Below are 42,892 nucleotides of genomic sequence, written 5' to 3' on the forward strand. Positions count from 1 at the left end.
CAGAGCGGACTTCTGGTACGGGCGCCCGCCGACCATCCGGACCGGGACGCGGGTGCCCGCGGCGTAGTCCCGGCTCGCCATCTGAAGCTGGACCTGCGTCGCGGGGCCGCCGCCGTTCGCGACGTAGGTCCCGCCGCAGTTCACGGTGGAACCGGAGCCCTCGCCGCTGCCCTTGACCAGCCGACAGTCCGAGACCGTCACCACGCCCGTCGTCGGGCCGACCCCGAGCGCCGCGGCGATCCGTGGACCGGGAAAGGCCCAGACGAACCACACCGCGGCCGCCAGGAACGGCCCGACAAGGATCACGACCAGGAGTCGCGCCAAGAACTCGCCGAGTCTGTCCCCCCGAACCCCCATGACCCCGAGGACGCGCACCCGCGTCGTCGGGGTTCCGCGGGGACGGGGCCTACGCCTTCTCGGGGCGCAGCGTCAGCGAGATGGAGTTGATGCAGTACCGCTGGTCCGTCGGCGTGTTGTAGCCCTCGCCCTCGAAGACGTGGCCGAGGTGCGAGCCGCACTTCGCGCAGCGGACCTCGACCCGGCGCATGCCGTGGCTGTCGTCCTCGATGTACTGGACGCGGTCCTCGGCCAGCGGCGAGAAGTAGCTCGGCCAGCCGCAGTGCGAGTCGAACTTGGACTCCGAGCTGAACAGCTCGTTGCCGCAGGCGCGACACGCGTACACGCCGACCGTCTTGGTGTCGGTGTACTCACCCACGAAGGCGCGCTCCGTGCCGGCCTCGCGCAGCACCGCGTACTCGGCCGGGGTCAGCTGCCCGCGCCACTCCGCGTCGGTCTTCTCGATCTCGTAGCCCATGATCAAGCGCTCCTTCGGTCGGTCCGGCTCGCTCAGGCGAGGGTGTCCAGGCGGGAGAGGATCTCCGGGCCGAGGAAGGTGACGTCCCCGGCGCCCATCGTGAGAACGAGGTCACCCGCCTTCGCCATTCCCGCGACGAGGTCCGGCACGGCGGCCAGCGAGTGGGCGCCCTGCACGTCCGCGCCCTTGGCGCGGGCCGCCTCGATGACGATCTCGCTGGTGATGCCCGGGATCGGGTCCTCACGGGCGGGGTAGATGTCGAGCACGACCACCTGGTCGGCGAGCGACAGCGCCTCACCCATCTCCAGGCCCAGCTCGCGGGTGCGGCTGAACAGGTGCGGCTGGAAGACCACGACGACCCGGCCCTCGCCCGCGGCCTCACGGATCGCCTGAAGGTCGGCGGCGATCTCGGTCGGGTGGTGCGCGTAGGAGTCGATCACCTGGACGCCCGCCGCGTCGCCCTTGAGCTGAAGCCGGCGCCGCACGCCCTGGTAGCTGCTGAGCGCGGGCGCGAGTTCCGCCGCCGGGACGCCGAGCCGGACGCCCGCGGCGAGCGCCGCCACGGCGTTGTGCGCGTAGTGGCGGCCGGGGACGTTGACGGTGAAGGTCAGCTGCTCGCCCGCCGGCAGCGCGACGGTGACCTCGCTGGTCATGCCGCGCGGGGCGATCCTCAGGATGCGGAAGTCCGCGCCCTCGCTCTCGCCGACGGTGACGATGTCGAAGCCTCGGCCCGAGACGCGCGAGGCGAGCTCGGCGGCACCGGCGTGGTCGGTGTCGACCACCAGCGCGCCGCCCGGCACGATGCGGTCGGCGAAGGCCTCGAAGGACTCGAAGATCTCGTCCATCGAGGCGTAGTTCGCGTGGTGGTCCAGCTCCACGTTGAGGACGATGGCGACCTCGGGCGTGTACTTCTGGAAGCTGCGGTCGCTCTCGTCGGCCTCGGCCACGAAGATCTCGCCGGTCCCGTGGTGGGCGTTGCTGCCCGGCTCGTTCAGGTCCCCGCCGATGGCGAAGGACGGGTCCAGACCGAGCGAGGTGAGGCTGACCGCCAGCATGCTGGTGGTGGTCGTCTTGCCGTGGGTGCCCGCGACGGCGAGCGCGCGACGGTCCCGCATCAGCGCGGCGAGCGCGTCGGAGCGGTGCACGATCGGCAGGCCGCGGCGGCGTGCCTCGGCGATCTCGGGGTTGTCCTCCCGGATCGCGCTCGACACGACGATGGCACTGGCGCCGGCCGGCACGTGCTCGGCGGCGTGCCCGACGTGCACGTCCGCGCCGAGCTGGCGCAGCGCGAGCACGACCGTCGACTCCTTGGCGTCACTGCCCGAGACCTGCGCGCCCCGCAGCGCGAGGATCTTGGCGAGCCCGGACATGCCGGCGCCCCCGATCCCGATGAAGTGCGGTGCGGTGAGGGAAGCGGTGGCTGCGTGCGCAGCCGAGGCGTCGGTCATGGTGTCGGGCTCCGGGGGGTCGCGTCGACGACGGGCGGTCGCCTCGATTCTGCCGTATGCGCGGGAGCGCACGATGCAGGCGGGACGCTGCACCACCAGGGGCGGCGCGGGCCGGAGGCTAGGCCTGCTGGGCGAAGAGCTGGAGGACCGGGACGCCGACCTTGTGGCGGGCCTGGGAGGCCCAGTCGCGGTGGAAGAGGCCCTCGACCCAGTGCGGGGCGGCCAGCACGATCACCTCGTCCGCCGACACCTCCTTGACCAGGTCCTGCAGCCCCTCCAGCGGGTTGTGGTCCACGACCGCCCCCTCCGCGCCGCCCGCCCCGCCCTCGCGCAGCGCCCGGAGCGTGTGCTGGAGGGCCTGGTCCGCCGCGCTCAGCGCGGCCTGGCCGTGGGGTTCCTCCCGCTCCTTGGCGGCCTGCTCCAGGTAGCCGAAGGCCACGTCGTCGATGGCCCGCAGCAGCTCGTCCTGCTTGCCGCGCGGCTGCATCACCACGTGGAAGAAGACCGGCTCGTCGCCATGGAGTGTGGTGACCAGCTCGACGTCGGCGTCCGACAGCGCCTTCTCGATCAACAGAACGGTAGTGAACACGTGCGTCCTTCTTCCCTCGTCAGCCGGAGAACCTGTCGTCCAACCGCCACTGCGTGTGCTGCTGCTGTGCGCTGCCTTTGCATCCTCTCGCAATATCCGGAGGCGACCCCTCCGTTATTGCGCAATCTTCACGCTACGGGCGTACCGGGCGAAGAGGAAACCTTTCTCCTCCAGGAGCCCGATGAGTTCCATGCGCTGGGCGATCGACTTCGCGCCATGGGCGATCCGGGGCGCGTCGCCGGCCGCCAACAGGGGTGCGAGGGTCAGGCAGAGCTCGTCGAGATGGCCGCCCTCGGCCAACTGGCCGAGCAGCCGGGGACCGCCCTCCGTCAGCACGCGGGTCCAGCCGCGTTCGGCCAGTGCCGCGACCGCGCGGCCGAGGTCGACGCCCTCCGCGCCGGCCACCACCACGTCCGCGACCTCGCGGGCCGCCGCGAGCCGCGCGGGCGGGGCGGCCTCGGCCGTGACCACGACCGTCGGCACCAGCGGCGAGGTGAACAGCGGGAGCGTGAGGTCCAGGTCGAGGCTGTTGCTCACCACCGCGATCACGGGGGCAGGACCCTGGCCGCGCGCCGCGCGCCCGGCGGCGAATTCGGCGCGGGCCATGGCCGGGCGGTAGCCCTCGGCGCGCACCGTCTGCGCGCCGACCAGCACCACGTCCGCCAGCGCCCGCAGCACACCGAAGATCCGCTTGTCGGCGGCGGAGGAGAGGCCCTCGGAGAGCCCGTCGAGGCGGGCCGCGCCGTCCAGGCTGCTGACCATGTTGGCGCGCACCCACGGTCGTCCGGCGCCGGACCCGGTGCCGCCGGCCTCGGCCGGGTACGCGTACGCGGCGGCGATCGCGTCGAGGCTCCAGGGAGCGTCGCCCCCGGCGTCGACGCCGCTGTCGTGGCCGTCGTTCGGGCCCGGGCTGGAGGTGAAGTCCGTCACATCCGGGGCGTACGGAAGCAGTCTGCGCACATGGGGCAGTCTTCCACGCCCCTGTGGACCGTACCCTTGGGACTCGTGTCGCCTGCCCCTCACATAGCCCTGGCCGAGCGCCGACCCGTCGTCGCCGCGGAGCGGCTGATCGCCGAGATGATCCCGCCGCCCCGCTTCCAGCAGGCGCGCTTCAGCACCTACATCCCGGACCAGCAGCAGCCCAGCCAGGCCGAGGCCGTTCGGGTGCTGGAGGGCTTCGCCGCAGGACTGACCTCCCTCGAGGGCGCCGCTAAGCCGGCGAAGAAGCGCTGGTTCGGCCGGGCCGCCGTGCCCGCCCAGGCGTCCGGCCCCGGCGGCGTCTACCTCGACGGCGGCTACGGCGTCGGCAAGACCCACCTGCTGGCCTCCCTGTGGCACGCCACCCCGGGCGAGAAGGCCTTCGGCACCTTCGTGGAGCTGACCAACCTCGTCGGCGCGCTCGGGTTCCAGCAGGCCGTGCAGGCGCTCTCCGGGCACACGCTGCTCTGCATCGACGAGTTCGAGCTGGACGACCCGGGCGACACCGTCCTGGTCTCCACGCTGCTGACCCGCCTCGCCGAGGCCGGGGTCAAGCTCGCCGCCACCTCCAACACGCTGCCGGGCAAGCTCGGCGAGGGCCGCTTCGCGGCGTCCGACTTCATGCGCGAGATCCAGGGCCTGGCCTCCCGCTTCCGCAGCCTGCGGATCGACGGCCAGGACTACCGCCACCGCGGCCTGCCCGAGGCCCCGCCGCCGTACAGCGACGCCGAGGTCGCCCACCTCGCCGACGCCCACGGCGCGAGCGCCTCCCTCGACGACTTCGACGCCCTGCTGACGCACCTCTCCGAGGTCCACCCGAGCCGCTACGGCGCCATGCTCGACGGCGTCGACGCCGTCTTCCTGCGCGGCGTGACGCCCGTCGCGGACCAGAGCACCGCGCTGCGCCTGGTCGTCCTGGCGGACCGGATGTACGACCGGGAGCTCCCGATAGTCGCCTCCGGCGCGGCGTTCGACTCCATATTCAGCGAGGAGATGCTGAACGGGGGCTACAAGAAGAAGTACTTCCGCGCCATCTCCCGCCTCGTCGCCCTCGCCCGCGACAGCAAGCAGATCGTCGCCGCGGGTTGATCCATCCGCTGCTGGCGGCGCGCTACAGCCCGTACGCGTTCGCGTCGGGCCCGCGCGTCCCCGACGAGGTCGTCGACACGCTGCTCGACGCCGCCCGCCGGGCGCCGTCCGCGGGCAACTCGCAGCCGTGGGGGTTCCTGCCCGTGCGGCCGGGCGAGGCCGCGTACGCGCAGGTCGCCCCCCACCTGGCGCCCAGCTCCGCACGGTGGGCGCTGGACGCGGGGCTGCTGGTCGTCACGCTCACCCGGCGCTGGGTCGACGACCCGGAGATCGGCTACTCCGAGTTCGCCGACTACGACCTCGGCCAGTCCGTGGCCTACCTGACCGTGCAGGCGCAGGCCCTGGGCCTGCAGGTGCACCAGTTCCGGGCCTTCGACCTCGACGGCCTCACCGCCGAGCTGAAGCCGGCGCCCGGATGGGAGATCGTCTCCATGCTCGCGGTCGGCCGGGCGGCAGACGAGCCCGCCCCGGTCAGGGAGCGCCGCACCGTCGCCGACCTGACGACGGCGCCCTTCCGTACCGAGGCTCAGGACTGGCCCCAGACGCCCTAGACCCGGGCCGCCGCCATGATGTGCGCGCTCGATGCGATCAGGGCGAGGTCCTGTTCGGCGGCCCGGGCGGCGCGGAGTGCGGCGGTGACCAGGTCGTCGCGGTCCTCCACGAGCTCCGAGGCCAGCAGCGGCCAGAGCGGGCCCTCGATGCCGTAGACCCGGGGCTCGCCGAGGCCGGCCGCGCGGTACTCCTCCTGGAGCTCGGCGACGGTGTGGAAGTAGGCGACGGTGAAGCCGGTCTCCGGGTCGTTCACGCCGCTCTCGGCCAGCTCCGCGGCGAGCCGCCCGGCCGCCTCGTCGGTCGGCAAATGACCGAGAGCGGAGAGGTGCAGCAGCGGCGAGTGGCGTGAGATCACCGCGGCCAGCACCACGCCGCCGGGCCGGACCACGCGCCGGGCCTCGCGCAGCGCCGCGATCCGCTCCTGCCGGTCCGTGAGGTGGTAGAGCGGCCCCAGCAGCAGTGCCGCGTCGTAGGAGTCGTCCGGCTGTTCCAGGCTGCGGGCGTCGCCGTGCGCGGCGGCGAAGGAGCCGTAGCGGGAGGCCTGCTCGACGTGGAGGGGGACGGGGTCCAGCAGCGTCACGTCGTGGCCGCGTGCCGCCAGCTCCGCGGCGTGGACGCCGGGGCCGCCGCCGATGTCGAGGACCCGCGCCGGGCCGGTGGGCAGGTGGCGGTCCAGCAGCTCCAGCGTGCGCAGCCGCTCCACCCGGCCGCGCGCGTTGCGGTGCAGGCGCTCGGCCTCGCAGTAGTCGTCGGTGTAGTACTCGATGATCTGCCGGGGGATGCTCATGACGAGATGCTGCCAGCGGGCCGACGGGCGGCGCCTTCGAATATCGGGGCCGTTTGTCAGTGCCGGGTCGTACGGTTGGTGGCGTGAGACCCACCACCGATCTTCAGCGGTCCATGGCGCCCTTCGAGGTCGTCAGTCCCTACCAGCCCAACGGCGACCAGCCCACCGCCATCGCGGAGCTGGAGCGCCGGGTCCGCGCGGGTGAGAAGGACGTCGTGCTGCTCGGTGCCACCGGCACCGGCAAGTCCGCCACCACCGCGTGGATGATCGAGAAGCTGCAGCGGCCCACGCTCGTCATGGCTCCGAACAAGACGCTCGCCGCCCAGCTGGCGAACGAGTTCCGCGAGCTGCTGCCCAACAACGCGGTCGAGTACTTCGTCTCGTACTACGACTACTACCAGCCCGAGGCGTACATCGCGCAGACGGACACCTACATCGAGAAGGACTCCTCGATCAACGAGGAGGTCGAGCGGCTGCGCCACTCGGCCACCAACTCGCTGCTGACCCGGCGCGACGTCATCGTGGTCGCCTCCGTCTCCTGCATCTACGGCCTCGGCACGCCGCAGGAGTACGCGGACCGGATGGTCCAGCTCAAGGTGGGCGACGAGATCGACCGGGACGCGCTGCTGCGCCGTTTCGTCGAGATCCAGTACAACCGCAACGACGTCGCCTTCACCCGCGGCACCTTCCGCGTGCGCGGGGACACGATCGAGATCTTCCCGGTCTACGAGGAGCTCGCGATCCGGATCGAGATGTTCGGCGACGAGATCGAGGCCCTCTCCACCCTGCACCCGCTCACCGGCGAGGTCATCAGCGAGGACGAGTCGGTCCACGTCTTCCCCGCCTCCCACTACGTCGCCGGCCCGGAGCGCATGGAGCGCGCCATCACCGGCATCGAGGCGGAGCTGGAGCAGACGCTCGCCACGATGGAGAAGCAGGGCAAGCTGCTGGAGGCCCAGCGGCTGCGCATGCGCACCACGTACGACATCGAGATGATGCGTCAGATCGGCACCTGCTCCGGCATCGAGAACTACTCCCGCCACATCGACGGGCGCACCGCCGGCACCGCGCCGAACACCCTGATGGACTTCTTCCCCGAGGACTTCCTCCTCGTCATCGACGAGTCCCACGTCACCGTGCCGCAGATCGGCGCGATGTACGAGGGCGACGCCTCGCGCAAGCGGTCCCTGGTCGAGCACGGCTTCCGGCTGCCCTCGGCCATGGACAACCGGCCGCTGAAGTGGGAGGAGTTCGTCGAGCGCATCGGGCAGACGGTCTACCTCTCCGCCACGCCGGGCAAGTACGAGCTCTCCCGCTCGGACGGCCAGGTCGAGCAGATCATCCGCCCGACCGGCCTGATCGACCCGGAGATCGTGGTCAAGCCGACCGAGGGCCAGATCGACGACCTGGTCCACGAGATCCGCAAGCGCACCGAGAAGGACGAGCGCGTCCTGGTCACCACCCTGACCAAGAAGATGTCGGAGGATCTCACCGACTACCTGCTGGAGCTCGGCATCCGGGTGCGCTACCTGCACAGCGACATCGACACGCTGCGCCGCGTCGAGCTGCTGCGCCAGCTGCGCGCCGGCGACTACGACGTGCTGGTCGGTATCAACCTGCTCCGTGAGGGCCTCGACCTGCCCGAGGTCTCCCTCGTCGCGATCCTGGACGCGGACAAGGAGGGCTTCCTGCGGTCGCCCACCTCCCTGATCCAGACGATCGGCCGTGCCGCCCGTAACGTCTCGGGCCAGGTGCACATGTACGCGGACCGGATCACCGCGGCGATGGACCACGCGATCAGCGAGACCAACCGGCGTCGCGAGATCCAGCAGGCGTACAACACCGAGCACGGCATCGACCCGCAGCCGCTGCGCAAGAAGATCGGCGACATCCTGGACACCCTCACCCGCGAGGACATGGACACCGCCGAGCTGCTCAGCACCGGCTACCGCCAGGGCGGCGGGGGCGGCCGGGGCCAGAAGGCGCCGGTGCCGGTGCTCGGCCTCAAGGCGGACGCCAAGGAGGCCAGGAGCCTGCCGGCCGCCGAGCTGGCCGAGCTGATCGCGGAACTGACGGAGCGTATGCACAATGCGGCCGCCGAATTGCAGTTCGAGATGGCGGCCCGCCTGCGTGACGAGGTGAACGAACTGAAGAAGGAGTTGCGCCAGATGCGCGAAGCCGGAATGGCCTGAGTGTTCGACGCCCGTTTTCTTCACCCGTCCTTCGGGCCGAGCGCCTATGGTGCTCGATAGAAGCTGCACAGGGAACGGACAACGGTCCACGGGCGTCCGACACATGTGGGGAGGGCCGAGCCATGTCGGTGAGTCTGAGTACGGGCCAGCGCATCCGTCTCGAGGGGCCGGAGGGGGAGGCGGGCCCGCCGGTGATCCGGCTCGGGCTCGGCTGGCAGGGGGCGCCACGCAAGGGGTTCTTCGGGGGGCGGCGGCGGGAGCGGGAGGTCGACCTGGACGCCTCCGCCGTGCTCTACGCCAGCCGCACCCTGGCCGACGTGGTCTTCTTCCGGCACCTGGTCAGCAACGACGGCTCGGTGCGGCACGCCGGGGACCGACGCAGCGGCGGCCTGGACACCGAGTCGATCAGCGTGGACCTGGGCCGCGTCCCGCCGCACATCACGCAGATCGTCTTCACGGTGAACTCCTACAACGGGCAGAGCTTCGCCGAGGTCCAGCGCTTCCACTGCCGGCTGGTCGACGAGGCGTCCGGCGCCGAGCTGGCGCGCTTCACCCTCAACGGCGGCGGGGAGCACAGCGGCCAGGTGATGGCGAAGGTCGACCGGGACGAGGACGGCGCCTGGCAGCTGACCGCGATCGGCGTTCCAGCGCAGGGGCGCACGTTCCAGGAGATGCTGCCGGTCATCGAGCAGTACCTGTGACGGTCGGTGCGGTCGGTGCGGTCGGTGTGAGAGAAGTCTCTTAGCCGACCGAATGTTTGGAGTCGATCTTTATATCTGCCTAATGTGCGGGGGTCCGCCCCCACAGTCGGCGGACACCCGCATCGGGCACGCCGAGTCCAGCCCCTCGATGCCGGGAAACGACGAGTCACCAGGGCCGGAGCGGGGGAACCACAGGTAAGCCGCCCCTGCCCTTTTCCGGGCCGGGGCTCGGGGTGAAGCCGCGTGCGCGCGGCCGGGCCACTACTTCTCCGGCCCGAATCCGACAGCTCACCTCGCAGGCGTCGGAGAGGCCCACCTCATGCGCCGCACCCTGTCGACCCCTGCCCGCATAGCCGCGCTCACCGCGGCGCCCGCCCTGCTGCTCGGCGGCGTCGCCGCCACCTCGGCCCAGGCCGCGACGCCCCGCGTCAGCGAGACCGGCCTGACCGCCACGACCACCGCCTCCGGGACCACCGCCAAGCTGACGGTCACGTCGAGCTCCTGCGTCACCTTCCGCTCCCTGGGCGTGGCGGTCCGCGACGCGGCCGGCAACAACCTGGACTTCCCGCAGTGGCACAGCAACGCGCGGGTCTGCTCCGGCGGTCTGACCCTCACCGCCTCCCGCCAGTTCCCGGCCGGCAGCTACACCATGTTCGGCGCCTACCTGGACACCGCCGGCACCTGGCACAACCTGGCTGCCAAGACGCTGACCGTCGGTGGATCCAGCACCAAGCCGACGCCCGCGCCGACGCCGACGCCCACGCCCTCCCCGTCGACCCCGGCCGCCGCCGGCTCGATCCCGGCCGGTGTGGCCTCCTCCAGCACGCCGATCTGGTCGGACGAGTTCAACTCGCTGAACACCAGCCGCTGGGTCTCCAGCACCACGACGTCGTACCAGTACGGGAACCACAACCCGAGCGACAACAAGCTCGACTGGCTGGACCCGAACGACGTCTCCGTCGCGAACGGCGTCGCCACCTTCACCGCGCAGCCCAGCTCGCACACCCTGGAGAACGGCAAGCAGGCCTGGACCACCGGTCTGCTGACCACGGAGGGTTCCCAGGAGGGCTTCCAGGTCAAGACCGGCGACTACGTCGAGTCCCGGATGAAGCTGCCGACCGGTCAGGGCGCCTGGCCGGCGCTGTGGACCTGGAAGAACGGCAACGGCGAGATCGACTCCTTCGAGTACCACCCGGACAACCCGAACCTGCTGGAGCTGACCAACCACGTCAACGGCGGCGGGACGTACTACACGAACGCGAACGCGATCAAGCCGGGTGGCTGGGTCACCATCGGCACCAAGTACGGCGCGAACTCGGTCGACTGGTACGTCAACGGCGTCAAGGTCTACTCGGACAACACGGGCGTGGGCGCCAACTGGTCCGCCTACCTGATCCTCAACCTGTCCCTCTCCGCCGGTCAGTACCACCCGGCGCCGAGCGGCAGCACCCCGATCACCTTCTCCGTCGACTACCTGCGCGTCTACCACTGAGGTTTGTTAATCTGGTCGGGTAAGCGGAGGGGAGTACTCCCTGAAACGACACGTCCGTCATCACGGCGGTGCCTCGGCACCTCCCGGGCGTGTCGGCCCGGCCGGTTCCCGGCAGGGCGGAGGAGACCTCCGGCAGTGAAGCACGCTCGCTTCTGCCGGAGGAAGGACGTCCGTGGACGTTTCCGTGGCCATGTGGGTCACCACCATCGTGGTTCTCGTCGCCCTGATCGCTGTCGACTTCTTCGTCGGCGGCCGCAAGCCGCACGAGGTCTCCATCCGTGAGGCGGCCGTCTGGTCCGCGATCTGGATCGGCCTCGCCGGGTTGTTCGCCGGCTTCCTGTGGTGGCACTCCGGTTCCGCGCCGGCCGGGCAGTTCCTCGCCGGGTACGTCACCGAGAAGTCGCTCAGCGTCGACAACCTCTTCGTCTTCGTGCTGATCATGGCGAAGTTCGCCGTCCCGCGCGTCTACCAGCAGCGGGTACTGATGATCGGGGTGCTGATCGCCCTGGTGCTGCGGGCGGTCTTCATCGCGGCCGGCGCCGCCGTGATCGCCTCCTTCTCGTGGATCTTCTTCCTCTTCGGGGCCTTCCTGATCTGGACCGCCTGGAAGCTGATCAAGGAGGCCCGCGGCGGCTCCCCGGACGAGGAGTACGAGGAGAGCAAGCTGATGCGCGCGGTCGAGCGCCGCTTCCCCACCACGGACGGCTACCGCGGCACCCGGCTCACCGTCGTCGAGGGCGGCCGCCGCCTAGTCACCCCGATGCTGCTGGTGATCCTGGCCATCGGCACCACCGACGTGCTCTTCGCGATGGACTCCATCCCCGCGATCTTCGGGCTGACGCAGGACGCCTACATCGTCTTCACCGCCAACGCCTTCGCGCTGATGGGCCTGCGCCAGCTCTACTTCCTGGTCGGCGGACTGCTGGACCGGCTGGTCCACCTCTCCTACGGCCTGTCGATCATCCTCGGCTTCATCGGCGTGAAGCTGCTCCTGCACGCCCTCCACGAGGCGGGCGTCCACGCCGCGCCGGAGATCGGCACGCCGCTCTCGCTCGCCGTCGTGGTCGGCGTCCTCGCGGTCACCACGGTGACCTCCCTGATCGCCTCACGCCGGTCGGCCGCGCGCCCGGCGGCGCCCGCGGCCGACGCGAAGGAGATCTCAGGAGCGGGGGAGCGCTAGCTCCTCCAGTTCCGCGGCCGGGACGATCCCGGCGACGCGTGGCGGCTCGGCCGGTTCCAGGAGCCGGCTGGGCTGCCCGTCGACGCCGACGGGCAGGTCGCCGTCGAGGGTGATCCGGCGGACCAGGCGCGGCTCGTCGCCGTAGTCGTTGACCGCGTAGTGCTGGGTGGCGCGGTTGTCCCAGATCGCGACGTCGCCGACCTCCCAGCGCCAGCGGACGGTGTGCTCGGGCTTCTCCACGAAGCGCTGGAACAGGGCGATCAGCTCGCGGCTGTCGTCGCTGGCGAACCCGACCAGGCTCTGGGTGAAGGCGCCGAGCAGGATCGTCTTCTCCCCGGTGACGGGGTGCACCCGCACCACCGGGTGCTCGGTCTTGAACGCGGTCGACACGAAGACCTGCCGGAACAGCTCCGCGACCTCTCGGTTCTCGGCCAGCTCCGGCCGCAGGCCGAGCCGCGCCGCGTAGTCGAAGTCGTTGGTGTGGACGGCCCGCAGGTGCTCGGCGAAGACCTTCAGGGCGGGCGGCAGTGAGCGGTAGGCGGCGGCGGTGTTGGCCCAGATCGTCTCCCCGCCGGCCGGTGGCAGCTCGACGGCCCGCAGGATGGAGGCGGCCGGATAGGAGGGCACGAAGGTCACGTCGGTGTGCCAGTTGTTCGCCCGCACGCCCTTGGTGGCGTCCAGCTCGAAGACGTATCGCCCGTCCGCGGCCGGGACGGTCGGGTGCCCGACCGGCTGCCCGAGCAGTCGGGCGAAGGCCTCGTGGCTCGCGTCGTCGAGGTGGTGCTGACCCTTGAAGAAGATCACCTTGTGCGTGTGCAGGGCCGCGCGGATCTGCGTGACGGTCTCGGCCGACAGCTCGCCGCCGAGCTTCACCCCGTGCGCGAGGGCGCCGATGCGACCACCGAGTTGCGTGAGTTGCAAGGGAGTTGGGGCCGTTGCCATGGCGTTCACCCTTCCGATGAGAACGTGTTGCAGCTCATCGTGGACCCGCGACGTTGCAGAGTCATGGCTCGTGCATGAAGGATCATCCGACAGCGTCGGCAAGGATGAGGGCATGAGCGAGAAGGAAGAGGCCGGGGCGCAGGCCCCGCGCCGTACGGGGCGCCGACCCGGTGGCGCCGACACCCGCGGCGCGGTCCTGGAGGTCGCCCGCGCGGAGTTCGCCGCCCGTGGCTACGAGCAGACCAGCATGCGCGGCATCGCCCGCGCCGCCGGGGTGGACGCCGCCCTGCTGCACCACTACTTCGGCAGCAAGGAGGGGTTGTTCCTGGCGGCGCTGGACTTCCCGATCGATCCCTCCGCGGTGGTCGAGCTGGTCCTGTCCGGCGACCGTGACGGGATGGGCGAGCGCCTGGCGCGCTTCGTCCTCGCCCTGTGGGAACAGCCCGAGGTCCTTCACCGGCTGCTGGCGGTGTTGCGCACGGCGGTCGGCAGCGAGCAGATCGCCGGGATCCTGCGCGAGTTCATGGTGCGCGAGCTGGTCCTCCGCCTCGCCGCCGACCTGGGCGGTCCGTCCCCCGAGCTGCGGGCGGAGCTGGTGCTCTCCCAGATCATCGGCCTCGCGGTGGCCCGCTACGTCATCGGTGCCGAACCCATCGCCTCCGCGACGCCGGACGAACTCGTCCCCCTGCTCGCCCCGACGTTGCAGAACTATCTGGCAGTCGAGTAGGTCGGGCGGTTCCGGTTCTTGACCGCAGGGGGCTCGGGCGCCAAACTCAGCGCATGATGAATTCAACGCCCGCGATCGACGTGCGCGGGCTGCGCGTCACGCGGGGCGGTAGGCCCGTGCTGCACGGGATCGATCTGGTGGTCGAGCGCGGCTCGGTCACGGGGCTGCTCGGACCGAGCGGCTGCGGAAAGACGACGCTGCTGCGCAGCGTCGTCGGAGTGCAGCGGGTCGAGAGCGGGGAGGTGCGGGTGCTCGGGCTGGCGGCGGGGGCGCCGGCCCTGCGGGACCGGGTCGGCTACGTGACGCAGGCACCGTCCGTCTACGCCGACCTCACCGTGCTCGCGAACCTGCGCTACTTCGCCGAGGTCCTCGGCGCGCCGAAGGGTGATCCGGCGCGGGTGCTGGAGGAGGTCGGCCTGACCGAGCACGCCGGGGACCTCGTCGGTCGGCTCTCCGGAGGCCAGCGGGCCCGCGTCTCCCTCGCGGCGGCGCTGCTCGGCACACCTGAGCTGCTGGTGCTCGACGAGCCGACCGTCGGGCTGGACCCGGTGCTGCGCCAGGAGCTGTGGCAGCTGTTCCACCGGCTCGCCGCGGGCGGCGCGACGCTGCTGGTGTCCAGCCACGTCATGGACGAGGCCGCCCGCTGCACCGCGTTGCTGCTGATGCGCGAGGGGCGGCTGCTCGCCCACGACACCCCGCAGGCGCTGCTCGCCGCGACCGGCGCGGCGGACATCGAGCAGGCCTTCCTCACCCTCGTCGCCGGAGCCGCACCAGCATCCGGGACCGCACCAGCATCCGGAGCCGCACCAGGACTCGGAAGGGCAGCCGGAACGGAGGACGGCCGATGAACCCGCACCGCACGCTCGCCACCGCCCGCCGGGTGCTGCTGCAACTGCGCAGCGACCCGCGCACGATCGCCATGCTGCTGCTGGTCCCGTGCCTGCTGATCGTGTTGCTCAAGTACGCCTTCGACGGGCGGCAGGAGGTCTTCGACAGCCTCGGGGCGCCGTTGCTCGGGATTTTCCCGATGATCGTGATGTTCCTGGTGACCGCGGTGGCCACGCTGCGCGAGCGCACCACCGGCACCCTGGAGCGGCTGCTGACGATGCCGCTCGGCAAGCTGGACCTGCTGCTCGGCTACGCGCTGGCGTTCGGGCTGGTGGCCCTGGTCCAGGGGCTGCTGGCGTTCGGGCTGACGGTCGGTCTGCTCGGGCTGAGCGTCGCGGGGCCGAGCTGGGCGCTGCTCGCCGTGGCCGTCGCGGACGGCCTGCTCGGGATGGCGCTCGGGCTCTTCGTCTCCGCGTTCGCCGCGACGGAGTTCCAGGCCGTGCAGTTCATGCCGGCCTTCCTGCTGCCGCAGCTGCTGCTCTGCGGGCTGTTCACGCCGCGTGACACCATGGCGGGCTGGCTGCGCGCGATCTCCGACGTGCTGCCGCTCAGCTACGCCGTCGACGCGATGAACAGGATCACCACGCAGAGCGGATTCGACGGCGCGCTCGCCGTGGATCTCGTGGTGGTGCTGGGCTGCACGCTGCTGGCGCTGGCCCTGGGCGCGGCGACGCTGCGGCGCCGAACGGTGTGACAGGACTGGCCGCCGTCCCGGGTCTGCCCTAGGGTCCGAAGGGACGAAAGGGGCGAACCGTGAAGGTCCTGGAGATGATCGGGTTCTCGATCGCTGTCATCGCCATCTGCGCGGGACTGCTGGTCTTCCTCATGGGCGGCTTGAGGTTCCCGAACGAGGGCCGGTCCAAGCACCAGCACTGAGCACGCGAGAGCGCCCCGCACCGGCCTGCCGGTGCGGGGCGCTCTCGCGCGTGCTGACGTCGGTCAGCTGCGAGGTCAGCTCTGCGGCACGATGTTCTCGGCCTGCGGGCCCTTCGGGCCCTGCGTGACGTCGAACTCGACCTTCTGGCCCTCGAAGAGCTCACGGTAGCCCTGCGAGCTGATGTTCGAGTAGTGGGCGAAGACGTCGGCGCCGCCGCCGTCCTGCTCGATGAAGCCGAAGCCCTTCTCGGCGTTGAACCACTTCACGGTTCCGGTGGCCATAGGTTTCCCCAATCTCCAGAGTTGGTCGGCCCGTTGCGGTCTTGCGAGGGCCGAGTCGCCGGAATGATCACCCTGGTCCGGAGAGACCTCAGAAAGCACGAACGCCCGTGATCGCGATCACGGGCGGTGAAGCTTAGGGAACCACGACTGCAACTCCCTCAAGCCTACAGGATCGGCCTTTGCCTCACTCTTCGGCGTGGCGGAAGCGAAAGGTCGTAGCCCGTTGATCGCGGAACGTGTACCGTCTTGCCTTGCATCACCGCAGAACGAGGAGAAATACAGATTATGGCGACCGGTACCGTCAAGTGGTTCAACGCCGAGAAGGGCTTCGGCTTCATCGAGCAGGACGGCGGCGGCGCCGACGTCTTCGCCCACTACTCGAACATCAACTCTTCCGGCTTCCGTGAGCTGCTGGAAGGCCAGAAGGTCGAGTTCGACGTCACGCAGGGCCAGAAGGGCCCGCAGGCGGAGAACATCACCGTCATCTGACGCCACCCGGCTCACGTACGACGCCCCGCAGCGGCTGGTCCGCTGCGGGGCGTCGTCGTGTCCGGCCTGCCCCCGGGCGGCCTCAGACGGAGAAGCGCAGGTACTCGCTGGTCGCGCGCTTCGGTGCGGCGGGGTCGGGGAGGATCGCCAGCGCCTCCAGATCCGGCTGCCGCTCGACCCAGGCCAGGCCCGCCTCCGGGCCCATGGCGAACGCGGCCGTGGCACAGGCGTCGGTGCGGGCCAGCCGGGCCGGGCCGGAGGTGACCAGCGTCAGCGAGAGCAGGCCCGTCGCGGACTCGCCCGTGCGCGGGTCGAGGATGTGGGCGCCGCGCTCGCCGGTGCCCGAGGTGGCGACCACCAGATCGCGCCCGGCCAGCACGGCCGCCAGCGAACCGGGGCGGAACGGGTCGGCCACGCCGATCCGCCAGGGCCCGCCGACGGACTGCACGTCGCCGCCGCCGTTCACGCAGTGCTCCGTCGACCCGGCCTCGCACAGCAGTGCGCAGGCTTGCTCGACGGCCCAGCCCTTGACCCAGCCGCTCGGGTCCAGCCGGCCCTCCGGGTAGGCGCTGAACCAGCCCTCGGTCAGCTTCTCGATCTCCGCGCAGCGGTCCAGCACCTCGGCGAGCTCCGCGCTCGCGTTCGTCAGGGACGCCTCGCCGTGCACGATCCGGCTCACCTCGCTGTCCGCCCGGTAGGGCGAGAAGCGGGCGTCGATCGCGTGCAGCCGGGCGACGGCCTCGCGCAGCGCCTCGTCCACGGCCGGGCTCGGGTCGCGGACCACGAACGAGAAGACCGTGCCCATGACGTGCTCGGCGTGCTTGGTGATCACTTGAGCCCCGCCTGGTCGAGGGCGCTCTGCAGTGACTGGGTGTAGCCGTCGCTGGTGTAGGTGGCGCCGGAGACCGCGTCGATCTGCGCGCTCTGGGCGGCGAGCGCCTCCTGGTTGAGGACGGGGAGCGCGTAGCTGTTGATGTCCACGTCGCGCTGCATCCCGTTCGGGTACTGCAGCACGTCGATCTTGCTGATCTTGCCGTTGCTGAGGTCGATCCGGACCTGGACGGGGCCGTAGCGGGTGTCGACGGCGGTCCCGGTGTAGCTCCCGCTCGACGTCTTGGAGGTCTTGGAGGTCTTGGACGTCTGGGACGAACTCGACGAGTTGGACGAGCTCGACGAGTTCGTGTCGGTGTTCGTCGAGGTCGTCGAGGAGCCACCCGAACCGCCGGAGGTGCTCGAACCCCCGGAGCTGATGACGGGTGCCTGGGACGCGGCCGACTGCGAGCCGTGCGGCTTGAGCGACAGGAGCAGGACGACGCCGGCCGCCGTGGCGGTGGTCGTGACGATGGCGCGACGCATGGCGGGCCTCCGGTGTCTGGCTGGATCAGAAGCTGGGCGGATCAGAAGCTGAAGGACTCGTGGTGGATGCGGTGGCGCGGCACGCGGGCCTGGCGCAGCGCCGTGACGGCGTGTTCCATGAACGCCTCCGGTCCGCAGACGTAGACGTCGTGCGCGGCCAGGTCGGGGACCAGTTGCCGGAGCACGCCCGGCTGGATCGGGTCGCCCACCTCGCTGCGGCGGCCGACCAGGAACTGCAGGCGTGCGCCGCGCGCCTCGGCGATGGCGGTCAGTTCACGCCGGAAGAGCAGTTCCTCCGCCGTGCTGGCGCGATAGAGCAGGGTGAGCTCGCCGCGCCGGGCCGGCAGGCTCTCGAAGAGGGCGCGCAGCGGGGTGATCCCGACGCCCGCGGCCAGCAGCAGCACCTGCCGCGAGCGGCGGCGCCGCGCGGTGAAGGCGCCGTACGGGCCCTCGGCCCGCACCTTGGTGCCGGGCTTCAGCCGGGCGACGGCGGCGCTGTGGCCACCCAGGTCCTTGACCGTGAAGCGCAGGTAGTCGCGCGTCGGCGGGGCCGAGAGCGAGTACGGGTTGGCGGCCAGGCGCAGGCCCTTCGCCTGGAACTGGAGGCGGAAGAACTGGCCGGCCTCGGCGCCGAGCTCGTCCAGGTGGCGTCCGGTCAGGAACAGCGAGACCGTGCCGGGGCCCTCCGGCCGGACCTCGGCCACGCGCAGCTGGTGCCGCCGGTCCAGCTGCCACGGGCGCAGCAGCCGGAACCAGCCGACGGCCGCGGCCGTGCCCAGGTAGAGCCCGTACCAGAGCAGGCGTTCCGGGCCCTCGCCGAGGTCGGCGCCGTTGCTGAGCTGGTGGGCGAAGCCGAGCGCGACCGCGACGTAGGTGGCCAGGTGCAGGTAGTACCAGGTCTCGTAGCCGAGCCGCTTGCGGGCGGCCCGCGCCGAGAAGAACCCGGTGCCCAGCAGGATCAGGGTGCCGAAGGTGGCCTTCAGCATGTCGGGATAGGTCAGCACCACGCTGACGCCCTCGCCGATCACGTTCTTGTGCGCGGTCAGGGCGTAGCCCCAGATGACGGTGATCACGTGGGTGGCGATGAGGCCGACCAGGTAGCGGCCGCCCATCGCGTGCCAGCGGGCCAGCCGGTCGGAGCCGACCTCCCGCTCCAGCAAGGGGATGCGGGCCATGAGCAGCAGCAGCACCGGCGCGGCGTAGCCGGCCAGCAGACCGGTGATCCGGCCCGCGTTGGTCAGCCACTGGTCGACGCCGTCGACTCCGAGCGTGTTCTTCCACCAGATCGCCACGACACCCAGGGCGCCGAGGGCTATCGCGGCCAGGACCAGGCGTGCGACGGTGTCCACGGGCATCGTGGATCCCCCGGTGGGGGCGCCGCGGTGCGCGCCCGCGCGGGCGGCGCGCTGTTGCGTGACGGCGCTCATCGGCGACTCCCTCTGTCCCGTACTGTTCGGCTTCCCGTAACCCTGACAGCGCAGGTTCAGAATTCCCTATGAGTAAGAGGCCCTTCACGTCCCCCTCAGGGGGTGTTCTGGCAGGTCAGAGGCTCAAGCGCGGGGATTTCGACAGGCCGGGCGGGCAAGGTGATCTCATTGCTTTCTCATGGCCGCTCACTCGACTGCCCCAGAATGGCCCCATGTCCCAGGAGACCCTCATGTCCACGCCCGCACGGCGCATCCTCGTCGTCGACGACGAGCCCGACCTGGTCGACGTGCTGTGCGGGGCGCTGCGCTACGAGGGCTGGGAGACCCGCGGCGCGGGCAGCGGCCGGGAGGCCGTGGCGCTGGCCAGCCGTTGGCGGCCGGACGCCATCGTGCTGGACGTGATGCTGCCCGACTTCGACGGGCTGGAGGTGCTGCGCCGGGTCCACGCCGAACAGCCGGAGGTGCGGGTCCTCTTCCTGACCGCGCGGGACGCGGTCGAGGACCGGATCGGCGGCATCTCCGCCGGTGGCGACGACTACGTGACCAAGCCGTTCAGCCTGGCCGAGGTCGTGGTCCGGTTGCGCGGCCTGCTGCGGCGCGCCCAGCCCCCCTCCGTGCAGGCCGCCGAGGCGGCGGCGGAGGACGTCCTCACCCTGGCCGACCTGGCGCTCGACGAGCGCGCCCACGAGGTGACCCGGGGCGGCGAGCTGATCGACCTCAGCCCGACCGAGTACGCGCTGCTGCGCTACCTGATGCGGCACCCGCGCCGGGTGCTGAGCAAGGCGCAGATCCTGGACGCGGTCTGGTCCTACGACTTCGGCGGGCAGGCGCACGTCGTCGAGCTCTACATCAGCTACCTGCGCAAGAAGATCGACCACGGCCGGGAGCCGCTGATCCACACCGTGCGCGGCGCCGGGTACCTGCTCAAAGCCCCGCATGGCTGAGCCCCGCCGCAGGCGGTTCCTGCGACCGCCGCGCACGCTGCGCGGCCGCCTGATCGCCGGGCTGCTGGCGCTGCTAGCCCTGGCGAGCACGGCGATCGGGCTGGTGACCGTGTCCGAGCTGCACAGTTTTCTCGTCGCCAAGGTCGACCAGCAGCTCACCGAGACCGGTGGCCGCTATGCCGCGAGCCTGGAGAACGTGACGACGCACGGGGACACCCGGGCGCAGTCCACCGGCACCCTCGGCGTCGTCCTGCGTGAGGGCGACGTCGCCGCCGTCGGCATCGTGGACGGGGACGCCGACGACGCGGCGGGCGGGGACCCGGACGACCACCCCCGGTTCGGGCCCGCCACCCAGGCCGTGTTCGCGGCTCTCCCCATCGGCGCCGGGCCGGTCACCCGCGGCCTGGGCAGGGTGGGGGAGTACCGCCTGGTCGCCCAGCACGGGCGGGACGGGGACATCCTGGTCTCCGGCCTGCCGCTGGCGCCCGTCGAGGGCACCGTCCGACGGCTCCTCCTGGTCGAACTGCTGGTCTTCGCCGGGCTCTTCGCCCTGACGGCGGTGGGCGGCACGTTCTGGGTGCGGCTCGCACTGCGCCCGCTGGAGCGGGTCACCCGCACCGCCGAGCAGGTCAGCGCGCTGCGGCTGGCCAGCGGAGAGGTCGCGCTGCGCGAACGCGTCCCCGACACCGATCCCCAGACCGAGGTGGGCCGTGTCGGCATCGCGCTCAACCTGATGCTGGGCCACGTCGAGGACGCCCTGGCCCAGCGCCAGTCCGTCGCCGAACGACTGCGCGGCTTCGCCGCCGACGCCAGCCACGAGCTGCGCACCCCCGTCGCCGCCATCCGCGGTCACGCGGAGCTGGCGCTGCGCACCCCCGAGCCGACGCCGGAGCCGGTGCGGCACTCGCTGCGCCGCATCGAGGCGGAGTCGCTGCGGATGGGCGCGATCGTCGAGGACCTGCTCCTGCTGGCCCGCCTCGACGCGGGCCGTCCGCTGGCCCGCGAGGAGGTCGACCTCACCCGCCTCGCCCTCGACTGCGTCACCGACGCCCGCGCGGCCGGCCCCGACCACCGCTGGCGCCTGGAGCTCCCCGAGGAGCCCGTCCTGCTCACCGGTGACGCGGACCGGCTCCGTCAGGTCCTGGCCAACCTCCTGGCCAACGCCCGCGTCCACACCCCGCCCGGTACCCAGGTCTGCCTCGCCCTGCGCACCTCGGCCGAGTCGGTCCACCTCACCGTCACCGACACCGGCCCTGGCATCCCGCCGGACCTCACCCCGCACGTCTTCGAGCGCTTCATCCGTGGCGACCGCACCCGCTCCCGCGCCACCGGCTCCACCGGCCTCGGCCTCGCCATCGTCCAGGCGGTGGTCACCGCCCACACCGGCACCGTCTCTCTCGACTCCCGCCCCGGCCACACGGCCTTCGAGGTCCGGCTCCCGCTGTAGCCGTCCGGTCAGGCGTGGCCGACCACGCCGTCGGCCCGGGCGAGGAGGGCGCGCAGTTCGTGCAGGCGGGTGTGGTCCGGGCCGAAGAACTGTTCGGCGGCGGGCAGGGCCGCGCGCAGGGTGCGGGCGGCGTCGTCGCGACGGCCGAGGGCGAGGAGCGCGCGGGCCTCGACGATCGCGGTGGCCGCGGCGGTCTCGGCGGTGACCTGCGCGGGCACAGGCGCCGCGGCGAGGACGTCCAGCGCCTCGTGGTGGCGGCCCTGTGCGGTCAGGGCCGCGGCGAGGTTCACCTGGAGCACGTGGGAGTCCGTCTCGGCCGAGGGAGCGCTGCCGCCCTCGCTCGCGGCGACGACGAGGCCCTGCCGGGCCGCCGACTCCGCCTCCACCGGCCGGCCCTGGCCGGTCAGGGCCGCCGAGAGCAGGATCAGCGCCGACAGGCGCACGGCGGCCCCCGCCGGGCCCGGTGTTCCGGCGGCGGACTGCAGGAGCTGGTGGACCTCCGCCTCCGCCTCGCCGAACCGCTCGGCGTGACAGAGCGCGGCCGCGCGTCGGGCCTGGGAGACGCGGGTGAGGGCGCGTCGGTCGTCGTCCGAGTCGGCGAGCGTGGTCAGTCCCGCCCACGCCTCGGCCGCCTCGTCGTGACGGCCCACCCGGTCCAGTGCGTCGGCGTGCAGGACCCACGCCTGCACCAGCGTCTGACTGCTGCCGAGCCGCTCCCGCGCGGCCACCACCAACGCCGCCTGCTCGCCCGACTCCGCGACGGCGCCGGTCGCGCGCAGCGCGGCCGCCAGGCGGAACCGGAGCTCCAGCGTCACGTCGTGCTCGGGCGCGAGCCCGGCCTCGGCCTCGGCCAGCCAGGTACGCAGCGGGTGCAGCATCTCGCCGTACCGGCCGGACGCGAAGTACGGCTGCGTCCCCAGCGCCTTCGCGGCCAGGTCCGACGCCAGTCGTTGCGTGGCCCGCCACTCCCGCAAACGCCCCATCCCCACCCCTCCGTCGATCTCCGGCGCGCCATTGTGCCAGGTCGCCGAGGGCTCAGCGGGTGGCGGTGACTGCGGCTTCCGCCTCGGCCAGCAGGGCGCGCAGGCGCCGCACGCGCGGGTGTGGTTCGTCGAAGGCGACGAGCGCGGCGTCCAGGCCTGCCCTGGCCGCTTCCGCCGCCTCGGCGTGGCGGCCCAGGCCGAGCAGCGCCGTCGCCCGCCCCATGCCGATGGCGCTCGCACCGGCCCGCGCCCCCGACGGATCGACGATCGCGGCCGCGGCGTCGAGCCGGGCGAGCGCCTCGTCGTGGCGCTCCTGGGCGCTCAGTGCGGAGGCCAGGTTGACGTCGAGGATGCGCTGGAAGCTGCCGACCGGGAGCGTGGCCGAGGCCGACTCGGCGAGGGCCGCGCGCAGGAGTTGCTCCGCCTCGGCCGGACGCTCCAGGCCGACGAGGGCCCGGCCGACGGAGTTGAGCGCGGAGAGCCGCGGGTACACACGCATGTCCACCGGAAGCCGTTCGACCTCCGCGAGCAGCCGGCGGGCCTCCCGCTCGGCCTCCTCGTAGCGCTGCTCCATGCAGAGTTGGCCCGCGAGATTGGAATGGGCGGCCAGGCGCTCCACGAGCTGTTCGCCGTCGCGGCCCGCCGTGTCCGCGACCGTCCGGTACTCGCGCAGGGCGTCCTCGCCGCGGCCCTGGTCGGCGAGGGCCTGGCCGAGCAGCTCGCGCAGACGCAGCGTCAGCATGTGGCCGCCACCGAGCGCCGCGGCGGCCCGGTCGACGGCGGAGCGGATCCGGGGCTCGGCCGTACGCACCTGCTCGGCGTTTCGCAGCGCGACGAACGTCGCGACGTTCGCCCGCGCCTCCGCCTCGGCGTTCGCCCGCCGGCGCCTGTCGAACAGCCCCATGCCGCGCCCCTTCCGTGGAACAGCACTGCCCGTCCGCGGCAACGGGGGAATGGCGCGGACGGGCAGGCGGGACACATCCTGCACGGTGGATGATCACTTGTCGAGAGCTTGCGGAGCCCGATCTTCCGTCGGTGTGAAACCGTGACAGTCGAGCACCGGCAGGCGGGGATAACGCGGCAGCGTCCCGTCCGACGACGCCCGCCCGCAACGCAGGTACGCGGTGCCGCGCCGGGTCTCGTTCAGCAGCCGGTGCGCGCACGTGAGACACAGCCCCGGGTGCGCTCCCAGCTTGGTGAGGGCACAGGCGGCGTCGGTCACCAGCCCCGGGCCTCCCACTCGGCGAGGTGGGGGCGCTCCGCGCCGAGCGTGGTGTCGTCACCGTGGCCCGGGTAGACCCAGGTCTCGTCCGGCAGCGGGGCGAAGAGCTTGGTGCTGACGTCGTGGAAGAGGCTGCGGAACGCCGCCGGGTCGCCCCAGGTGTTGCCGACCCCGCCGGGGAAGAGGCAGTCGCCGGTGAACAGGTGCGGGTGGCCCTGCGGGTCGTCGTAGAGCAGGACGATCGCGCCCGGCGTGTGGCCGACCAGGTGGCGGACGGTCAGGCTGACCTCGCCGACGCGCAGGGTGTCACCGTCGTCCAGCGGGAGGTCCGTCGGCACCGGGATGCCCTCGGCATCGATGCGGCCCGCAGCCGTCCGCGCGCCGGTGGCGCGGACGACGTCGGCGAGGGCGTTCCAGTGGTCCTGGTGGCGGTGCGTGGTGACCACGGTGGCCAGGCTGTCGCCGACGGACTCCAGCAGCACGGGGGCGTCCGCCGCGGCGTCGATCAGCAACTGCTCGTCGGTGGCCCGGCAGCGCAGCAGGTAGGCGTTGTTGTTCATGGGCCCGACGGCGACCTTGGTGACCACCAGGTGCGCCAACTCCCGGACGTCGGGCGTCCCGCCGACCTTCACCGCTCCGTGATACGTCATGGGATCAGCCTAGCGGCGGGAGCGCCGGCAGGGCGGCCACCGGGTCCGGTGCCTGGGCGCTGCCCAGCAGCACGTCGAGGCCGCCGCCGTCGGAGCGGCCGGTGAGCCAGGCCAGCAAGGCCGACCCGGGGCCGATCACGGTGACGTCGGCGTGGTGCGAGCCCCTCGGCGCGCCCGTGTCGTGGACGGACCGGGGGTCGGGCTCACCCTCCGCGTCGGCCGGGTGGTCGGTGTCGACGAGGCAGAGGCTCGGCAGCCCCTCGCGGCCCGCGAACCTCGCGCTCACGCGCGCGAGCTGGTGCCGCACGAAGGCCTCCGGCCAGTCGCCCGGCGCGTACGCCTGCGGCAGACCCAGGTCGACGTGGTGGTACTCGACCTCCTCGATCCGCCTGGCGACCACCCCGCTCGCGGGGAACGCGCCGAGTCGGTGCGGGACCTCGGCCGCCCACGCGGCGTCCGGCATCGCGGCGACGGCCGCGTCGAACCGGGCCGCGCTCGCGCGCAGGTCCGCGGCGTGGGCGGCGAGGGAGCGCTTCGCGCCCGCCCGGATGCCCTCCTCGCGGGCCTCCGGGCTCGGGTACATCGGGGTGGGCGCGCCCGTGCGCGCGCCCGTCAGCAGGTTGGTCAGCCCGTCCGCGTTGCGGGCGATGTGGGCCAGGACGTGGCCGCGGGTCCAGCCCGGGAGCAGGGAGGGCTCGGCCAGCCGCTCCTCGCGCAGGGCGTCCACGGTGGCCAGCAGTCGCGAGGTCGCGGCGGCCAGGACGGGAATGTCAGTGGTGGGTGCGATGCTCAAAGGATGTCCCCCATATCTGGTTCGATCGTGACCCGGAGCACTTGTCCGTCGTTCCCACGAGCGGAGCGTTCCACGCGCTAGCGTTTCATCCGTTCGGGCGAACACGGTCGATTGCCTGAAAAATCGAACACGTGATCCCATTACTCTTGACTGACCAATGGTTCCCAGTCCGTTCATCCCGCTTTTGAAGGGCGCAGTAGCGTGGCAGACCGCCTCATCGTCCGCGGTGCTCGCGAGCACAACCTCAAGAACGTCTCGCTCGACCTGCCGCGTGACTCGCTGATCGTCTTCACCGGCCTCTCCGGCTCCGGCAAGTCCTCCCTGGCCTTCGACACGATCTTCGCCGAGGGCCAGCGGCGCTACGTCGAGTCGTTGTCCTCCTATGCCCGGCAGTTCCTCGGGCAGATGGACAAGCCCGACGTGGACTTCATCGAGGGCCTCTCGCCGGCTGTCTCGATCGACCAGAAGTCGACCTCGCGCAACCCGCGCTCGACGGTCGGCACGATCACGGAGGTCTACGACTACCTCCGCCTGCTCTTCGCGCGCATCGGCCACCCGCACTGTCCCGAGTGCGGTCGCCCGATCGCCCGGCAGTCGCCGCAGCAGATCGTCGACAAGGTGCTGGAGCTGCCCGAGGGCACCCGGTTCCAGCTGCTCTCGCCTCTGGTCAAGGGCCGCAAGGGCGAGTTCGTCGAGCTCTTCGCGGACCTGCAGACCAAGGGCTTCTCCCGCGCCCGGGTCGACGGCACGACCATTCAGCTGAGCGAGCCGCCGACGCTCAAGAAGCAGGAGAAGCACACCATCGAGGTGGTCGTGGACCGCCTCACGGTCAAGAAGAGCGCCCAGCGCCGCCTGACCGACTCCGTCGAGACCGCGCTCGTCCTCTCCGGCGGCACGGTCGTGCTCGACTTCGTCGACCTCCCCGAGGACGACCCGGAGCGCGAGCGCATGTACTCCGAGCACCTCTACTGCGTCTACGACGACCTGTCCTTCGAGGAGCTGGAGCCGCGCTCCTTCTCCTTCAACTCGCCCTTCGGCGCCTGCCCGGAGTGCACCGGCATCGGCACCCGCATGGAGGTCGACCCGGAGCTGATCGTCCCCGACGAGGAGAAGTCCCTCGACGAGGGCGCCATCCACCCCTGGTCGCACGGGCACATCAAGGACTACCACCTGCGCCTGATCAAGGCGCTGGGCAAGGAGCTCGGCTTCCGCACCGACATCCCGTGGGCGGGCCTGCCGGCACGCGCCAAGAAGGCGCTGCTGTACGGGCACAAGACGGAGATCGAGGTCACCTTCACCAACCGGTACGGCCGCGAGCGCTCGTACACCACGGGCTTCGAGGGCGCCGTCCCGTTCGTGCAGCGGCGCCACGCCGACGCGGAGAGTGACAGCGCGCGTGAGCGCTTCGAGGGCTACATGCGCGAGACGGCCTGCCCGGCCTGTCACGGCGCGCGCCTGAAGCCCGTCGTCCTTGCCGTCCGGATGGCGGGCAAGTCGATCTCCGACATCTCCTCCATGTCGATCGCCGACTGCGCCGAGTTCCTCGGCGGCATGGAGCTGAACGACCGCGAGAAGACGATCGCCGAGCGGGTGCTCAAGGAGGTCAACGAACGGCTGAAGTTCCTGGTCGACGTCGGCCTCGACTACCTCTCGCTCGACCGCGCGGCCGGCACCCTCTCCGGTGGCGAGGCGCAGCGCATCCGGCTGGCCACACAGATCGGCTCGGGCCTGGTCGGCGTGCTCTACGTGCTGGACGAGCCGTCGATCGGCCTGCACCAGCGCGACAACCACCGCCTGATCGAGACCCTGGTCCGGCTGCGGGACCTCGGCAACACCCTCATCGTCGTCGAGCACGACGAGGACACCATCCGCACCGCCGACTGGGTCGTCGACATCGGCCCCGGCGCGGGCGAGCACGGCGGCCGGGTCGTCCACTCCGGCTCCCGTGAGGGCCTGCTGAAGAACAAGGAGTCGCTGACCGGCGCCTACCTGTCCGGCCGCAGGGCGATCCCGCTGCCCGAGGTGCGCCGCCCGCTGGACACCAAGCGGCAGATCACCGTCCACGGCGCCCGCGAGCACAACCTGCGCGACGTCGACGTCGCCTTCCCGCTCGGCCTGTTCACGGCCGTCACGGGGGTCTCCGGCTCGGGCAAGTCGACGCTGGTCAACGACATCCTCTACACCCACCTGGCGCGCGAGCTGAACGGCGCGCGCAGCGTGCCGGGCCGCCACACCCGGGTCACGGGTACGGAGCTGGTCGACAAGGTGGTCCACGTCGACCAGTCGCCGATCGGCCGCACCCCGCGGTCCAACCCGGCCACGTACACGGGCGTCTTCGACCACGTGCGCAAGCTCTTCGCCGAGACGACCGAGGCGAAGATCCGCGGCTACCTGCCCGGTCGCTTCTCCTTCAACGTCAAGGGCGGCCGCTGCGAGAACTGCGCGGGCGACGGCACGATCAAGATCGAGATGAACTTCCTGCCGGACGTCTACGTCCCCTGCGAGGTCTGCCACGGCGCCCGCTACAACCGGGAGACGCTGGACGTCCACTACAAGGGCAAGTCCATCGCCGAGGTCCTGGACATGCCGATCGAGGAGGCGCTCGGCTTCTTCGAGGCCGTCCCGGCGATCGCGCGCTACCTGAAGACGCTGTCCGAGGTCGGCCTGGGCTACGTGCGTCTGGGCCAGTCCGCGACGACGCTCTCCGGCGGCGAGGCGCAGCGCGTCAAGCTCGCCTCGGAGCTGCAGAAGCGCAGCAACGGCCGGACCATCTACGTCCTGGACGAGCCGACCACGGGTCTGCACTTCGAGGACATCAGCAAGCTGATCAAGATGCTGACGGGCCTGGTCGACAAGGGCAACACGGTCATCGTCATCGAGCACAACCTCGACGTGATCAAGACCGCGGACTGGGTCATCGACATGGGCCCCGAGGGCGGTTCCGGCGGCGGCATGGTCGTCGCCGAGGGCACGCCCGAGGCAGTGGCGGCGGTCGGGGAGAGCCACACCGGCAAGTTCCTGCGCGACATCCTCGGCGAGGAGCGGGTCTTCGACTCCGTCCCCAAGCCGCGGAAGAAGCCCGCGCCCCGCAAGAAGGCCGCGACGGCAGCCAAGCGGTAGGGCGCTGAGCCCGTTCACAGGCACGGCGCCTAAGGTTGACGGCGGTTCCCGCGAGCGAGCGGGGCCGCCTGAGCCTGACGAGCCTGATGGAGTCCTTCGTGAACAGTGAGAACGGCGCCGAGACGGTCGGCTGCTGCCGTCGCCAGCTGCTGCGCGGCGCGGCGGCGGTCGGCATCGCCGGGGCCGGCGTCGCCGTGCTCTCCGCCTGCGGCGGCTCGTCGTCGGCGTCGACACAGAAGGGCCCCGTGACACTGGGCCCCACCAGCGACGTGCCGGTCGGGGGCGGCAAGGTCTACCGCGCGCAGCAGGTCGTGGTCACGCAGCCGAGCGCGGGCACGTACAAGGCGTTCAGCGCGGTCTGCACGCACGCCGGGTGCGTGGTCGACGGCGTCAGCAACGGCGTGATCAGCTGCCCGTGCCACGGCAGCCAGTTCAAGGCCACCGACGGCAGCGTCGAGCAGGGCCCTGCCCAGCAGGCCCTCCCCTCCATCCCGGTCACCGTCCAGAACGGCAAGCTCGTCGCGACGCTGAGTTAGTCGCACCCACCTCAGGCGGCGCAGCCGCCAGGGGCGCGGGGCTCTGCCGGTATGCGGCTGCGCCGCGTGGGCGCGAGCAACCGCGGGCGTGCGGATGGCCCTGCGCGCCCCGGACCATCCGCACGTCGGAGGGGGCACCTCTGGGGCACCTCCCGGCCGAAGGCTGGGGGAGGAGCCGCAAGTCAACGGAGCCCCGCGCCCCTGGCGCAGTGCAACTACCTGCGGGAGCGAAGGACCTCCAGGAGCGTTTCGGCTGAGCCCGCCGCGTGCGCGGCGCCGATGCGGTGGTACAGGGCCAGCGCCTCCCGGAGCTCCGTCGCCGCCAGCGGCGTCTCGCCCAGCGCCGCATGGGCCCGGGCGGAGCCTTCCAGCGCCCGCGCCTCCTGAAGCGGACTGCGGACGCGGCGGGCCAGGGTCAGGGCCTCCTCGTGGCAGCGCAGAGCCGCCGCCGGGCCGGCGAGGTCCAGCCGCAGGGTGCCTGTGCTGTTGAGGACCTCCGCCTCGCCGTGGGGGTCGCCGAGGTCGCGGAAGAGGGCGCGGGCCAGGGCCAGCTGCTCCGCCGCTTCCGCCGTGCGGCCGAGCGCGTGCCAGGCCCGGCCGAGGTCGTGCCGGGCGTTGGCCTCGCCGTTGCGGCTGCCGGAGGCCTGGAAGATGGCCAGCGCCTGCTGGTGGAGGTCGGCGGCCCGTTCCGCCGAGCCGGCGGAGAGGCTGACACAGCCGAGGTCCCACAGCGAGCGGGCGACCGCCTGCTCCGCCGCCGTCGTCCGGAACAGCCGCAGGGCCCGTTCGAACAGTTCCGTCGCCGCGTCGATGTTGCCCAGATCGTGGTGGATGCGGCCCAACGCCTGGCACGCGGTGGCCGCGCCCAGCTGGTTGTCGATCGCCAGGAACGCGGCCAGGCCGCGCTCGCCCAGCTCGACGGCGGCGCGCAGGTCTCCGCCCAGCTGGTGCACCCGAGCCAGGTCGCACAGGACGTGTCCCTCGCCCCATCGCTTGCCCAGGGCGACATAGAGCCGCAGGGCGCGTGCGCCGCTCTCCCCGCCCTTCGCGAGGTCGCCGGTCAGCCGGTAGGCACGGCCCAGCTGGAAGAGGGCGTTCGCCTGTCCGAGTTCGCTGCCCATCGCCAGGTAGAGCTCCAGGGAGCGTTCCAGTAGCGGCGCGGCCGCCGCGTAGTGGCCGCTGAACAGGTGGACCGAGCCGGTCTCGTAGATCGCTGTGGCCTCGCCCAGCCGCTCGCCCAGGGCCTGATAGAGGTCGAGGGATTCGGCGTGCGCACGTTCCGCGTCGGTGAAGTCGCCGCGCTGCATGTGGACGCGGCCCAGCGCGGTGAGGCACTCCGCCTGACCGAGCCGGTCGGCGCCGGCGCGTGCCCCTTCGGCGGCCTGACGCAGCAGGTCGACGGCTTCGGACAGCGGGCCCTCCTGGTGGAGCAGCGGGGCCAGGGCCAGCGCGAGGGCGACGCCGGAGGCCCTGCGCGCGGCCGACCCTCCGCTGACCAGCGCGAAGCGGGCCGAGGCGAGCAGGTTCTCCCACTCCGTGCGCATCCAGGCCAGGGCCGCCTCCTCGCTCCAGTCGCAGGCGTCGTCGTCGGACGCGACCGGCGTGGCGGTCTCGGCCCGGGGGCCGCGCCGCAGCGGCACGGCGGCCTGTTCCGCGGCGCGCTCGTAGTGCGCCAGCAGGCGGTCGAGCGCGGCCTGGTGCTCGTCCGCCTCCCAGCGGCGGGGCTCGCGGCAGAAGAGCCGGATCAGGTCGTGGAAGCCGTAGCGGCCGGGGACGTGCTGCGTCAGCAGGTTCTGGTCGAGCAGCGAGTCGAGCAGTTGCTCGGTCGCGAACGCGTCCTGGCCCAGCAGCGCCGCGGCGGCGTCGGCGTCCACGTCGGCACCGGGGATCAGTGCGAGCAGGGTCAGCAGCCGCTGCTCGGCGGCGGGCAGGGCTGTGAAGGAGGTCGCGAAGACGGCACTCAGGCCCCGGTCCTCCCGCTCCACGGCCCCCCGCGCACGCGCGACAGGGCCGCTCGCGCCTTGCCCCCGCCCAGCCGGGCCGGGGGCGTCGGAGCCGTCCAGCTGGTCCAGGCGGGGGAGTCGGTGGTGTTCGTCGCGCAGGCGCTCGACCAGGTCGGTCAGCCGGAGCGAGCGCCGCCGCCGCAGTTGCGCGGCGGCGATGCGCAGCGCCAGCGGCACGTAGCCGCACAGCGCGGCCAGTTCCAGTGCCTCAGGGCGGTCCTCCAGCAGGCGCACGCGGTCGGCACCGGCGACGCGGTGCAGCAGCGTCAGCGCCTCGTCCTCGCTGAGGACGCCGAGCTGAACGGCGAGGGAGTCGTCCAGGCCGGTCAGGCGCTTGCGGCTGGTCACCAGGACCAGGCAGCGCGAGGTGTCCGGCAGCAGCGGACGGATCTGCGCGCTGCCGATCACGTTGTCGAGCACGATCAGGGTCCGCGTCCCGGCCAGCCGGTCGCGCAGGCGGCGCGCCCGTCCGGCGGGGTCCTTCGGGATCGTCTTCGGCGGCACGTCGAGGGAGCGCAGCAGTGCGTCCAAGGCCTCGGCTGTCGTCATCGGGGTCGCGTTCGGCGTCCAGCCGCGCAGGTCGAGGAAGAGCTGCCCGTCGGGGAAGTCCGCGCGCACCCGCTGGGCGACATGGACCGCGAGGGCCGACTTGCCGACTCCGGCCATGCCGTCGACGGCCGCGACCACGGCCCATCCGGTCTCCTCGCCGTCCGCGGCCTGCCGGGCGCAGGCGAGCAGCCGTTCCACCTCGCCCGCGCGGCCGGTGAAGGCCCGCGCCTCCGCGGGGAGCTGGCAGCGCGCCGCCGGAGCGGCCGCCGACGCCGACCGGGGCGTTGCGCCGACGCCCGCGGCGCCCGCGACCCCCGCGATCCCCGGAGCCTCGCCGCCCGAACCCGCTCGTCCCTCCTCGGCACCGTCCACGGCGGCGGCCAGGGCAGCGGCGGCGGCCGCGGGCCCGCCTGCGCGCGCCGCGCGCGGATCGGTCCCGGTGCCGGCTCTGCCGCCGGGGGTTCCGGTCGGCCCGTGCCCGCGTGTGCCCCCGTGCCCGCGTGTGCCCCCGTGCCCGCGTGTGCCCCCGGGCCCGTCCGCCAGGGCGTCCGGGAGCGCGGGCCCGTCCTCGGCAAGGGCCAGCAGGTAGACCTGCTGGACCGCCGTCCCCGGGTCCACACCCAGCTCCTCGCTGAGCCGTACCCGCAGTCGTCCGAAGACCTCCAGCGCGTCGGCCCGGCGTCCGTCCCGCAGCAGCGCCGTCATCAGGTCACGCTGGAACTCCTCGGCGAGCGGGTGCTCGGCCGCCCAGCGGGTCAGCTCGGGGATGAGGTCGTGGTGGCGGCCCAGCCGCAGCTCGGCGGCGGCGCGCCAGGAGCGCAGCTGCTGCCGGGAGGTCTCCAGTGCGTGCTGGAACGGGTCGGCCGGGCCGGACTCGGCCAGCGCGGGCAGGTCCTCCAACAGCCGTCCCCGCCAAAGGCGCAGGGCCGCCGCCGCCTCCCGGCTGACGGCCTCCCAGTCGCGGCCGCGCCGGGCCTGCCGGGCGCTCTCGGCGCGGCGGCGGAACTCCTCGGTGTCCAACTCGCCGGGCTCGACGCGGATCAGGTAGCCGGAGGCGGTGGTGCGGATGCGGTCCTGTTCCTCCGTGCCGAAGAGACCGCGCAGGCGGGCGACATGGTTCTGCAGGGAGGCGCGCGCGGTCGGGGGCACGGCGTCACCCCACAGCGCGTCCAGCAGGCCGTGCGTCGGGACCGTCTCGTTGGCACGCAGCAGCAGCGCGCCGAGCAGCAGCCGGCCCTTGCGCGAGGTCAGCGGCAGCACCGTGCCCGCCCCGCCCTCGACCGACAACGGCCCGAGCAGCCCGAATCGCAATCTCCCCACCCCAACCGTCGCCTCGCCCGGCAACCGAGAGCGGAGCCGAGGCGCGAAGGATGCTAACAGTCCGGTTCGACTGCGGCCGACCCCGCTCCAACTGCGGTTTCGTTCACGGGGTGGTGGGCTGTTGGTGATCCGTTGGCGAGTGCGTGGAAGATCCCGTTATCGGCCTGGCCGACGGTCCGGGGGGAGCGTCGGCCCGGCCACGGCCTCACCAGGCCAACGGGGGCAGAAGCGTCCGCACACGTCACCGTCGTGCCGAGCCGGGGGAACGCCGGAGGGCTCGGCACAGCCGCTCCGGGGCGTGGGACGCCGCCGCACGGGCTCGCATCGGGGGATACGAGCCCGTGCGGCTGATTGCCGCACCAAGTGCACGTCAGCTGCCGCGCAGTGGTGCCCTATTCCGTGACGTGCTCCACCGTGCCGGCGGCGACCGTGCGGCCGCCCTCGCGCACCGCGAAGCCCAGTCCCGGCTCCAGCGGCACCGCCTGACCGAGCGTCACCGTCGCCTCGACGGTCTCGCCGGGCAGCGCGACCGTGACGCCGTCCGGCAGCAGCACGTCGCCGACGACGTCCCCGGTCCGCAGGTAGAACTGCGGGCGGTAGCCGCTGGTGATCGGCGTGCGGCGGCCGCCGTCCGCCGTGGCGAGCAGGTGCAGCCGGGCGGTGAACACCCGGTGCACCGAGGCGCTCCCGGAGGCCGAGACGACCATGCCGCGCCGCACCTGTCCGCGCTGGATCCCGCGCAGCAGCAGGGCGACGTTGTCGCCCGCCTCGGCGCTGTCCATGGTGCGGCCGAAGGTCTCCACCCCGGTCACGACCGAGGAGAGCTCCGCGCCGTAGCCGAGGACGTCGACCCGGTCGCCCATGCGCACGCTGCCGCGCTCGACCGCCCCGGTCACGACCGTGCCGCGACCGGTGATGGTCAGCACGTTCTCGACCGGCATCAGGAACGGCGCGTCGGTGTACCGGACGGGCGTGGGCACGTACGCGTCCACGGCGTCCAGCAGCTCCAGCAGCGCGGCCGACCAGACCGGGTCGCCCGCCAGCGCCCGCAGCCCGGACACCCGCACCACCGGCAGCCCGCCACCGTCGTAGCCGTGGGCGGTGAGCAGCTCGCGGACCTCCAGCTCGACCAGGTCCAGCAGCTCCGGGTCCCCGGCGTCGGCCTTGTTCAGCGCGACGACGACGTGCTCGACGCCGACCTGCCGGGCCAGCAGCACGTGCTCGGCCGTCTGCGGCATCACACCGTCCTGCGCCGAGACGACCAGGATCGCGCCGTCCAGCTGGGCCGCGCCGGTGATCATGTTCTTCACGAAGTCGGCGTGGCCGGGCATGTCGACGTGGGCGTAGTGCCGCGTGGCCGTCTCGTACTCGACGTGGGCGATGTTGATGGTGATGCCGCGGGCGGCCTCCTCCGGCGCCCGGTCGATCCGGTCGAACGGCACGAAGGCCGCGCCGCCCTGCTCGGCCAGCACCTTGGTGATGGCGGCGGTGAGGGTGGTCTTGCCGTGGTCGACGTGACCCATGGTGCCGATGTTGAGGTGCGGCTTGGTCCGCACGAAGGCCTGCTTGGCCATGATGCTGCTCTTCTCCGGGAGTTGACTCCTGACGGGACCTCAGGGCGGGGCCGACCTTCCCCGGCAGAGGTCCCGGGGGATCGACCCGGGGAAGGTCAGCGTCGCGCGCCGTCGAAGGCGGTCGCGGCTGCGGACACGCCTGCGAGCGCTGCGTCCGCCCGCGTCAGGGCAGCGGCCATCGCGCCCGCGACTGCGGGGAACTGGGCGATGGCGTACCGGAACATGCGCACCATCGTGCCGGTCGGCCCGCGGCGCACGCCAACGGTTTTCCGGCGCCCGTCCGACCTCCGGCGTAGCCTGGGAGAGCGGTGTCCTGGTGAACGGTGGTCGAGCATGGTGACCTCGGGAACAGCGGCGGCCCAGGCCGGGGAGACGGTCATCGACGTCTCCGGCCTGCGCATGAGGTACGGCCCGTTCGAGGCCGTGCGCGGGATCGACCTGCGGGTCCGGCGGGGCGAGATCTTCGCGTTCCTCGGGCCTAACGGCGCGGGCAAGACCACGACCGTCGAGATCCTGGAGGGCTACCGGGGCCGCAGCGCCGGGGAGGTCGCCGTGTTCGGGGAGGACCCGGCACGGGCCGGCCCCGGGTGGCGCGCGCGGATCGGGGTGGTGCTGCAGGAGTCGCAGCCCGAGCGCGACCTCACCGTGGCCGAGTGCCTGCGGCTGTACGCCGGGTACTACCCGGCGCCCCGCCCGGTGGGCGAGACGCTGGAGCTGGTCGGCCTGGGCGACCAGGCGGACTCGGTGGCCACCCGGCTCTCGGGCGGGCAACGTCGGCGCCTCGACGTCGCGCTGTCGCTGATCGGCGACCCCGAGCTGCTCTTCCTCGACGAGCCCACGACCGGCTTCGACCCCACCGCCCGCCGCGCCGCCTGGGACATGATCGCGGGGCTGCGCGACCTCGGCGTGACGGTCTTCCTCACCACGCACTTCATGGACGAGGCCGAGCACCTCGCCGACCGCGTCACGGTGATCTCCGACGGCCTGATCGTCGCCGAGGGCACGCCCGGCACGATCGGCGGACGCGAGCGCGCGGCCGCAGAGATCCGGTTCACGCTGCCGCCGGCGACGGCGCTCGCCGACCTCCCCGCGCCGGTCCTGGCCGCGCTGGCGGACGGCGAGGGGGAGGGCGACCGGCTGCTGCTGCGTGCGGACCAGCCGCTCGGCGTGCTCGGGCCGTTGATCGGCTGGGCGGAGACCCGCGGCCACGAGCTGCCCGACCTCGAAGTGCGGCGCCCCAGCCTGGAGGACGTCTACCTCCAGCTGACGTCGCCCGAACGGGAGGCGGCCACGTGACGACCCACCGCGCGCCGCCGGGGGACGTGGCCCGGCTCGCGCTGCACCAGTTCCCCTACGACCTGCGCGCGTTCCTGCGCAACCCGCAGTCGCGGTTCTTCACGCTCGCGCTGCCGGTGCTCTTCCTGGTGATCTTCGCCTCTGTGTTCGGTGGGCACAACACCGTCAAGGTCCCCGGCGGGACCATCGACACCTCGGTCTACTACGTGCCGGGCATCATCGCCCTCGGCATCATCGGCGCGTCCTTCGTCAACCTGGTGATCTCCGTGACCGCCCAGCGCGAGGCGGGCGTGCTCAAACGCCGCCGGGCCACGCCCGTCCCCGCCGCCTCCGTCATCGCCGGACGCGCGCTCACCGCGGTGGTGGTCGCGGTGGTGATCACGGCCGTGCTGCTGGTGGTCGGCTGGGCCGTCTACGGCGCGCACATCCCCGCCCGGACGGCGCCGGCCATGGCGGTCACGGTGGTGCTGGGCGCGCTCTCGTTCTGCTGCCTGGGCTACGCCCTCGCCTCGGTGATCCGCAACGAGGACGCGGCCCAGCCGGTCACCCAGGCGGTGATGCTGCCGCTGTACTTCATCTCCGGCGTCTTCATCGCCTCCTCGGTCCTGCCCCGCTGGCTGGTCGACGTCGGGAACGTCTTCCCGGTCCACCACCTCGTCGCGGCGCTGCTGACCGCCTACAACCCGCACACCTCCGGCGCGGGCTTCGCCTGGACCGACCTCGCGGTCGTCGCCGCGTGGGGCCTCGGCGGCCTGCTGGTCGCCCTGCGCCGCTTCAGCTGGCTGCCGCGCGGCGGCTGAGGAGGGCTGAACCGCCATGGCCACCGAAACCCAGACACGACACGGGCGTTGCCCGCGCCACGGCCCCGTGGAGGCCACCCGTGAGGTGCCCGCGATCACCTTCCCATGGCTGTACCACTGGGTGCGCCGCAGCCTGGCCGCCCGCCGCGAACCGTTCCGCTGCCCCGACTGCGGCGCACCCGTGGAGGGTTAGGCCCCTCCGGTCTAGGTGCAGGGGGCGTCGGCCTTCCACACGGCCCAGGAGGCCGGGTCGCTGGGCACGGCGCCGGTGGAGACATAGGTCGCGGTGTAGTTCTTGCCGCTGTAGGAGACCACAGCGCCGGAGGTGTAGGTCGTGGTGGAGCTCCACGGGGTGGCGCAGGTACCGCCGGAAGCGGTCGGCGTGGGTGTCGGGGTCGGGGTCGGCGAGACGGTCGGCGTGGATGTCGGGGTCGGGGTTGGGGTGGGCGAGACGGTCGGCGTCGGCGTGGGTGTGCCCCCGCCGCCGTACGGGTCGGCGATCACCGTGACCGTACGGTCCTGCACGCCCCAGTTGTTGGCCTGGTCGCCGGGGAGCCAGATGTCGACGGTGTCGTTCTGGATCCAGGTGCCGAGATCGGCCGCGTAGCAGGTCCCGTAGCCCGGCACGGTGACGTACGTGCCCCACGGGATCACCCGAGGATCGGTGGCGCAGACGCCGAGTTGGGCGTTGTAGCCGGAGGCGTCCTGGCCGGTGTTGTCGTAGGACGTGACCATCACCGGGATCTGCGTGCCGACGGCCACGTCACCCGCGCCCGGGGCGAGCGCCCCGTTCGCGCCGAGCCAGTAGGGGACGGAGAGCTGCCCGAGCGAGGCGTCCGAGTTGCTGGTGTCGTACATCGCCACGACGTCGTAGTAGGCGCCCTGGCAGGGGGAGCTGTCGGTGACCGTCAGCGGGCCGGTCTGGCCCCAGTAGCTGATGTAGCCGATGTCCACGCCGTCGCGCCACACCTTGTAGGCGACGGCGTTCGGGACGGGCGCGACGGTCACGGTGACCTGTCCGTTCGCCAGCGTGCCGGTGAGGGTCGGCGCGGCGGGGCGGGCGGAGAAGTTCACGGCACCGGCGGTCTGCAGCGGCGCCACCCAGGGGGTGACGCTCCGCGCGGGCGGCGTGATCCCGGCGGCCCAGAACGGGCACGCGGGCAGTGTGCTCGCCGCGTCCGGCCGGGCGACGTCGGCGGTGGCGGGGCTCGGCGCTCCGAGGAGCAGGGTGAGGACGGCGAGGACGGCCGCGGCTGCCGCCGCGAGCCATAACCGGGTGCGGGTGCGGGGGCCCGAGCGCATGGGGGTGCGAGGCATGTCCTGCTGCTTCCTGCCGGCGGGGTGTGGGGGAGTCGCCGCAGGGTGGGCATGGCATGTACACCCGTAGGCGCTGCTGGCCAGTGAAGCCCGTCGCCTGAGTGCCCGTCAAGGGGTCTAGACCAAAGGCGTTCGCCCGCGCGCAGCGCCATGGCCGACCAGCCGCGCGGTGAGTCGGCGTACCGGATTGGACATCGCGATGATCCGGGTCAACGAGCGGCTCGGCTACCGGCCCGACCACACCGAGGTGGTCGTCGAGTCCGACCTCGGCGCGATCGAGGCGCTCCTGGGCTCCGGCACGGACTCCCGCCCGGCCTGACCGGCACCGCGCACACGGGACGCGACCCGGTCGTCACTCCTGGTCGGTACGGTAGGGGGCATGGCCGACCCGTCCACCTACCGTCCCGCGCCCGGGCAGATTCCGGACTCGCCCGGGGTCTACAAGTTCCGCGACGCCGACTCGCGCGTGATCTACGTCGGCAAGGCCAAGAGCCTGCGCCAGCGCCTGGCGAACTACTTCCAGGATCTGGCCAATCTCCACCCCCGGACGCGGCAGATGGTGACCACCGCCGCGTCCGTGGAGTGGACGGTGGTCGGCACCGAGGTCGAGGCGCTCCAGCTGGAGTACACCTGGATCAAGGAGTTCGACCCGCGCTTCAACGTGAAGTACCGGGACGACAAGAGCTATCCCTTCCTCGCCGTCACCATGAACGAGGAGTTCCCGCGCGCGCAGGTGATGCGCGGGTCGAAGAAGAAGGGGGTGCGCTACTTCGGGCCCTACGGCCACGCCTGGGCGATCCGCGAGACGCTCGACCTGATGCTGCGCGTCTTCCCGGTCCGCACCTGCTCCGCGGGCGTGTTCAAGCGGGCCGAGCAGATCGGGCGGCCCTGCCTGCTGGGCTACATCGGCAAGTGCTCCGCGCCCTGCGTGGGCCGGATCAGCGCCGACGACCACCGCGATCTCGCCGAGGAGTTCTGCGACTTCATGGCCGGCCACGCCGGCACCTACATCAAGCGCCTGGAGGCCCAGATGCGCGAGGCGGCCATGGAGATGGAGTACGAGAAGGCCGCCCGCCTGCGCGACGACATAGAGGCGCTCAAGCGCGCGATGGAGAAGAACGCCGTCGTCCTCGGCGACGGCACGGACGCCGACCTGCTCGCCTTCGCGCAGGACGAGTTGGAGGCGGCCGTCCAGATCTTCCACGTGCGCGGCGGTCGCGTGCGCGGTCAGCGCGGCTGGGTGACGGACAAGGTCGAGCAGATCGACACCCCGCTGCTGGTCGAGCACGCGCTGGTGCAGCTCTACGGCGAGGAGAGCGGCGAGGGCGTCCCGCGCGAGGTGCTGGTGCCGGCGCTGCCGGAGCCCGTCGAGCCCGTGCTGGCCTGGCTTGCCGAGCGGCGCGGCAGCAAGGTCGACCTGCGCGTCCCGCAGCGCGGCGACAAGCGCGAGCTGATGGTCACGGTCGAGCGCAACGCGTTGCAGACGCTCGCGCTGCACAAGACCAAGCGCGCCGCGGACCTCACCACCCGCTCCGTCGCACTCCAGGAGATCGCCGACGCCCTCGGGCTGGAGAGCGCCCCGCTCCGCATCGAGTGCTACGACATCTCGCACCTCCAGGGCCAGGACGTGGTCGCGTCCATGGTCGTCTTCGAGGACGGGCTGGCCCGCAAGTCCGAGTACCGCCGGTTCGCGATCAAGGGCTTCGAGGGCCAGGACGACGTCCGTTCCATGCACGAGGTGCTCACCCGCCGCTTCCGGCACCAGGAGCAGGCCCCGGCCAAGGACGAAGAGACGGGCCGGGCCCGGCGTTTCGCCTATCCGCCGCAGTTGATCGTCGTCGACGGCGGCCAGCCGCAGGTCGCCGCCGCGCAGCAGGCGCTGATGGAGGCCGGCGTCACCGATGTGGCACTCTGTGGCCTGGCCAAGCGCCTGGAGGAGGTCTGGCTGCCGGACGAGGACGACCCGGTGGTCCTGCCCCGCTCCAGCGAGGGGCTCTACCTGTTGCAGCGCGTGCGCGACGAGGCGCACCGCTTCGCCATCACCTACCAGCGCCAGAAGCGGGCCAAGCGCGCCACGAGCAGCGCTCTGGACACCGTGCCGGGCCTCGGGGAGTCCCGGCGTCAGGCGTTGCTGAAGCACTTCGGCTCGCTGAAGAAGCTGAAGGCCGCGACGATCGACGAGATCTGCGAGGTTCCCGGCGTGGGAAGCCGCACGGCGGAGGCCGTTGCGGCAGCGTTGGCCTCACGTACACCGAGTGCTCCGGCGGTGAACATGGCCACAGGCGAGATTATGGAAGAGTCGGACATCATGGGCGTCACATCCGCGAGTGGCATCACTCCGGAGAGTGATCAGGGGAAGCCCTAGACGTCATCGCGCGTTGTTTGTACTGATGTGACCGAAAGCGGGGAGAAAGCAGTGAGTACGCCTGAGAGGCCGGCGCCGGCCGAGCCACCACAGGACAGCTCCGAGGTTCCGGAGCTGGTGATCATCTCCGGGATGTCGGGCGCCGGACGCAGCACCGCGGCCAAGTGCCTGGAGGACCTCGGCTGGTTCGTCGTCGACAACCTGCCGCCGGCGTTGATACCGACCATGGTCGACCTCGGCGCCCGCTCCCAGGGCGCGGTGGCGCGGATAAGCGCCGTGGTGGACGTGCGTGGCCGCAGCTTCTTCGACGACCTGCGCACGGCCCTGGACGATCTGGAGAAGAGCGGCGTACGCCTGCGCGTCGTCTTCCTGGAGGCATCCGAGGAGGCGCTCGTCCGCCGCTTCGAGAACGTCCGCCGCCCGCACCCGCTCCAGGGCGACGGCCGCATCGTCGACGGCATCGAGCGCGAGCGCGAGCTGCTGCGCGAGCTGCGCGGCGAGGCCGATCTCGTGATCGACACCTCCAACCTCAACGTGCACGAGCTGCGCGCCAAGATGGACGCGCACTTCGCCGACGAGGCCGAGCCGGAGCTGCGGGCGACGGTGATGTCGTTCGGCTTCAAGTACGGCCTGCCCGTGGACGCGGACCTCGTGGTCGACTGCCGCTTCCTGCCCAACCCGCACTGGGTCCCGGAGCTGCGCGCCCACACCGGCACCGACGAGGAGGTGGCCCGGTACGTCTTCGACCAGCCGGGAGCCAAGGAGTTCCTCAACGGCTACGCCGAGCTGCTGCGGATCGTCACCGAGGGCTACCGCCGCGAGGGCAAGCGCTATATGACGATTGCCGTAGGCTGCACCGGAGGAAAGCACCGCAGTGTGGCGATGTCGGAACGGCTGGCCAAGCGCCTGATCGCCGACGGCCTGGAGACGGTGCTCGTCCACCGGGACATGGGGCGCGAGTGACGAGGCGACGGCACGGTCGGTAACCGGGCCGCCTCTCGCCTCGCTCGAAGGCGATAGGGGCGCGGGTTGGCAGGTAGCTACAGCGGCGCGGCCGGCGGGCCGGGCGGGGCGTTCCGAGCGGCGCGTCGTCGCGGCAGACGGGCCCCGCGGATCGTCGCCCTCGGCGGCGGCCAGGGGCTCTCCGCGTCGCTGCGTGCCTTGCGGCGGCTGACCGACGAGCTGACCGCGGTGGTCACCGTCGCGGACGACGGCGGCTCCAGCGGTCGCCTGCGCGACGAGCTCGGTGTCCTGCCGCCCGGAGACCTGCGCAAGGCGCTGGCCGCGCTCTGCGGCGACGACGAGTGGGGCCGCACCTGGTCCGAGGTGATCCAGCACCGCTTCCAGAGCGACGGCGAGCTGCACGGCCACGCGCTGGGCAACCTGCTGATCGTCGCGCTGTGGGAGAAGCTGGGCGACCCGGTCGCCGCGCTGGAGTGGCTCGGCCGGCTGCTGGGCGCGCACGGGCGGGTGCTGCCGATGTCGGCCGTCCCGCTGCACATCGAGGCGTCGGTGCGCGGGATCGACCCCGCGCACCCGGACGTGCTCAGCACGGTGCGCGGGCAGGCCGAGGTGGCTGTGACCCGGGGTACCGTAGAGGCGATCAGGCTGCTGCCCGAGGATCCGCCCGCGGTCCCCGAGGCGGTGGAGGCGGTGCACGCCGCGGACTGGGTCGTGCTCGGCCCCGGTTCCTGGTTCACCAGCGTGCTGCCGCATCTGATGGTCCCTCAGCTGCGAGATGCGGTGGCCGGGACGCAGGCCCGCAAGGTGCTGGCGCTGAACCTGGTCGCCCAGCCCGGCGAGACCGAGGGTTTCTCGCCGCAGCGGCACCTGGAGGTCTTCCTGGAGCACGGCCGCGGCGTCGAGTTGGACTTCGTCCTCGCGGACTCCGCGGCGGTGGGTGCCGTCGCGGACACCGAGGAACTGCGGGACGCGGCGAAGCGCCTGGGCGCCGAACTCGTCCTGGCGCCCGTCGCGGCGAGCGACGGAGCGCGACACGACCCGGAGCTTCTGGCCGCAGCGTACGACCGGATCTTCAGAACGCATGGAAGGATCGCGCCATGGCGATGACGGCAGCTGTGAAGGACGAAATCAGTCGGCTTCCCGTCACCCGGGCTTGCTGCCGCAAGGCAGAGGTGTCCTCGATCCTCCGCTTCGCGGGCGGTCTGCACATCGTGAGCGGACGCATCGTGATCGAGGCCGAGCTGGACACCGGAGTAGCGGCAAGGCGGCTGCGCAAGGATCTGCTGGAGATCTTCGGACACTCCTCGGACCTGGTGGTGATGGCCCCCGGCGGGCTGCGCCGCGGCAGCCGGTACGTGGTGCGGGTGGTCAAGGACGGCGATCTGCTGGCCCGGCAGACGGGCCTGGTGGACGGGCGGGGGCGCCCGATCCGGGGTCTCCCCCCGGCGGTGGTCTCCGGTGCCACCTGTGACGCGGAGGCGGCGTGGCGGGGCGCGTTCCTCGCGCACGGCTCCCTGACGGAGCCGGGGAGGTCCTCCTCGCTGGAGATCACCTGCCCGGGTTCGGAGGCGGCGCTGGCGCTGGTCGGCGCGGCGCGCCGGCTCGGCATCCCCGCGAAGGCGCGGGAGGTGCGGGGCGTGGACCGCGTCGTCATCCGCGACGGTGACGCGATCGGCGCGCTGTTGACGCGCCTGGGGGCGCACGAGTCGGTGCTGGCCTGGGAGGAGCGGCGGATGCGCCGCGAGGTCCGGGCGACGGCGAACCGGCTCGCCAACTTCGACGACGCGAACCTGCGCCGCTCCGCGCGGGCGGCGGTGGCCGCGGGTGCGCGGGTGCAGCGGGCCCTGGAGATCCTCGGCGACGAGGTGCCCGAGCACTTGGCCGCGGCGGGGCGTCTGCGGATAGAGCACAAGCAGGCCTCCCTGGAGGAGCTCGGCAGCCTGGCCGACCCGCCGCTGACGAAGGACGCGGTCGCGGGCCGCATCCGTCGCCTGCTGGCGATGGCGGACAAGCGCGCGACGGAACTGGGCCTGCCGAACACCGAGCAGAGCCTGACGGAGGAGATGGTGGCCGGCTAAGGCCCGGTTGCACCTGTCCAGGGGCGGGGGGGGCGGGGCGGCCACCCCCCCCCCGGGGGGGGGGGGGGGGGGGCGGGGCCCCCCGCCCCCGGGGGGGGGGGGGGCGGGTGCGCGCGCGCCCGC

Annotated in this window: 43 protein-coding genes and 1 riboswitch (1 of these 44 running past the window's edge); of the genes, 23 read left to right on the forward strand and 20 right to left on the reverse strand. The window is 72.3% G+C overall.

What is annotated here, in order from left to right; translation table 11 throughout:
* The 5 genes from ABH931_RS11015 to ABH931_RS11035 form a co-directional block, all read right to left on the reverse strand.
* Nucleotides 1-324: the 5' portion of a hypothetical protein gene (locus tag ABH931_RS11015; RefSeq protein WP_370112170.1), read on the reverse strand. It extends 192 nt beyond the left edge of the window; only the first 324 of its 516 coding nucleotides appear in the window; the start codon lies at nt 322-324; its stop codon lies beyond the left edge, outside the window.
* A gap of 82 nt (nt 325-406) precedes the next feature.
* Nucleotides 407-814, reverse strand: coding sequence for a peptide-methionine (R)-S-oxide reductase MsrB (gene msrB, locus ABH931_RS11020; protein ID WP_370112171.1), 408 nt, complete (start codon nt 812-814; stop codon nt 407-409).
* A gap of 32 nt (nt 815-846) precedes the next feature.
* Nucleotides 847-2,262, reverse strand: coding sequence for a UDP-N-acetylmuramate--L-alanine ligase (murC, locus tag ABH931_RS11025; RefSeq protein ID WP_370112172.1), 1,416 nt, complete (start codon nt 2,260-2,262; stop codon nt 847-849).
* Between the two features lie 118 nt (nt 2,263-2,380).
* On the reverse strand, nt 2,381-2,851 hold the full coding sequence (locus ABH931_RS11030; RefSeq protein ID WP_370112173.1) for an indole-3-glycerol phosphate synthase: 471 nt from the start codon (nt 2,849-2,851) through the stop codon (nt 2,381-2,383).
* A gap of 114 nt (nt 2,852-2,965) precedes the next feature.
* A complete protein-coding gene (locus ABH931_RS11035) occupies nt 2,966-3,811 on the reverse strand; it encodes a pyrimidine reductase family protein (protein WP_370112174.1) in 846 nt (281 codons plus the stop codon).
* Here ABH931_RS11035 and zapE point away from each other — a divergent pair, their 5' ends adjacent.
* Nucleotides 3,812-4,918, forward strand: coding sequence for a cell division protein ZapE (gene zapE, locus ABH931_RS11040; protein WP_370112175.1), 1,107 nt, complete (start codon nt 3,812-3,814; stop codon nt 4,916-4,918).
* On the forward strand, nt 4,915-5,469 hold the full coding sequence (locus ABH931_RS11045; protein ID WP_370112176.1) for a nitroreductase family protein: 555 nt from the start codon (nt 4,915-4,917) through the stop codon (nt 5,467-5,469). Before zapE ends, ABH931_RS11045 begins: the two co-directional genes overlap by 4 nt.
* Here ABH931_RS11045 and ABH931_RS11050 read toward each other — a convergent pair.
* Nucleotides 5,466-6,257 carry a class I SAM-dependent methyltransferase gene (locus tag ABH931_RS11050; RefSeq protein WP_370112177.1) on the reverse strand — a complete coding sequence of 264 codons (792 nt, stop codon included), beginning with the start codon at nt 6,255-6,257 and terminating at the stop codon, nt 5,466-5,468. The two genes, ABH931_RS11045 and ABH931_RS11050, sit on opposite strands and share 4 nt — an antisense overlap.
* Before the next feature lie 113 nt (nt 6,258-6,370).
* On the opposite strand from ABH931_RS11050, the gene uvrB reads away from it, so the two are divergent.
* The 4 genes from uvrB (at nt 6,371) to ABH931_RS11070 (ending at nt 11,822) form a co-directional block, all read left to right on the forward strand.
* Nucleotides 6,371-8,449: an excinuclease ABC subunit UvrB gene (gene uvrB / locus ABH931_RS11055; protein WP_370112215.1), complete on the forward strand. Its 2,079-nt coding sequence runs from the start codon at nt 6,371-6,373 to the stop codon at nt 8,447-8,449.
* 122 nt (nt 8,450-8,571) lie between these two features.
* Nucleotides 8,572-9,150: a TerD family protein gene (locus ABH931_RS11060; RefSeq protein WP_370112178.1), complete on the forward strand. Its 579-nt coding sequence runs from the start codon at nt 8,572-8,574 to the stop codon at nt 9,148-9,150.
* Between the two features lie 149 nt (nt 9,151-9,299).
* Nucleotides 9,300-9,465, forward strand: a riboswitch (cyclic di-AMP (ydaO/yuaA leader).
* A gap of 4 nt (nt 9,466-9,469) precedes the next feature.
* Nucleotides 9,470-10,642: a family 16 glycosylhydrolase gene (locus tag ABH931_RS11065; protein WP_370112179.1), complete on the forward strand. Its 1,173-nt coding sequence runs from the start codon at nt 9,470-9,472 to the stop codon at nt 10,640-10,642.
* 172 nt (nt 10,643-10,814) lie between these two features.
* The gene (locus ABH931_RS11070) at nt 10,815-11,822 is read left to right on the forward strand and encodes a TerC family protein (protein WP_370112180.1); all 1,008 of its coding nucleotides are present in this window, start codon (nt 10,815-10,817) and stop codon (nt 11,820-11,822) included.
* On the opposite strand, the gene ABH931_RS11075 is transcribed toward ABH931_RS11070, so the two are convergent.
* Nucleotides 11,802-12,764 (reverse strand): TauD/TfdA dioxygenase family protein, encoded by a 963-nt coding sequence (locus ABH931_RS11075; RefSeq protein ID WP_370112181.1) that lies wholly within the window; start codon nt 12,762-12,764, stop codon nt 11,802-11,804. The two genes, ABH931_RS11070 and ABH931_RS11075, sit on opposite strands and share 21 nt — an antisense overlap.
* A gap of 112 nt (nt 12,765-12,876) precedes the next feature.
* Between ABH931_RS11075 and ABH931_RS11080 the strand changes: the two genes are divergently transcribed.
* The 4 genes from ABH931_RS11080 to ABH931_RS11095 are packed head-to-tail and all read left to right on the forward strand — an operon-like array spanning nt 12,877 to nt 15,255.
* The gene (locus ABH931_RS11080; protein WP_370112182.1) at nt 12,877-13,491 is read left to right on the forward strand and encodes a TetR family transcriptional regulator; all 615 of its coding nucleotides are present in this window, start codon (nt 12,877-12,879) and stop codon (nt 13,489-13,491) included.
* A 53-nt stretch (nt 13,492-13,544) separates the two neighbouring features.
* A complete protein-coding gene (locus ABH931_RS11085) occupies nt 13,545-14,339 on the forward strand; it encodes an ABC transporter ATP-binding protein (protein ID WP_370112183.1) in 795 nt (264 codons plus the stop codon).
* Nucleotides 14,336-15,073 carry an ABC transporter permease gene (locus ABH931_RS11090; protein ID WP_370112184.1) on the forward strand — a complete coding sequence of 246 codons (738 nt, stop codon included), beginning with the start codon at nt 14,336-14,338 and terminating at the stop codon, nt 15,071-15,073. Before ABH931_RS11085 ends, ABH931_RS11090 begins: the two co-directional genes overlap by 4 nt.
* A gap of 59 nt (nt 15,074-15,132) precedes the next feature.
* Nucleotides 15,133-15,255, forward strand: a complete 123-nt coding sequence (locus ABH931_RS11095) for a hypothetical protein (RefSeq protein WP_370112185.1) — start codon at nt 15,133-15,135, stop codon at nt 15,253-15,255.
* Between the two features lie 75 nt (nt 15,256-15,330).
* Here ABH931_RS11095 and ABH931_RS11100 read toward each other — a convergent pair whose 3' ends face one another.
* Nucleotides 15,331-15,537 (reverse strand): cold-shock protein, encoded by a 207-nt coding sequence (locus ABH931_RS11100; RefSeq protein ID WP_370112186.1) that lies wholly within the window; start codon nt 15,535-15,537, stop codon nt 15,331-15,333.
* A gap of 285 nt (nt 15,538-15,822) precedes the next feature.
* On the opposite strand from ABH931_RS11100, the gene ABH931_RS11105 reads away from it, so the two are divergent.
* On the forward strand, nt 15,823-16,026 hold the full coding sequence (locus ABH931_RS11105) for a cold-shock protein (RefSeq protein ID WP_370112187.1): 204 nt from the start codon (nt 15,823-15,825) through the stop codon (nt 16,024-16,026).
* Between the two features lie 82 nt (nt 16,027-16,108).
* Here the strand turns inward: ABH931_RS11105 and ABH931_RS11110 are convergent, their stop codons facing one another.
* Genes ABH931_RS11110 through ABH931_RS11120 form a run of 3 tightly spaced genes read right to left on the reverse strand, consistent with a single transcriptional unit; the run spans nt 16,109 to nt 18,809 of the window.
* Nucleotides 16,109-16,831, reverse strand: coding sequence for an FAD:protein FMN transferase (locus ABH931_RS11110; protein WP_370112216.1), 723 nt, complete (start codon nt 16,829-16,831; stop codon nt 16,109-16,111).
* Nucleotides 16,832-16,854: 23 nt separating this feature from the next.
* The gene (locus tag ABH931_RS11115) at nt 16,855-17,382 is read right to left on the reverse strand and encodes an FMN-binding protein (RefSeq protein WP_370112188.1); all 528 of its coding nucleotides are present in this window, start codon (nt 17,380-17,382) and stop codon (nt 16,855-16,857) included.
* Nucleotides 17,383-17,423: 41 nt separating this feature from the next.
* A complete protein-coding gene (locus tag ABH931_RS11120; RefSeq protein ID WP_370112189.1) occupies nt 17,424-18,809 on the reverse strand; it encodes a ferric reductase-like transmembrane domain-containing protein in 1,386 nt (461 codons plus the stop codon).
* A gap of 212 nt (nt 18,810-19,021) precedes the next feature.
* Between ABH931_RS11120 and ABH931_RS11125 the strand changes: the two genes are divergently transcribed.
* Together ABH931_RS11125 and ABH931_RS11130 are read left to right on the forward strand one after the other, a co-directional pair.
* Nucleotides 19,022-19,753 (forward strand): response regulator transcription factor, encoded by a 732-nt coding sequence (locus ABH931_RS11125; RefSeq protein ID WP_370112190.1) that lies wholly within the window; start codon nt 19,022-19,024, stop codon nt 19,751-19,753.
* On the forward strand, nt 19,746-21,200 hold the full coding sequence (locus ABH931_RS11130) for a sensor histidine kinase (RefSeq protein ID WP_370112191.1): 1,455 nt from the start codon (nt 19,746-19,748) through the stop codon (nt 21,198-21,200). Before ABH931_RS11125 ends, ABH931_RS11130 begins: the two co-directional genes overlap by 8 nt.
* 8 nt (nt 21,201-21,208) lie before the next feature.
* Here the strand turns inward: ABH931_RS11130 and ABH931_RS11135 are convergent, their stop codons facing one another.
* The 5 genes from ABH931_RS11135 to ABH931_RS11155 form a co-directional block, all read right to left on the reverse strand.
* Nucleotides 21,209-22,183, reverse strand: coding sequence for a hypothetical protein (locus tag ABH931_RS11135; protein ID WP_370112192.1), 975 nt, complete (start codon nt 22,181-22,183; stop codon nt 21,209-21,211).
* A 52-nt stretch (nt 22,184-22,235) separates the two neighbouring features.
* A complete protein-coding gene (locus ABH931_RS11140) occupies nt 22,236-23,087 on the reverse strand; it encodes a hypothetical protein (RefSeq protein WP_370112193.1) in 852 nt (283 codons plus the stop codon).
* A gap of 93 nt (nt 23,088-23,180) precedes the next feature.
* On the reverse strand, nt 23,181-23,405 hold the full coding sequence (locus ABH931_RS11145; protein ID WP_370112194.1) for a hypothetical protein: 225 nt from the start codon (nt 23,403-23,405) through the stop codon (nt 23,181-23,183).
* Nucleotides 23,402-24,055: an MBL fold metallo-hydrolase gene (locus ABH931_RS11150; protein ID WP_370112195.1), complete on the reverse strand. Its 654-nt coding sequence runs from the start codon at nt 24,053-24,055 to the stop codon at nt 23,402-23,404. Before ABH931_RS11150 ends, ABH931_RS11145 begins: the two co-directional genes overlap by 4 nt.
* A 4-nt stretch (nt 24,056-24,059) precedes the next feature.
* Nucleotides 24,060-24,848 (reverse strand): maleylpyruvate isomerase family mycothiol-dependent enzyme, encoded by a 789-nt coding sequence (locus tag ABH931_RS11155; RefSeq protein WP_370112196.1) that lies wholly within the window; start codon nt 24,846-24,848, stop codon nt 24,060-24,062.
* Between the two features lie 201 nt (nt 24,849-25,049).
* On the opposite strand from ABH931_RS11155, the gene uvrA reads away from it, so the two are divergent.
* Nucleotides 25,050-27,968, forward strand: coding sequence for an excinuclease ABC subunit UvrA (gene uvrA / locus ABH931_RS11160; RefSeq protein WP_370112197.1), 2,919 nt, complete (start codon nt 25,050-25,052; stop codon nt 27,966-27,968).
* A 98-nt stretch (nt 27,969-28,066) separates the two neighbouring features.
* Nucleotides 28,067-28,504 carry a Rieske (2Fe-2S) protein gene (locus ABH931_RS11165; protein WP_370112198.1) on the forward strand — a complete coding sequence of 146 codons (438 nt, stop codon included), beginning with the start codon at nt 28,067-28,069 and terminating at the stop codon, nt 28,502-28,504.
* Nucleotides 28,505-28,719: 215 nt separating this feature from the next.
* On the opposite strand, the gene ABH931_RS11170 is transcribed toward ABH931_RS11165, so the two are convergent.
* From ABH931_RS11170 to ABH931_RS11180, 3 genes are all read right to left on the reverse strand, one after another.
* Complete coding sequence (locus tag ABH931_RS11170) at nt 28,720-32,376, reverse strand: BTAD domain-containing putative transcriptional regulator (RefSeq protein ID WP_370112199.1); 3,657 nt, start codon at nt 32,374-32,376, stop codon at nt 28,720-28,722.
* Between the two features lie 392 nt (nt 32,377-32,768).
* On the reverse strand, nt 32,769-33,950 hold the full coding sequence (tuf, locus tag ABH931_RS11175) for an elongation factor Tu (protein ID WP_370112200.1): 1,182 nt from the start codon (nt 33,948-33,950) through the stop codon (nt 32,769-32,771).
* 95 nt (nt 33,951-34,045) lie between these two features.
* Nucleotides 34,046-34,174 carry a hypothetical protein gene (locus ABH931_RS11180; protein ID WP_370112201.1) on the reverse strand — a complete coding sequence of 43 codons (129 nt, stop codon included), beginning with the start codon at nt 34,172-34,174 and terminating at the stop codon, nt 34,046-34,048.
* A gap of 109 nt (nt 34,175-34,283) precedes the next feature.
* Between ABH931_RS11180 and ABH931_RS11185 the strand changes: the two genes are divergently transcribed.
* From ABH931_RS11185 to ABH931_RS11195, 3 genes are read left to right on the forward strand one after another with little or no spacing between them, the layout of a single operon-like run.
* Entirely contained in the window at nt 34,284-35,246 is a 963-nt protein-coding gene (locus ABH931_RS11185) for an ABC transporter ATP-binding protein (protein ID WP_370112202.1), read from the forward strand.
* A complete protein-coding gene (locus ABH931_RS11190) occupies nt 35,243-36,046 on the forward strand; it encodes an ABC transporter permease (RefSeq protein ID WP_370112203.1) in 804 nt (267 codons plus the stop codon). Before ABH931_RS11185 ends, ABH931_RS11190 begins: the two co-directional genes overlap by 4 nt.
* A 16-nt stretch (nt 36,047-36,062) precedes the next feature.
* Nucleotides 36,063-36,239 (forward strand): hypothetical protein, encoded by a 177-nt coding sequence (locus ABH931_RS11195; RefSeq protein ID WP_370112204.1) that lies wholly within the window; start codon nt 36,063-36,065, stop codon nt 36,237-36,239.
* An 11-nt stretch (nt 36,240-36,250) separates the two neighbouring features.
* On the opposite strand, the gene ABH931_RS11200 is transcribed toward ABH931_RS11195, so the two are convergent.
* Entirely contained in the window at nt 36,251-37,363 is a 1,113-nt protein-coding gene (locus ABH931_RS11200; RefSeq protein ID WP_370112205.1) for a 3D domain-containing protein, read from the reverse strand.
* Nucleotides 37,364-37,532: 169 nt separating this feature from the next.
* Between ABH931_RS11200 and ABH931_RS11205 the strand changes: the two genes are divergently transcribed.
* From ABH931_RS11205 to whiA, 5 genes are all read left to right on the forward strand, one after another.
* Nucleotides 37,533-37,682 (forward strand): hypothetical protein, encoded by a 150-nt coding sequence (locus ABH931_RS11205; protein ID WP_370112206.1) that lies wholly within the window; start codon nt 37,533-37,535, stop codon nt 37,680-37,682.
* Between the two features lie 60 nt (nt 37,683-37,742).
* Nucleotides 37,743-39,728, forward strand: a complete 1,986-nt coding sequence (gene uvrC, locus ABH931_RS11210; protein WP_370112207.1) for an excinuclease ABC subunit UvrC — start codon at nt 37,743-37,745, stop codon at nt 39,726-39,728.
* A 51-nt stretch (nt 39,729-39,779) separates the two neighbouring features.
* Nucleotides 39,780-40,691 carry an RNase adapter RapZ gene (gene rapZ, locus ABH931_RS11215; RefSeq protein WP_370112208.1) on the forward strand — a complete coding sequence of 304 codons (912 nt, stop codon included), beginning with the start codon at nt 39,780-39,782 and terminating at the stop codon, nt 40,689-40,691.
* Nucleotides 40,692-40,757: 66 nt separating this feature from the next.
* Nucleotides 40,758-41,798, forward strand: a complete 1,041-nt coding sequence (gene yvcK / locus ABH931_RS11220) for a uridine diphosphate-N-acetylglucosamine-binding protein YvcK (RefSeq protein WP_370112209.1) — start codon at nt 40,758-40,760, stop codon at nt 41,796-41,798.
* On the forward strand, nt 41,789-42,769 hold the full coding sequence (gene whiA / locus ABH931_RS11225; protein WP_370112210.1) for a DNA-binding protein WhiA: 981 nt from the start codon (nt 41,789-41,791) through the stop codon (nt 42,767-42,769). Before yvcK ends, whiA begins: the two co-directional genes overlap by 10 nt.
* Nucleotides 42,770-42,892: the final 123 nt, after the last annotated feature.

This window comes from Streptacidiphilus sp. MAP12-33 (assembly GCF_041261265.1).
GTDB lineage: Bacteria > Actinomycetota > Actinomycetes > Streptomycetales > Streptomycetaceae > Streptacidiphilus.

Excerpts from the sequence above, each read along its gene's own strand:
- msrB (WP_370112171.1), bottom strand. The coding sequence starts at position 814 with ATGGGCTACGAGATCGAGAAGACCGACGCGGAGTGGCGCGGGCAGCTG.
- murC (WP_370112172.1), bottom strand. The coding sequence starts at position 2,262 with ATGACCGACGCCTCGGCTGCGCACGCAGCCACCGCTTCCCTCACCGCA.
- zapE (WP_370112175.1), top strand. The coding sequence starts at position 3,812 with ATGGGGCAGTCTTCCACGCCCCTGTGGACCGTACCCTTGGGACTCGTG.
- ABH931_RS11050 (WP_370112177.1), bottom strand. The coding sequence starts at position 6,257 with ATGAGCATCCCCCGGCAGATCATCGAGTACTACACCGACGACTACTGC.
- uvrB (WP_370112215.1), top strand. The coding sequence starts at position 6,371 with ATGGCGCCCTTCGAGGTCGTCAGTCCCTACCAGCCCAACGGCGACCAG.
- ABH931_RS11060 (WP_370112178.1), top strand. The coding sequence starts at position 8,572 with ATGTCGGTGAGTCTGAGTACGGGCCAGCGCATCCGTCTCGAGGGGCCG.
- ABH931_RS11065 (WP_370112179.1), top strand. The coding sequence starts at position 9,470 with ATGCGCCGCACCCTGTCGACCCCTGCCCGCATAGCCGCGCTCACCGCG.
- ABH931_RS11075 (WP_370112181.1), bottom strand. The coding sequence starts at position 12,764 with ATGGCAACGGCCCCAACTCCCTTGCAACTCACGCAACTCGGTGGTCGC.
- ABH931_RS11080 (WP_370112182.1), top strand. The coding sequence starts at position 12,877 with ATGAGCGAGAAGGAAGAGGCCGGGGCGCAGGCCCCGCGCCGTACGGGG.
- ABH931_RS11085 (WP_370112183.1), top strand. The coding sequence starts at position 13,545 with ATGATGAATTCAACGCCCGCGATCGACGTGCGCGGGCTGCGCGTCACG.
- ABH931_RS11090 (WP_370112184.1), top strand. The coding sequence starts at position 14,336 with ATGAACCCGCACCGCACGCTCGCCACCGCCCGCCGGGTGCTGCTGCAA.
- ABH931_RS11100 (WP_370112186.1), bottom strand. The coding sequence starts at position 15,537 with ATGGCCACCGGAACCGTGAAGTGGTTCAACGCCGAGAAGGGCTTCGGC.
- ABH931_RS11105 (WP_370112187.1), top strand. The coding sequence starts at position 15,823 with ATGGCGACCGGTACCGTCAAGTGGTTCAACGCCGAGAAGGGCTTCGGC.
- ABH931_RS11110 (WP_370112216.1), bottom strand. The coding sequence starts at position 16,831 with ATGGGCACGGTCTTCTCGTTCGTGGTCCGCGACCCGAGCCCGGCCGTG.
- ABH931_RS11115 (WP_370112188.1), bottom strand. The coding sequence starts at position 17,382 with ATGCGTCGCGCCATCGTCACGACCACCGCCACGGCGGCCGGCGTCGTC.
- ABH931_RS11120 (WP_370112189.1), bottom strand. The coding sequence starts at position 18,809 with ATGAGCGCCGTCACGCAACAGCGCGCCGCCCGCGCGGGCGCGCACCGC.
- ABH931_RS11125 (WP_370112190.1), top strand. The coding sequence starts at position 19,022 with ATGTCCCAGGAGACCCTCATGTCCACGCCCGCACGGCGCATCCTCGTC.
- ABH931_RS11130 (WP_370112191.1), top strand. The coding sequence starts at position 19,746 with ATGGCTGAGCCCCGCCGCAGGCGGTTCCTGCGACCGCCGCGCACGCTG.
- ABH931_RS11135 (WP_370112192.1), bottom strand. The coding sequence starts at position 22,183 with ATGGGGCGTTTGCGGGAGTGGCGGGCCACGCAACGACTGGCGTCGGAC.
- ABH931_RS11140 (WP_370112193.1), bottom strand. The coding sequence starts at position 23,087 with ATGGGGCTGTTCGACAGGCGCCGGCGGGCGAACGCCGAGGCGGAGGCG.
- ABH931_RS11150 (WP_370112195.1), bottom strand. The coding sequence starts at position 24,055 with ATGACGTATCACGGAGCGGTGAAGGTCGGCGGGACGCCCGACGTCCGG.
- tuf (WP_370112200.1), bottom strand. The coding sequence starts at position 33,950 with ATGGCCAAGCAGGCCTTCGTGCGGACCAAGCCGCACCTCAACATCGGC.
- ABH931_RS11180 (WP_370112201.1), bottom strand. The coding sequence starts at position 34,174 with ATGTTCCGGTACGCCATCGCCCAGTTCCCCGCAGTCGCGGGCGCGATG.
- ABH931_RS11185 (WP_370112202.1), top strand. The coding sequence starts at position 34,284 with ATGGTGACCTCGGGAACAGCGGCGGCCCAGGCCGGGGAGACGGTCATC.
- ABH931_RS11195 (WP_370112204.1), top strand. The coding sequence starts at position 36,063 with ATGGCCACCGAAACCCAGACACGACACGGGCGTTGCCCGCGCCACGGC.
- ABH931_RS11200 (WP_370112205.1), bottom strand. The coding sequence starts at position 37,363 with ATGCCTCGCACCCCCATGCGCTCGGGCCCCCGCACCCGCACCCGGTTA.
- uvrC (WP_370112207.1), top strand. The coding sequence starts at position 37,743 with ATGGCCGACCCGTCCACCTACCGTCCCGCGCCCGGGCAGATTCCGGAC.
- whiA (WP_370112210.1), top strand. The coding sequence starts at position 41,789 with ATGGCGATGACGGCAGCTGTGAAGGACGAAATCAGTCGGCTTCCCGTC.